Annotated in this window: 45 protein-coding genes and 1 riboswitch (1 of these 46 cut by a window edge); of the genes, 11 read left to right on the top strand and 34 right to left on the bottom strand. The window is 32.4% G+C overall.

Features of this window, described 5'->3' with window-relative positions:
- Positions 1-91: 91 nt before the first annotated feature.
- On the bottom strand, positions 92-1,939 hold the full coding sequence (gene typA, locus AC1Q7N_RS05300; protein ID WP_001831737.1) for a translational GTPase TypA: 1,848 nt from the start codon (positions 1,937-1,939) through the stop codon (positions 92-94).
- Between the two features lie 98 nt (positions 1,940-2,037).
- Here typA and AC1Q7N_RS05295 point away from each other — a divergent pair, with 98 nt between their 5' ends.
- Positions 2,038-2,229, top strand: coding sequence for a DUF5325 family protein (locus tag AC1Q7N_RS05295; RefSeq protein ID WP_002467597.1), 192 nt, complete (start codon positions 2,038-2,040; stop codon positions 2,227-2,229).
- Positions 2,230-2,782: 553 nt separating this feature from the next.
- Here the strand turns inward: AC1Q7N_RS05295 and AC1Q7N_RS05290 are convergent.
- On the bottom strand, positions 2,783-3,604 hold the full coding sequence (locus AC1Q7N_RS05290) for an inositol monophosphatase family protein (protein ID WP_002467582.1): 822 nt from the start codon (positions 3,602-3,604) through the stop codon (positions 2,783-2,785).
- Positions 3,605-3,780: 176 nt separating this feature from the next.
- On the opposite strand from AC1Q7N_RS05290, the gene AC1Q7N_RS05285 reads away from it, so the two are divergent.
- Positions 3,781-4,392, top strand: a complete 612-nt coding sequence (locus AC1Q7N_RS05285) for a YktB family protein (protein ID WP_001831689.1) — start codon at positions 3,781-3,783, stop codon at positions 4,390-4,392.
- A gap of 114 nt (positions 4,393-4,506) precedes the next feature.
- Positions 4,507-5,868 carry an Nramp family divalent metal transporter gene (locus tag AC1Q7N_RS05280; RefSeq protein WP_002456610.1) on the top strand — a complete coding sequence of 454 codons (1,362 nt, stop codon included), beginning with the start codon at positions 4,507-4,509 and terminating at the stop codon, positions 5,866-5,868.
- Positions 5,869-6,080: 212 nt separating this feature from the next.
- On the opposite strand, the gene AC1Q7N_RS05275 is transcribed toward AC1Q7N_RS05280, so the two are convergent.
- From AC1Q7N_RS05275 to AC1Q7N_RS05215, 13 genes are all read right to left on the bottom strand, one after another.
- Positions 6,081-6,617, bottom strand: a complete 537-nt coding sequence (locus AC1Q7N_RS05275; protein WP_145376315.1) for a DUF4064 domain-containing protein — start codon at positions 6,615-6,617, stop codon at positions 6,081-6,083.
- A gap of 304 nt (positions 6,618-6,921) precedes the next feature.
- Positions 6,922-8,073, bottom strand: coding sequence for a lipoteichoic acid stability factor AuxB (gene auxB, locus AC1Q7N_RS05270; protein WP_001831714.1), 1,152 nt, complete (start codon positions 8,071-8,073; stop codon positions 6,922-6,924).
- A 68-nt stretch (positions 8,074-8,141) separates the two neighbouring features.
- Positions 8,142-9,215 carry an ABC transporter substrate-binding protein gene (locus AC1Q7N_RS05265; protein ID WP_145376317.1) on the bottom strand — a complete coding sequence of 358 codons (1,074 nt, stop codon included), beginning with the start codon at positions 9,213-9,215 and terminating at the stop codon, positions 8,142-8,144.
- Complete coding sequence (locus AC1Q7N_RS05260; protein WP_001831717.1) at positions 9,212-10,024, bottom strand: ABC transporter permease; 813 nt, start codon at positions 10,022-10,024, stop codon at positions 9,212-9,214. Before AC1Q7N_RS05260 ends, AC1Q7N_RS05265 begins: the two co-directional genes overlap by 4 nt.
- Positions 10,025-10,029: 5 nt before the next feature.
- Positions 10,030-10,833: an ABC transporter permease gene (locus tag AC1Q7N_RS05255; protein WP_001831695.1), complete on the bottom strand. Its 804-nt coding sequence runs from the start codon at positions 10,831-10,833 to the stop codon at positions 10,030-10,032.
- Positions 10,826-11,920: an ABC transporter ATP-binding protein gene (locus AC1Q7N_RS05250; RefSeq protein ID WP_002456615.1), complete on the bottom strand. Its 1,095-nt coding sequence runs from the start codon at positions 11,918-11,920 to the stop codon at positions 10,826-10,828. The genes AC1Q7N_RS05255 and AC1Q7N_RS05250 overlap by 8 nt, the downstream gene beginning before the upstream one ends.
- A gap of 11 nt (positions 11,921-11,931) precedes the next feature.
- On the bottom strand, positions 11,932-12,471 hold the full coding sequence (locus AC1Q7N_RS05245; protein WP_002439334.1) for a helix-turn-helix domain-containing protein: 540 nt from the start codon (positions 12,469-12,471) through the stop codon (positions 11,932-11,934).
- Positions 12,472-12,609: 138 nt separating this feature from the next.
- Positions 12,610-12,888, bottom strand: coding sequence for a UPF0223 family protein (locus AC1Q7N_RS05240; RefSeq protein WP_001833064.1), 279 nt, complete (start codon positions 12,886-12,888; stop codon positions 12,610-12,612).
- A 301-nt stretch (positions 12,889-13,189) separates the two neighbouring features.
- A complete protein-coding gene (gene lpdA, locus AC1Q7N_RS05235) occupies positions 13,190-14,596 on the bottom strand; it encodes a dihydrolipoyl dehydrogenase (RefSeq protein WP_001831650.1) in 1,407 nt (468 codons plus the stop codon).
- Between the two features lie 4 nt (positions 14,597-14,600).
- Positions 14,601-15,902: a dihydrolipoamide acetyltransferase family protein gene (locus tag AC1Q7N_RS05230; RefSeq protein WP_001831683.1), complete on the bottom strand. Its 1,302-nt coding sequence runs from the start codon at positions 15,900-15,902 to the stop codon at positions 14,601-14,603.
- Between the two features lie 130 nt (positions 15,903-16,032).
- Entirely contained in the window at positions 16,033-17,010 is a 978-nt protein-coding gene (locus tag AC1Q7N_RS05225; RefSeq protein ID WP_001831654.1) for an alpha-ketoacid dehydrogenase subunit beta, read from the bottom strand.
- Between the two features lie 3 nt (positions 17,011-17,013).
- Positions 17,014-18,126 carry a pyruvate dehydrogenase (acetyl-transferring) E1 component subunit alpha gene (gene pdhA / locus AC1Q7N_RS05220; protein ID WP_001831653.1) on the bottom strand — a complete coding sequence of 371 codons (1,113 nt, stop codon included), beginning with the start codon at positions 18,124-18,126 and terminating at the stop codon, positions 17,014-17,016.
- Between the two features lie 170 nt (positions 18,127-18,296).
- A complete protein-coding gene (locus AC1Q7N_RS05215) occupies positions 18,297-18,923 on the bottom strand; it encodes a YkyA family protein (RefSeq protein WP_002486059.1) in 627 nt (208 codons plus the stop codon).
- Positions 18,924-19,105: 182 nt separating this feature from the next.
- Here AC1Q7N_RS05215 and def point away from each other — a divergent pair, with 182 nt between their 5' ends.
- From def to rnjA, 3 genes are all read left to right on the top strand, one after another.
- On the top strand, positions 19,106-19,657 hold the full coding sequence (def, locus tag AC1Q7N_RS05210) for a peptide deformylase (RefSeq protein ID WP_001831696.1): 552 nt from the start codon (positions 19,106-19,108) through the stop codon (positions 19,655-19,657).
- A gap of 431 nt (positions 19,658-20,088) precedes the next feature.
- A complete protein-coding gene (locus tag AC1Q7N_RS05205; protein ID WP_001831646.1) occupies positions 20,089-20,307 on the top strand; it encodes a DNA-dependent RNA polymerase subunit epsilon in 219 nt (72 codons plus the stop codon).
- Positions 20,307-21,989, top strand: a complete 1,683-nt coding sequence (gene rnjA, locus AC1Q7N_RS05200) for a ribonuclease J1 (RefSeq protein WP_001831649.1) — start codon at positions 20,307-20,309, stop codon at positions 21,987-21,989. Before AC1Q7N_RS05205 ends, rnjA begins: the two co-directional genes overlap by 1 nt.
- Positions 21,990-22,970: 981 nt before the next feature.
- Here rnjA and AC1Q7N_RS05195 read toward each other — a convergent pair.
- Genes AC1Q7N_RS05195 through AC1Q7N_RS05185 form a run of 3 tightly spaced genes read right to left on the bottom strand, consistent with a single transcriptional unit; the run spans position 22,971 to position 26,054 of the window.
- A complete protein-coding gene (locus tag AC1Q7N_RS05195) occupies positions 22,971-23,630 on the bottom strand; it encodes a potassium channel family protein (protein WP_001831652.1) in 660 nt (219 codons plus the stop codon).
- A gap of 55 nt (positions 23,631-23,685) precedes the next feature.
- Positions 23,686-24,702, bottom strand: coding sequence for a cytochrome d ubiquinol oxidase subunit II (locus AC1Q7N_RS05190; RefSeq protein ID WP_001831709.1), 1,017 nt, complete (start codon positions 24,700-24,702; stop codon positions 23,686-23,688).
- A complete protein-coding gene (locus AC1Q7N_RS05185) occupies positions 24,699-26,054 on the bottom strand; it encodes a cytochrome ubiquinol oxidase subunit I (protein WP_001833075.1) in 1,356 nt (451 codons plus the stop codon). Before AC1Q7N_RS05185 ends, AC1Q7N_RS05190 begins: the two co-directional genes overlap by 4 nt.
- Positions 26,055-26,254: 200 nt before the next feature.
- Between AC1Q7N_RS05185 and AC1Q7N_RS05180 the strand changes: the two genes are divergently transcribed.
- A complete protein-coding gene (locus tag AC1Q7N_RS05180; protein WP_001831684.1) occupies positions 26,255-26,491 on the top strand; it encodes a glutaredoxin family protein in 237 nt (78 codons plus the stop codon).
- A gap of 273 nt (positions 26,492-26,764) precedes the next feature.
- On the opposite strand, the gene ptsP is transcribed toward AC1Q7N_RS05180, so the two are convergent.
- The 5 genes from ptsP to auxA all read right to left on the bottom strand — a co-directional run bounded on the left by ptsP (position 26,765) and on the right by auxA (position 32,277).
- On the bottom strand, positions 26,765-28,483 hold the full coding sequence (ptsP, locus tag AC1Q7N_RS05175) for a phosphoenolpyruvate--protein phosphotransferase (RefSeq protein ID WP_001831740.1): 1,719 nt from the start codon (positions 28,481-28,483) through the stop codon (positions 26,765-26,767).
- Positions 28,484-28,485: 2 nt separating this feature from the next.
- Positions 28,486-28,752 (bottom strand): phosphocarrier protein HPr, encoded by a 267-nt coding sequence (locus tag AC1Q7N_RS05170; protein ID WP_001831726.1) that lies wholly within the window; start codon positions 28,750-28,752, stop codon positions 28,486-28,488.
- A gap of 155 nt (positions 28,753-28,907) precedes the next feature.
- A complete protein-coding gene (locus AC1Q7N_RS05165; protein WP_001831644.1) occupies positions 28,908-29,447 on the bottom strand; it encodes a hypothetical protein in 540 nt (179 codons plus the stop codon).
- 59 nt (positions 29,448-29,506) lie between these two features.
- A complete protein-coding gene (locus tag AC1Q7N_RS05160) occupies positions 29,507-30,679 on the bottom strand; it encodes a class I SAM-dependent rRNA methyltransferase (RefSeq protein ID WP_001831690.1) in 1,173 nt (390 codons plus the stop codon).
- Positions 30,680-30,984: 305 nt separating this feature from the next.
- A complete protein-coding gene (auxA, locus tag AC1Q7N_RS05155; protein WP_001831698.1) occupies positions 30,985-32,277 on the bottom strand; it encodes a lipoteichoic acid stability factor AuxA in 1,293 nt (430 codons plus the stop codon).
- Between the two features lie 151 nt (positions 32,278-32,428).
- Here auxA and graF point away from each other — a divergent pair, with 151 nt between their 5' ends.
- A complete protein-coding gene (gene graF / locus AC1Q7N_RS05150) occupies positions 32,429-32,563 on the top strand; it encodes a glycopeptide resistance-associated protein GraF (RefSeq protein WP_001831711.1) in 135 nt (44 codons plus the stop codon).
- A gap of 411 nt (positions 32,564-32,974) precedes the next feature.
- Here the strand turns inward: graF and AC1Q7N_RS05145 are convergent, their stop codons facing one another.
- On the bottom strand, positions 32,975-34,750 hold the full coding sequence (locus AC1Q7N_RS05145; RefSeq protein WP_001831657.1) for an oleate hydratase: 1,776 nt from the start codon (positions 34,748-34,750) through the stop codon (positions 32,975-32,977).
- 335 nt (positions 34,751-35,085) lie between these two features.
- Positions 35,086-35,188: riboswitch (TPP riboswitch) on the top strand.
- An 84-nt stretch (positions 35,189-35,272) separates the two neighbouring features.
- Between AC1Q7N_RS05145 and AC1Q7N_RS05140 the strand changes: the two genes are divergently transcribed.
- Genes AC1Q7N_RS05140 through AC1Q7N_RS05130 form a run of 3 tightly spaced genes read left to right on the top strand, consistent with a single transcriptional unit; the run spans position 35,273 to position 38,064 of the window.
- The gene (locus tag AC1Q7N_RS05140; protein ID WP_001831663.1) at positions 35,273-35,848 is read left to right on the top strand and encodes an ECF transporter S component; all 576 of its coding nucleotides are present in this window, start codon (positions 35,273-35,275) and stop codon (positions 35,846-35,848) included.
- A gap of 13 nt (positions 35,849-35,861) precedes the next feature.
- A complete protein-coding gene (locus AC1Q7N_RS05135) occupies positions 35,862-37,265 on the top strand; it encodes an ABC transporter ATP-binding protein (protein ID WP_002495587.1) in 1,404 nt (467 codons plus the stop codon).
- Positions 37,258-38,064 (top strand): energy-coupling factor transporter transmembrane component T family protein, encoded by an 807-nt coding sequence (locus tag AC1Q7N_RS05130; protein ID WP_001831682.1) that lies wholly within the window; start codon positions 37,258-37,260, stop codon positions 38,062-38,064. The genes AC1Q7N_RS05135 and AC1Q7N_RS05130 overlap by 8 nt, the downstream gene beginning before the upstream one ends.
- 132 nt (positions 38,065-38,196) lie before the next feature.
- Here AC1Q7N_RS05130 and purD read toward each other — a convergent pair whose 3' ends face one another.
- The 10 genes in view from purD to purK are tightly spaced (at most 25 nt apart) and all read right to left on the bottom strand, a layout consistent with a single transcriptional unit that may run on beyond the window.
- Entirely contained in the window at positions 38,197-39,438 is a 1,242-nt protein-coding gene (gene purD, locus AC1Q7N_RS05125; RefSeq protein ID WP_002485333.1) for a phosphoribosylamine--glycine ligase, read from the bottom strand.
- A 25-nt stretch (positions 39,439-39,463) separates the two neighbouring features.
- Positions 39,464-40,942, bottom strand: coding sequence for a bifunctional phosphoribosylaminoimidazolecarboxamide formyltransferase/IMP cyclohydrolase (gene purH, locus AC1Q7N_RS05120; RefSeq protein WP_115338952.1), 1,479 nt, complete (start codon positions 40,940-40,942; stop codon positions 39,464-39,466).
- A gap of 16 nt (positions 40,943-40,958) precedes the next feature.
- Entirely contained in the window at positions 40,959-41,525 is a 567-nt protein-coding gene (gene purN, locus AC1Q7N_RS05115) for a phosphoribosylglycinamide formyltransferase (protein WP_001831672.1), read from the bottom strand.
- A complete protein-coding gene (purM, locus tag AC1Q7N_RS05110) occupies positions 41,525-42,556 on the bottom strand; it encodes a phosphoribosylformylglycinamidine cyclo-ligase (RefSeq protein WP_001831685.1) in 1,032 nt (343 codons plus the stop codon). Before purM ends, purN begins: the two co-directional genes overlap by 1 nt.
- Positions 42,549-44,033: an amidophosphoribosyltransferase gene (purF, locus tag AC1Q7N_RS05105; protein ID WP_001831721.1), complete on the bottom strand. Its 1,485-nt coding sequence runs from the start codon at positions 44,031-44,033 to the stop codon at positions 42,549-42,551. The genes purM and purF overlap by 8 nt, the downstream gene beginning before the upstream one ends.
- A complete protein-coding gene (gene purL, locus AC1Q7N_RS05100) occupies positions 44,012-46,201 on the bottom strand; it encodes a phosphoribosylformylglycinamidine synthase subunit PurL (RefSeq protein ID WP_145376321.1) in 2,190 nt (729 codons plus the stop codon). Before purL ends, purF begins: the two co-directional genes overlap by 22 nt.
- Positions 46,194-46,865 (bottom strand): phosphoribosylformylglycinamidine synthase I, encoded by a 672-nt coding sequence (gene purQ, locus AC1Q7N_RS05095; protein WP_001831727.1) that lies wholly within the window; start codon positions 46,863-46,865, stop codon positions 46,194-46,196. Before purQ ends, purL begins: the two co-directional genes overlap by 8 nt.
- Before the next feature lies 1 nt (position 46,866).
- The gene (gene purS, locus AC1Q7N_RS05090; protein WP_001831728.1) at positions 46,867-47,127 is read right to left on the bottom strand and encodes a phosphoribosylformylglycinamidine synthase subunit PurS; all 261 of its coding nucleotides are present in this window, start codon (positions 47,125-47,127) and stop codon (positions 46,867-46,869) included.
- On the bottom strand, positions 47,127-47,831 hold the full coding sequence (gene purC, locus AC1Q7N_RS05085; RefSeq protein WP_001831723.1) for a phosphoribosylaminoimidazolesuccinocarboxamide synthase: 705 nt from the start codon (positions 47,829-47,831) through the stop codon (positions 47,127-47,129). Before purC ends, purS begins: the two co-directional genes overlap by 1 nt.
- Positions 47,832-48,615: the 3' portion of a 5-(carboxyamino)imidazole ribonucleotide synthase gene (purK, locus tag AC1Q7N_RS05080; RefSeq protein ID WP_001831674.1), read on the bottom strand. 344 nt of this gene lie beyond the right edge of the window; only the last 784 of its 1,128 coding nucleotides appear in the window; its start codon lies off the right edge, out of view — the gene reads right to left on this strand; its stop codon occupies positions 47,832-47,834.

Genomic DNA, 48,615 nt, shown 5'->3' with positions numbered 1-48,615 from the left:
TCTCTCTATAACTATAAAAAATAGCTATGAAAAAATCTATCGTCATAGATTTCTTCATAGCTAATCTTAGTATGTTTGTAATATATTTAAATTATTGTTCGTCTTGCATTAATTGTTTAACTCTTTTTGCTTCTTTTTCACGGGCAGATTTATTAAGTATTTTCTTTCTTAAGCGAATACTTTCAGGAGTTACTTCCACCAATTCATCATCATTGATAAATTGTAACGCTTCTTCTAATGTTAAAATTCTAGGACGATTCATCGTTTGTGTTTGATCTTTAGTAGCTGAACGTACGTTTGTTTGATGCTTTGCTTTAGTAATATTTACTGTTAAATCGTTCTCACGGTTATGTTCACCAACAATCATACCTTCATATACTTCAGTACCTGGTTCCATAAAGTTAACACCACGATCTTCTAAGTTAATAATCGCATAAGATGTTGCTTGACCTTGGTCCATAGAAATCAATGCACCGTTACGTCTACCACCGATTTGAGCTTTAACGCGAGGTCTAAATTCTTCAAATGTATGGTTAATAATTCCATAACCTCGTGTCATAGACATAAATTCAGTAGTATAACCAATCATACCGCGTGCAGGTACCATAAAGATTAAACGCGTCAAACCATTGTCGGTCGTCATCATATCTAACATTTCACCTTTTCGTGCACCTAATGACTCAATCACTGCCCCGGCATTTTCAGAAGGCACTTCACATTGTACACGCTCAAATGGTTCACTTAACACACCATCGATTTCTCTTAAAATAACTTGAGGTTTAGAAACCTGTAATTCAAAGCCTTCACGTCTCATGTTTTCAATAAGAATAGACAAGTGTAGTTCACCACGACCAGCAACAACCCATGAATCTGGTTGATCAGTAGGTGTAACTTTTAAAGAAACATCTGTTTCAAGTTGTTGATCTAATCTTTCTTGAATTTGTCGAGCTGTTACATAATCACCTTCACGTCCAGCAAACGGAGAGTTATTTACTTTAAAAGTCATTTCTAGGGTTGGTTCATCAATACGTAACACCGGTAATGGGTCACGATGATCATGTGGTGTAACTGTTTCACCAACGTTAATATCTTCCATACCTGAAACAGCTATTAAGTCTCCTGCTTGTGCTTCTTCAATTTCTTCACGTTTAAGACCAAAGTAACCAAATATTTTCGTCACACGAAAGTTCTTAACTGTACCATCTAATTTAATTAGTGATACATTATCACCTACACGCATTTTACCTCTGAACACACGTCCAACGCCTATACGACCTACATAATCATTATAATCTAGTAAAGCAATTTGGAATTGTAATGGTTCATCTGAATTATCTACTGGTGCCGGTACATAGTCAATAATCGTCTCGTATAGGGATTGCATATTTTCGTCTTGCTTTTCAGAGTCTAAACTTGCTGTTCCATTCACAGCTGAAGCATAAACAACTGGGAAGTCTAATTGCTCATCATTCGCTTCCAATTCAATGAATAAGTCTAATACTTCATCTACAACTCCCTCAGGTCTAGCAGCTGGTTTATCAATTTTATTCACAACTACAACCGGTTTTAAGTTTTGTTCTAAAGCTTTTTTAAGAACAAAACGAGTTTGAGGCATTGTACCTTCATATGCGTCAACCACTAGTACGACACCGTCAACCATTTTCATGATACGTTCAACTTCACCACCAAAATCGGCGTGGCCAGGTGTGTCTAATATATTGATACGCGTTCCTTTATAATCTATCGCTGTATTCTTAGCAAGAATCGTAATACCACGTTCTCTTTCTAAATCATTAGAGTCCATTGCACGCTCGTCGACATGTTCGTTTTCACGAAATATACCTGATTGTTTAAGCAACTGGTCTACTAATGTTGTTTTACCATGGTCGACATGCGCAATAATCGCTATATTACGAACATCTTCTCTTAAATTAGTCATTTTATAAATTCCTTTCTTGTGTATACTCCCACTTTTAATTGCAACTGTTTTATTATATCATATATTATTGAAAAGATAAGTAAAAGGTGGGGTATGGGATGCAACAAAAAAAATCTAAAGGTATTTTCTGGATCTTCTCAATATTGGCTGTCATTTTTTTAACTTTATTTAGTTTCGCATTAGGTGCTACTAATGTTCCAATGATGATTTTAACATTTATACTTCTCATTGCAACATTTGGTGTTGGGTTCAGTGTGAAAAGGAAATATCGTAAAAACAATTGGCTTTAAAAATTTATTTATCATTGTATTGATTTTATTAGAAGCACACAAAGACAGTTATTAAACGTAATTGTATTACTGATAAGAACTTGTACTTTTAAATCAAATATTATAAAAGTCTTGGACACTATCTAATTTTGATTCACTAGATTTTAAATCTAACACTTTTCATAACAGTGAGTTATTTATGATGAACATAATAAGTCGAAGTAGCTTAGACAGAATTTAACATGAATTCGTCGTTCCACTCGGGTAAAGATTCTTTACCTACATAATTCGTAAAATGAACTGAGTGAAATTCTCTCTGATGTGACTTTTAATTCATTATGAAATAACCCTCATATCAGTACATTTTCAATTCAGTAATTGACCATATACACATTATGAAAGCCTAGGACAACAGCTGTGCCTAGGCTTTCATATTTTTTTATAAAGAGATAACTAACTCAAAAATACTTATATCAAACTTTTAGTGATTCTAAACTCCTTATAAGACGTTCTTCAAATTAAGGTTTGAAGAACAAAGAAATTTGAAATCTTTAACTCTATTGATTCCATCTTTCTATCTCTTTCCAAACCTTTTTTCATGAAGTGTAATAAGCGTATCTCTTTGCTGATTTAAATGATGATTTAATATTTCACGATGAAGGCTAGGATTTGCTATTAATATTGAATTCGGTTGATTGAAGTCTAATTTATCGCCTAATAAGTTGGTTCCTATCCCACCTACTTCGTTCAAAATCAACAATCCACCTGCAAAATCCCACGGTTGTAGTCTAGGTGTTAGGTAAGCCGCCAATTGACCCTTCGCTACACTTATAATTTCTAATGCTGCACTACCATATGCTCGTGCACTTCTTGCCTCATTCACTATTGAACTAAAAATATCACTGAGTATTGGTTTCGTCAGCCAATTGGGATTAATACCTATAATACTTCTTTTAAGTTCAGTATTTTGAATCATTTCAAGTTTATGTGTATTTTCAAATGCACCCTGTCCAACCTTTGCATGATATAAAACATCTTTCATGACATCATAAACAAAACCTGCATAAGGCTTCCCATCATGATAAATACCAATAGAGATGGCAAAATTTTCTTTTTGGTGAACAAAATTAAGTGTTCCATCAATTGGATCAATAACCCAAATAACCCCCTTTAAATACTCGAGATTATGACCATGTCCCTCTTCGCCAATAACCTGATGATCTGGATAATTATGAAGAATCGTTTCATATAGATAATTCTCTGTCGCCTTATCCACATTTGTAACTAAATCATTTGGGTTCGATTTAGTTTTAATGTCTAACTCTTCTTGCATCATCAACCTTACTTTATTTCCTGCTTCTAGTATCAACCCTTTTGCAAAATCATATAAAGCCATCGTATCATCTCCTATTACTACATATTATACATGAAGAACTATGTAAATTTATATGAATTCACACTATTTTACCTTTAAAAAGACTTCGTAAAACAAGAGAATAACCATCCTTATTTTAGATAAACTTTAAAAGTTTATGCTACAATATCCATAATCATATTAAAAGGAGGCATATTATGACCCAATATACTTTTTCACCTAAAGATTTTAAAGCTTTTGAAGTCGAAGGTTTAGACCAAAGAATGGAAGCACTTAATGACTATGTCAGACCTCAACTTCATCAATTAGGATCTTATTTTGAAGAATATTTCACTACACAAACAGGTGAAACTTTTTATGCTCACGTAGCTAAACACGCACGTAGAAGTGTCAATCCACCTATCGATACGTGGGTAGCTTTTGCTCCTAATAAACGTGGTTATAAAATGTTACCACACTTTCAAATCGGATTGTTTAGAAATCAGCTTTTCATTATGTTCGGTATCATGCACGAAGGTAGAAATAAAGAAGAAAAAGTGAAAATATTTGATAAACATTTTGATAAACTGACATCTTTACCAAGTGATTATAGTGTTTCTCTAGATCATATGAAAACTGAAAAGCACTATATCAAGGATATGAGTAATGAAGAGTTGCATGCTGCTATCGATAGAGTTAAAAATGTTAAAAAAGGTGAATTTTTTGTTGCCAGAACATTATCACCAACCGATAAAAGATTAAAATCTGATAAGTCTTTTCTAAAATTTGTTGAGGAAACTTTTGATGAATTTTTAAAATTTTATCAATAAATATAAAATGCTTGAGTGATTTGAATTATGAAAAGTCATTCAAGCATTTTTGTCGTCTTAATATTTTTAGGTTGACCTAATATTTTATTTAGGTTAATATATTATCATATATTAATGGGGGTGATTTTATTGAATTCCAATAATAACAATCATGAACAACAACGAAGTTTAGATGAAATCAATAACACCATAAACTTCAATCATAATGATAGTGCAAGTCAAAAATTTCTGGCTTTTTTAGGACCGGGATTGCTTGTTGCAGTTGGTTACATGGATCCTGGAAATTGGATTACATCCATGCAAGGAGGAGCACAATATGGCTATACCTTGTTATTCATAATCTTAATCTCTAGCTTATCTGCTATGCTGTTACAAAGTATGACTGTGAGATTAGGAATAGCAACTGGTATGGATTTAGCACAAATGACACGTCATTTTTTAAATAAGCCTGTAGCAATTATGTTCTGGATTATTGCAGAATTAGCAATTATCGCTACTGATATTGCAGAAGTTATAGGTAGCGCTATCGCATTAGATTTAATCTTCGGCATACCATTAATTGTAGGCGCATTAATCACTGTATTTGATGTATTTTTATTATTATTCATCATGAAATTTGGCTTTAGAAAGATTGAAGCTATCGTGGGAACGTTAATCTTTACCGTATTGGCCATTTTTGTATTTGAAGTTTATATTTCTTCTCCACAAATAACAGATATGCTTAATGGTTTTGTGCCTCATAAAGAAATTATTACAAACCAAGGGATACTTTATATTGCACTAGGTATCATAGGTGCTACTATTATGCCACATAACTTATATTTACATTCTTCTATTGTACAATCTCGAAAATATGATAGACACAGTATTCATGAAAAAGCACAAGCGATTAAGTATGCTACTATCGACTCTAATATACAGCTATCCATCGCTTTTGTAGTCAATTGCTTATTACTTACACTTGGTGCAGCGCTATTTTTTGGAACTAAAACTGAAGATTTGGGTGGTTTTTATGATCTTTATTTGGCTCTAAAAACAGAACCTGCTTTAGGTGCAACGCTTGGCGGTATTATGAGTACTTTATTTGCTGTTGCCCTTTTAGCTTCTGGTCAAAATTCAACTATAACGGGAACGTTAGCAGGCCAAATTGTGATGGAAGGATTTCTTAAATTATCCATTCCAAATTGGTTACGTCGTCTTATCACTCGGTCTTTAGCAGTGATACCTGTTATCATTTGTCTTATAGTATTTAAAGGAAATACTGAAAAAATTGAACAATTACTTGTCTTTTCTCAAGTGTTCTTGAGTATTGCTTTGCCATTTTCGTTAATACCGCTTCAATTAGCTACAAGTAATCAAAATCTTATGGGTCCTTTTAAGAATAAAACATGGATTAACATCATTTCTTGGTTACTCATAATTGTCTTAAGTGGACTTAACGTATATCTTATCATTCAAACATTCCAAGAATTATGATTAAATGAATAACAAAGAAAATGTATCCTCTATTTTGAAATGACGAATTAAAAAGTCATTTTCTATCACTATTTATTCATATAGTTAACTTCAAGTTGTATAGTCCCTTTCTTACTTTATAAAAAATACGCCTTATCAATTATTTTTACTGATAGGGCGTATTTTTATGGACTGCATTCAACATTTAATAGTCAAACATCAATCTAAACCTATTAATATATATATGGATCGTCCTTTTTTTGTTTGTTGATTTCTTGTTCAGGATCCCAAGCATCTTTCTGTTGTTGGTTTTGTTGATGATTCCAATCACTTTGGCTCTTTGAATGGTTTTGACGAAGTTGAGCCGTAGCATTTTCATTTACATCTGTTTTATCTTTTTTTGCAAAAAGTCTAATCGCAGCAATCATCCATAAAACCATTGCGATTAAATTAGTCGTAAATAAACCTACGATAGCCGCTGCTATGAGTAAACTAGCAGCAAGGTTTTTTCTACCTTCAATTACCATTGTACCAACAAAACCTAATAGCGTTGAAAAACCTAAAATGACTAATGACGCAATAAGAGAAACTAAAAACATTTCAGATGATATATCTTGATTATTACCTGAAAACTGCTTCATTAATTCATTATATTGTTGTTGATTTGATGTGTTATTAATAACAAATATCGATAGAATACCAAAAATTAAAAATAATAGGCTCAAGATATTTGCAATCCACGCTAATCTTTTTTCTACTTTTCTATTCAATTAATATGTGCCTCCTAACTCTTAAAACTATGGTTAATTTAATCATACTAAAAATTTATCTTTATCGCGAATAAGTGTATTTCATATATTGATTAAGAAGTAATAAGTTGCTATGATGTCAAGTTGATTTATCCAAAGTCCAACTCACTTTCTTTGAAATAGCGATATAGTAATACCCTGTTTATTATGTATTACATTTAATCTAAAATTAAAAATCTTGATATCATCCTATATAAAATCTAGTTACAGATAATGAATTTTTTAAAAATGCCTAGGACAGCAATAAATATCCTAGGCATAATTATTAATTTTCTTTTTTTGAATCTTCCTGTTGATTTAAGTTATTATCTGTATCTTCTTGTTCATTATTAATCATTTGTCGACGTTCTTCATAATTCATACGTCGTTGGTTAACAGCACTTGGCTGGTTTTTTCTTCGTTCTTTCATACGTTTATTATATGCTTTTCTCTTTTCTTTTTTCTTAGCACGTATTTCTGCTTTTTCTCTTTTTCTTTGCGCTTTTAGTTCTTTAGGATCAATTTGTGGTTCAACAACTCCTACGTCATCAAATTGATTACCTTCCATATGTTCCTGTTGCGCATCTTCAAAATCCGTATTTTTAGATTTTTTATTGTACTTAGCTTGTCTTGACATGACTGTTGGTTCATCTTCAGTTTGTTGAGATGCATATTCACTTTCAACTGCTCTTTTTGGAAATTGAGAATATTTATCTTCATTATCTACATATTCGTCTGAATAAAGTTGATCGGAAGATGTATCTTCATCGGGTTGATTATCAGTTATACCATTATAGGAATCTTGTTGCTGAGCATTTCTATTGAATTGACGTCTTGTATTTCTATCTTCCTTTTTAGTATGCATAGGTTCATACACATCATCATTATATCCATGTTCATTTCTTGACTCTGGTTCATAAAAACCTCTCTCATCATAGTATGGTTGATCATATTCATTATAATAAGATGGCACTGTTTCTATTCTATCTCTTCTAGCAAACATCATCATTGCAATGATAAAGAATAAGATAGGAATGATTAGAGTTACAATCAACAATACAAGCGGAATTGTGACTATAGCAGCTATTAAAAAAAGTAAACCAGACAAAATTCTTATATTCATAGAAATTAACGCTAAAAACGAGATGAGCAAACAAACAATAAAATAAACAATAATTGCCCAAACTCCATTTTGTAACCAAATCACAAATTGAGTTGTACTTAAATCATTATTGGCTAAAATTTGTTGTACGAGTTCATTATTATTAAGTGTGTTTTCTAAATTGGCAATTGACGTATCATTACTAAAAGATACGAGCGCAATAAACATTGAAACAATAGTTAATATGAGTAAGAATACCCAACTAAACCAACCTAATATTTTTTCAGTTAGCCGATTTGCTGGACGCTTAATTTGTGTATATTGCTCTCCTAACATTCGTTACAACTCCTTAACTTACTTATCACATTATTATATTAAAAAATTCTAAAAATAACTACCATTTGCTATTTTAAAGACATTTTAAAATTTAAAAAGCTTTCATTATAATCACTGAGAGACGTTTGACCTAAATCTTTATAGACTTCTAACCGTTGCTGTTCTTGATTTGATGGATAAAATCTATAATCATTTCTTACCTTTTTAGGCAACTTACTTCGAGCTGCTTTATTAGGTGTTGCATATCCTACCCATTCCGTATTCTGGGCACTATTTTGCGCGTCTAGTAAGAAATTCATAAACTTATACGCACCTTCTTTATTTTGTGCAGTTTTAGGTATCACCATATTATCAAACCATAGGTTAGAGCCTTCTTTAGGTATCACGTAATTATAACGAGTATTTTCCTGTACAAGTGGTGCAGCAACGCCACTCCAAACTACTGCAACATGTCCTTCGTTTTGTTGAAGCATCATAGTAATTTCGTCGCCTACTATCCCTCTAACTTGAGGTGCTAAATTATGCAAATCTTTTTCTGCTTGATGAATATGGGTCGGATTTTTGTCATTAAGACTATACCCTAATTTATTTAATCCCATTCCAATTATCTCGCGTGCACCGTCTACTAATAAAATATCATTTTTGAATTGAGAATGATACAAATCGTCCCAACTATCGAACGTTTCATTAGGATATTTCTCTTTATCATATAAAATTCCTACGGTACCAAAGAAATATGGAATTGAATATCGATTGTTTGGGTCATATGACAAGTTCATATAATCATTGTCTAAATTTCTGATATTTGGAATTTTGTCATGATTTAAAGTCTCAAGCAGTTTAGCTTTTTTTAATTTTTGAACAGTATATTCACTTGGAAAAGCTACATCATAGTGTGTGCCTCCATTTCGAATTTTCGCTTCCATTGCTTCATTTGAATCAAAGGTTTCATATACGACTTGTATACCTGTTTCTTTTTCAAACTTCTTAATTAAGCTAGGATCAATATATTCTCCCCAATTGTAAACATATAACTTCTCATTTGAGTGGGTATTATCTTTTGATTTAAACCAATGACTAATCATTAAACATAAAATACCAATAACTATAGCAGAAATGATAAGTTGAAAAAATCGCTTCATTCATTAACACCTCGCTTCATCTTTTTCTGACGATTAACGATATGTTGAATAAAGTAATATCCAAATACTCCAAACATAATAGCAATAAATATTATTGTAGAAATGGCATTAATCTCCATACTTATACCTTTTCGAGCCATAGCATAAACTTCTACAGACAATACACTAAATCCGTTTCCAGTAACAAAGAAGCTTACCGTAAAATCATCTAGAGAATATGTTAATGCCATAAAGAATCCTCCTATAATCGAGGGCATAATATTAGGTATAATAATGCTAGTTAATAATTGTGATTCATTAGCACCTAAATCTCTTGCTGCATTTAACATGTTATCATTCATTTCATATAATTGGGGTAAGACGATGATAACAACAATTGGAATACAGAACGCTATATGAGATGCTAGCACTGTTGAAAATCCTAAACCTAAACCTGTGAAATGTCCTATTGCAGTGAACATAATTAAAAAAGAAGCACCAATGACTACGTCTGAAGATACCATTAATACATTATTCATCGTTAATAGCGTAACCTTAAACCGTTTGTTGCGTAAGTAATATAAAGCGATCGCACCAAATGTACCTATAACTGTAGCAATCGATGCAGATAAAAGTGCCACTGCAACTGTATTAAAAATCACCGACATCAACCGATCATTATGAAAAAGGGAGTGGTAATGTTCTAAAGTAAAATGTTCGAAGTGACTCATATTACCCGCAGAATTAAAAGAATAAATCATTAAAAAGAAAATGGGAATATAAAGCACACTTATTAATAGAGCTATATATAATTTTCCGTACCATTTCACACTAATCACCCCTTCCCATTAGATGATTTTGATTTTGTAATAATGAGTAAAAAGGCCATAAAAATAATGAGAAAAAGTGCTATAGTGGAACCTAATCCATAATTTTGTATAGTTAAGAACTGTTCTTCAATTGCTGTACCTACATTGATTACTTTGTTCCCGGCAATCAACCTAGTAATCATAAACAGTGAAAGAGCTGGTATAAATGTTACTTGCACACCTGTTTTAATACCTTCTCTTGTTAAAGGAACGATTACTTTACGAAACGTAGTAAATGTACTCGCGCCCAAATCATTAGAGGCTTGCAAAATATTGTTAGGAATTGCTTTCATGCTGTTAAATATAGGCAAAATCATAAATGGGATATAAATATAACTCGCCACCAATAAAAATGCACCACTTGTAAACAACAAATTTAATTTAGGTATTTGAAATATATGTAGAGCTTGGTTAATAACTCCATCATGCCCCAACAAACCAATAAATGCATAGGTCTTAAGAAGTAAATTAATCCAAGTAGGGATAATTAACAACATAAGCAGTATATTTTGAAATCTTGAATAAGAAATAAAGTACGCAGCTGGGTAACTTATTATTAAGGTAATCATAGTAATTAAAGCGGCATACCATATTGAATCAATAAACATTTTTAAATATCTTGTTGAAAATACCTGCTCATAATTTGTGAAACTAAAGTGACCATGAATATCTATAAAAGAAAAGTAAACAAGTAAAATGACTGGAATGATAATAAATATAACCATCCATAATAAGTAAGGAACCAGTAACCATTTATTGATATTATGCATGATGATAGTCCTCATAACTTTCAATTCGCTTATCAAATTCTTCTTCAGTTTCACCTGGTACCATGATGTGTATTGCTTCTGGTTCAAAATACAGACCTACTTCACTACCTACATTAGCTTTTTTTGTTGATTGTATTACCCATTCATACCCTTTTCTATCTTTACAACAAATTTCATAATGTACACCTCTAAATAGCATAGAATCAACTTTGGCTTTAAATAGCCCATCATTTTGTGAAACAAGTGAAATGTCTTCGGGTCTAATTACAACTTCAACTTTTTTATTTTCTTTTATTCCCATATCTACACAATCAAAATTTTGACCATAAATATTAACGACAAAATCTTCAACCATTGTACCGTGAACTATGTTGGACTCTCCTATAAAATCAGCAACAAATCGGTTAACTGGTTCATCGTATATATCTATTGGTGTGCCAAATTGTTGAATTTTGCCATCTTTCATAACAAAAATATAATCACTTAATGCTAAGGCCTCTTCTTGATCATGAGTTACAAATATAAAGGTTATACCTAAACGGGATTGAAGTTCTCTCAATAAATATTGCATTTCAGTTCGTAATTTTAAATCTAATGCGGATAAAGACTCATCTAATAATAATATTTCAGGCTCATTAACAATTGCCCGTGCTATGGCTACACGTTGTTTTTGTCCACCACTCATACCTTGTATTTGCCTATGTTCATAACCACTTAATTTCACCAACTGAAGTGCTTCAGTAACCTTACGCTTAATTTCTGACTTACTTAATTTTTTTAATTTTAAACCATATGCAATATTGTCGAATACATTTAAATGTGGAAACAATGCATAGTCTTGGAATACAGTATTTACCTTACGCTTATTCGGTGGCATTTTACCAATAGGTTTATCTTTATATATAATATCTCCACTATCGGGATATTCAAATCCTGCTATGAGTTTTAAAATTGTTGTTTTTCCACAACCTGAGGGACCTAATAGTGTATAAAAATAGCCTGGTTCAATATCAATATTAATTTCATTTAGTATTTGTACATCTTCAAAGCCCTTACTGACATCTTTAAAAGAAAGCAATGGATTCATACAGTTTCCTCCTATAAATATGAAGCTGTGGCAACGATTAAAACCTTCACTTCTTTATCTGTTTCGTTATATAAGCGATGTTTATCTTTCGCTTTAAAATAAAGTACATCTTCTTTACAAGCTTTATATACTTGATTTCCTAATTGAAGTGATACTTCACCATTTAAACAATAGATAAAAGTATCTGATTCAGATGGTTTAAAGTTTTTATATGAGGCATTTGGTCGTAAAGTTAGGATTAATGGTTCCATGTCAAATTCATTAGAATTCGCTACAAGCCAGTTCAAGATATAACCTTTATCATACTCATCATAAATGGTCTGTTCCTTCTTCTTATAAAGTACCTTCTCATCTGACGGTTCTTTAAAAAAGTCACTTGCAGAAGTACCAAGTACTTCTATTAAATTTAAAAATGTTTCCATACTAGGTGAAGCATGATTACTTTCAATTTGTGATATATATCCTTTTGATAAATCAGTTCGCTCTGCTAATTCCTCTTGTGTCAAATTTTTTATTCTTCTTAAATTACGTAATTTGTATCCAATATCCATCTTTCTAACCACCTAAAAAAGCTATATCATGTTTACTTATATCAAACATTTTGTTTAATGCTTAATAAAAATAACAGAATATAGCTACGTAATCAATAGTTTTATATTAACTTATTATTGTGGATTTAATAGAAAAAGTTAGTCGAAATCTTTACTAAATAAAGTTTGATTTGGATTTTTTTTAATTTCTTGAACTACTTTGTAACTATTATAACCACTTTTATTTTCAAATTCTTTAAAAATCTGTTTTTCATCAGCTTTTCCAGGCACAATATGTTTAAAATTTTTATAAGCATTTAAAACTTCGTCACCTTTTACAGATGCCTCATAATAATTTTCGATTTTATTAAAGAAATGAATTACTTTCATCATTTCATCATTAGTCCAATCTAAATCTAATGGATATTGATATTCCATAGTGTCCTCTCCTTCATATACTTTTATTTTTCACATTTAGATATATTAAAAATAACACAGTATACCTTTATTGGCATAAAAAGATGGGATAAAATCCATTTTTGAATTCTATCCCACCATGAATAAATACCCCTAGCAGATTGCTATTATTTAGAGTAGCTAAACGCTAAGGGTATTTTGAAATGATTTAAGATACGTATGTCTTTGCCAGTCCGTGACTATACAAACGAAAAAGTAATATACGTACAAATCATAAATAAATCATATTAATTTATATACATTTATCATTATTAACTAGTAATTACATAGTATGAATTGGATAACCAATTGCTTTTTCAGCAGCTTCCATTGTCATTTCACCTAAAGTTGGGTGTGCATGTACAGTTAATGCGATATCTTCAGCATTCATACCTGACTCAATAGCTAAACCTAATTCAGAGATAATATCAGATGCGCCAGTACCTACAACTTGTGCTCCAATAAGCGTATCATCTTCTTTAAGTGTAATTAACTTAACAAAACCATTTGTATCATCTAATGATAAAGCTCGTCCATTAGCTGCATAAGGGAATTTAGAAGCTTTAATTGATAAACCTTCTTCTTTTGCTTGAGCTTCAGTATAACCAACTTGTGCTAATTCTGGTTCTGTAAAGCAAACTGCTGGCATACCAATATAGTCTACCTCTGCGGCTTGACCATCTATCGCTTCAGCAGCAACTTTACCTTCATAACTAGCTTTGTGAGCTAATGGTAATCCAGGTACAATATCTCCAATCGCAAAGATATTTTCAATAGAAGTACGACTTTGTTTGTCCACTTCTAGTAATCCACGATCAGCAAATTTCAGACCAAGTTCTTCTAATCCTAATTCATCAGTATTAGGGCGACGGCCAACTGTAACTAATACATAATCAGCTTCGATAGTTTGTTCCTCACCTTTTGCCTCATAAGTTACTTTGACACCATTTTCAGTTTCTTCTGCAGATTTTGCCATTGCTTCAGTAACGATTTCGATACCTTTTTCTTTCATACCTTTTTTAACAGGTTGTGTCATTTGCTTTTCAAATCCGCCTAAAATATCTTTTGCACCTTCAAGGATAGTAACTTCAGAGCCAAAGTTTGCAAAAGCAGTACCTAATTCAGAACCGATATATCCGCCACCAACTACAACTAGTTTGTTAGGTACTTCTTGTAGATTTAAAGCTCCTGTTGAATCGATAACACGTTTACCAAATTCAAAATTTGGAATTTCAATTGGTCTTGAACCTGTAGCTATAATCGCATGTTTGAAATTGTAAGTTTGAGCACTCTTTTCGTCCATGACACGTAAACTATTGTTATCAACGAAATAAGCTTCACCTCTAACAATCTCTACTTTGTTACCTTTTAAAAGTCCTTCAACACCGCCAGTTAATTTATTAACTACAGAAGTCTTGAATTCTTGAACTTTTTGATAGTTTAACGAAACGCTTTCAGCAATTACCCCTAAGTTTTCTGAATTTTGCGCTTCAACAAAGCGATGAGAAGCATGTAGTAATGCTTTTGAAGGTATACAACCAACGTTTAAGCATACACCACCTAAATTACCTTTCTCAACGATTGTTACCTTTTGTCCTAATTGAGCCGCGCGAATGGCTGCGACATATCCACCTGGACCTGCTCCTATTACAATAGTATCTGTTTCAATTGGGAAATCTCCAACTACCATGTTTTTACCCCTCCATTAATAATAATTCTGGATTATTTAATAAGCGTTTAATGTGATTCATAGCATTTTGTCCAGTAGCACCATCGATTTGTCTATGGTCAAAGCTTAATGATAAAGCTAACACTGGTGCAGCTACAATTTCTCCATCTTTAACGATAGGTTTTTGAGCGATACGGCCAATTCCTAAGATAGCTACTTCTGGGTGATTGATAACTGGAGTGAACCATTGTCCACCAGCGGAACCGATATTACTAATTGTGCATGTTGCACCTTTCATTTCTTCTGAAGTTAATTTACCATCACGTGCTTTTACAGCTAGTTCATTAATTTCATCAGAAATTTCGAATATTGATTTACGATCGGCATGTTTAACTACTGGTACTAATAATCCTTTATCCGTATCTGCAGCAATACCAATATTCCAGTAATGTTTGTGTACAACCTCTCCAGCTTCTTCATTGAAAGAAGTATTAAGTGCTGGATATTTTTTAAGTGCAGAAACTAATGCTTTAACAACATATGGTAAGAAAGTAAGTTTTGTACCTTGTTCAGCAGCAATTTCTTTAAATTTCTTACGGTGATCCCATAATTCTTGCACATCAATTTCATCCATTAATGTAACATGAGGTGCAGTGTGTTTAGAATTAACCATTGCTTTAGCAATTGCTTTGCGCATTGCAGGTATTTTTTCTGTAGTTTCAGGGAAGTCGCCTTCTGGTAATGCTTGTGTTGCAGAAGCATTAACGACATCACTAGAAGTTGATTCAGATGCTGCGCTAGTGTTTGAACCTTCTTCGGAACTACCACCATTTAAGTATGCATCGATGTCTTCTTTTGTGATTCGTCCATTTTTACCAGAACCATTTACAGCTTTAATATTGACACCATTTTCACGTGCATACTTACGCACTGACGGCATCGCTTTAACAGTTTTACTTTCATCTACTTCTGTCTTTTCTTGTGATTGAGTTGATGAAGCTTCTTCTTGCACTGGTGATTCTTGTTCTTTTTCTTCTTTCTTAGAATCCTCATCATCGCCATGACCTTTAAATTGCATTTCTTCTGCATCAGGTGCATCAATTTTAACGATGACATCTCCTACTACTGCCACTGTTCCTTCATCTACTAACACTTCTTCAACAGTACCACTTACTGGAGAAGGAATTTCTACTACAGATTTATCATTTTGAACTTCTGCTAATACATCATCTTCTTCAATTGTATCGCCGGCTTTAATAAACCATTTAACAATTTCACCTTCGTGGATACCTTCCCCGATATCGGGTAATCTAAATTCAAATGCCACGTTCTTGTCCTCCTAAGATTTACGTATTTAAATTATTGAAAATTTATACAAAAGTTGTAAGGTAAGGAAAACCTTACAACTAAATGTAAACTTTATTTGATTGATATTTTTACGTTTGCTTTTTTAATAATTAGAATTCTAAAGTTGCCTTAGCTTGCTCTATAATATCTTTTTTATTTGGTAACCAAACGTTTTCAGCTTGAGTAAATGGATAAATTGTATCTGATGCGGCTACTCGAGCTATTGGAGCTTCTAATGAAAGAATTGCTCGCTCTGCTAATTCTGCTGCCACTTGTGCACCCACACCAGCTTGACGTTGTGCTTCTTGTACAACTACAGCACGTCCAGTTTTCTCAACTGATGCTACTAAAGTATCTATATCAATTGGTTGTACAGTACGTAAGTCAATAACTTCAACTGAATAACCATCTTTTTCTAACTCTTCAGCAGCTTTTAGTGATTCTTGTACCATTGCCCCGTAAGATATTAGAGTAATATCATTACCTTCTTTTTTAACATTGGCTTTTCCAATGTCAATTTTGTATTCTTCTTCAGGAACCTCTTCACGGAAAGAACGATATAATTTCATATGTTCTAGATATACAACTGGATCATTACTTTGAATAGAAGAAATTAATAATCCTTTAGCATCATAAGGACCTGATGGAATAACTACTTTCAAACCAGGTGATTGAGCTAAGATACCTTCTAAATTATCAGCATGCAACTCTGGAGTGTGGACGCCACCACCAAAAGGTGTACGAATTGTAACAGGCGCTGGTTTAGTTCCACCTGAACGGAAACGAGTACGAGCAATTTGACCAGCTACTTCGTCAAATACTTCATAAACGAATCCTAAGAATTGAATTTCCATAACAGGACGGAAGCCAGTCACTGCTAAGCCTAGTGCAAGCCCACCAATTCCAGACTCTGCTAATGGTGTATCAAATACTCGATCTTCGCCAAATTCTTTTTGTAAACCTTCAGTAACACGGAATACACCACCGTTAACACCAACGTCTTCACCGAAAACTAAAACGTCTTCGTCTCTTTTGAGTTCACTTTTAAGCGCATCGTTAATCGCTTGAACCATTGTCATTTGTGCCATGGCTTACTTCGACTCCTTCTCTTTGTAAATTTCATATTGTTCTGCTAAATTTTGAGGCATTTCTTCATACATGATATCCATTAGAGAAGTAACAGTTTGTTTTTCTGTATTGTCAGCCTCTTTAATAGCTGCTTTTATTTCAGATTTTGCACGTTCAACCACTTCATTTTCTTTGTCTTCATTCCAAAGACCTTTAGCTTCTAAATATTTTCTGAAACGTACTAATGGGTCTTTTTTCTCCCATTCAGCATCTTCATCTGAAGTTCTATAACGAGTAGGATCATCACCAGCCATAGTATGTGGTCCATAACGATAAGTTAAAGTTTCGATAACAGTAGGGCCTTCTCCTGCTACTGCACGTTCACGTGCTTCTAATGTTGCTTGATAAACAGCTAAAGCATCCATACCATCAACTTGAATTCCAGGGATACCAACTGAAATAGCCTTTTGTGCTAATGTTTCTGCAGCTGTTTGTTTACTACGTGGTGTAGAGATGGCATAGTTATTGTTTTGAATTACAAAAATTGCAGGTGCTTTGTATGCAGATGCAAAGTTAATTCCTTCATAGAAGTCACCTTGTGATGAACCACCATCACCTGTATAAGTAATTGCGACTGCATTTTTGCCACGTTTTTTAAGTCCAAACGCTACACCGGCAGTTTGAATATATTGTGCACCGATAATAATTTGAGGGCTAAGTGCATTAACTCCCTCAGGGAATTGGTTACCTTTGAAGTGTCCTCTTGAGAATAAGAATGCGTCTGTAAGAGGTAAGCCATGCCAAATAATCTGAGGCACATCACGATAACCAGGTAAAATGAAGTCTTCACTTTCTAAAGCATACTGAGATGCTAATTGTGAAGCTTCTTGTCCTGCTGTTGGTGCATAGAAACCTAAACGTCCTTGTCTATTTAACGAAATAGAACGTTGATCAAGAATTCTAGTCCATACCATTCTTTCCATTAATTCCACTAATTGTTCGTCTGTTAAATCAGGTACTAAGTCTTCATTAACGACATTTCCGTCTTCATCCAAAATTTGAACCATTTCAAATTTCGATTGAGTCTCATTTAAAACTTTAACTGCATCGAATTGGGCTTGTAACTTAGGAGCCATTCAATTCACCATACCTTTCCCATGTAAATAGAAATTCATTTTATCCTCCTTAATTGTATCACAAATAAAAATCTCTGTTAAACGATTTCATAAAGTTCTGTTCCACATAAAAATAATACAGTTACATGACCTGTTGTATTAAAAATCACGTAACTGTATTAACCCATTATTTATTTTAATTGGTCTACATCTTGTTTTTCTCTTTTTACTTTCTCAATGGCTTTTGAGTAAGCATTAAATTTATTATTCATTTCTTTATATGCTTTAGAAAGATCTTTCGATTTTCCGTCTACTTCCGATTGTGTTGCATTATCTTCATTCAAATAAGAAAACAGTTCTTTTTCCTTATTAAGTGCTTTTTTGTAAGCCTTTGCATAAGCATCATGTGATTTATATTTTTCTTTAATAGCACTATCAAGTTGTTCAACTTCTTTTTTCTTTGCTTTGTTTTCTACATGTTCAAGATATTGCTTGGCTTGTTTAAATGCTTTTTCAGAATTATCTAGAGCCTTCTCTTCTTTTTCAAATTCTTTTTGTCTTTGTTTTACATTTTCAACTATATCTTCAGCTGCTTTTTTACGTGTGCTTTGATCTTTATCATTTACCTTTTTAAATAATTTTTGCTTTTTCTCTTCTAATTCGTTTATTTTTTTACTTACTTGATTAACGGTTTTCTCTTGGTCCATAGCTTTTTGTACTTGATCATCATATTTTTTAATTTCTTTTTTATCTATAGTACATCCAGCTAATAACACTGCTGACGTTAGGACAATTGCTACAGTCTTTTTAAAATTCATGAACTGTTACCTCCTCAAAGTTGTTCGCTTGTAATATTAAATAATAAATTATAATAAATCAATATAAAGCTATCATTCTATATTCTAGTGCAAACATTTAAAGCAATAAAATCTTTGAGTATCTATTAATGTACTTGTGTCTATCTTATCTGATATATTATTTAATAAGGAAGGTGTATGACATGATAACAATGAAAGATATTATAAGAGATGGTCATCCAACACTTCGTGAAAAAGCGAAAGAATTAAGCTTCCCACTTTCTAACAATGATAAAGAAACATTGCGCGCAATGCGTGAATTTCTAATCAATAGTCAGGATGAAGAAACCGCAAAACGTTATGGTTTACGTTCTGGCGTAGGTTTAGCTGCTCCACAAATTAATGAACCAAAACGTATGATTGCTGTCTACTTACCTGATGATGGAAACGGTAAATCGTATGATTATATGCTCGTAAATCCTAAAATAATGAGTTACAGTGTACAAGAAGCTTATTTACCAACTGGCGAAGGTTGTCTAAGTGTTGATGAAAACATCCCAGGTTTAGTGCATCGTCATCATAGAGTCACTATTAAAGCTCAAGATATTGATGGAAATGATGTTAAATTACGTCTCAAAGGCTATCCTGCAATTGTATTTCAACACGAAATTGATCATCTAAATGGCATTATGTTTTATGATTATATTGATGCCAATGAACCTCTAAAACCACATGAAGAGGCCGTAGAAGTCTAAATCATGAATTATATTAAAACACTTCATTAAGTTGTATTTTATACTTACTTAATGAAGTGTTTTTTTAAAAGTAATTCAAATGTCATTAGGATTAATTTAAAAACAACAAAGTACATGCAAAATAAAACTGCTTTATTTATTCAAAAACATCATGTAAAATATAACTTAACTGAAATCTTAGTAAATTGATACTAATTTCAAATCTTGAACGACATTATTGCCCTAGAGAACATACTGGGCAGTGAGATTAAACAAGTATAAAAATAACGTTTAGATTGAGCTGGTATGTTTCTAACAAATTAAATTTAGAACACAAAAATTATTGAAGAATAATACTCTAATGGATATGTAAAAAATCTTTAATAACCCGAGTATTCACAACTAGGGTCGTAAAAAATAACAATTATAATTTATAGGAGGACAATACAACAATGGCAGTATTTAAAGTATTTTATCAACATAATAAAGATGAAGTCATCGTTCGTGAAAATACTCAAACAATTTATGTTGAGGGACAAACTGAGGAACAAGTGAGACGTTATTTGAAAGACCGAAATTTTAATATTGAATTTATTACTAAATTAGAGGGCGCACACTTAGAATATGAAAAAGAACATTCAACACACTTTAATGTGGAGAACGCCGAATAATGAAACAACTACATTCAAATGAAGTAGGTGTATATGCACTTGGTGGTTTAGGTGAAGTTGGAAAAAATACCTATGCTGTTGAGTACAAAGATGAAATTGTAATCATTGATGCTGGAATCAAATTCCCTGACGATAATCTGTTAGGAATTGATTATGTAATTCCTGATTACACTTACTTAGAACAGAACCAAGATAAAATTGTCGGTCTGTTTATTACTCATGGACACGAAGACCATATAGGTGGTGTGCCCTTCCTATTAAAACAAATTAATGTACCTATTTACGGTGGTCCATTAGCATTAGGTCTCATTCGCAATAAACTAGAAGAACATCATTTGCTTAGAACGACTGAATTACATGAAATAGATGAAAGTAGCGTAATTAAGTCTAAACATTTTGAAATTTCTTTCTATCTAACCACACATAGTATTCCAGAAGCATATGGCGTTATAGTCGATACACCTGAAGGTAAAATTGTTCATACGGGAGACTTCAAATTTGACTTTACTCCTGTAGGTGAGCCTGCTAACATAGCTAAAATGGCTCAATTAGGTCATGAAGGTGTGTTGTGCTTACTATCAGACTCAACAAACGCACTAGTTCCAGATTTTACTTTAAGTGAACGTGAAGTTGGACAGAATGTCGATAAAATTTTCAGAAATTGTAAGGGGCGTATTATCTTTGCAACTTTTGCTTCTAATATTTATCGTGTTCAGCAAGCAGTTGAAGCAGCAATTAAATATAATCGTAAAATCGTTACATTTGGACGTTCAATGGAAAACAATATCAAAATTGGTATGGAACTAGGATATATCAAAGCGCCACCAGAAACGTTTATAGAACCTAATAAAATAAATAGTGTACCTAAACACGAGTTACTCATTCTTTGTACTGGTTCTCAAGGTGAACCTATGGCTGCATTATCAAGAATTGCAAATGGTACACATAAGCAAATAAAAATTATACCGGAAGACACTGTAGTATTTAGTTCTTCGCCTATTCCAGGTAACACTAAGAGTATCAATCGTACAATTAATGCGTTGTACAAAGCTGGTGCAGATGTGATTCATAGTAAAATTTCAAACATTCACACTTCTGGACACGGTTCTCAAGGTGATCAACAATTAATGTTACGTCTGATTCAACCTAAATACTTCCTGCCAATTCACGGTGAATATCGTATGCTTAAAGCTCATGGTGAGACTGGTGTTCAATGCGGTGTTGATGAAGATAATGTATTTATTTTCGATATCGGTGATGTACTTGCTTTAACACATGATTCTGCACGAAAAGCAGGAAGAATTCCTTCCGGCAATGTACTTGTTGATGGCAGTGGTATAGGTGATATTGGCAATGTTGTCATCAGAGATCGTAAATTACTTTCAGAAGAAGGGTTAGTTATTGTTGTTGTGAGCATTGACTTTAATACTAACAAATTACTATCTGGCCCTGATATTATTTCACGCGGTTTTGTTTATATGCGGGAATCTGGTCAATTAATTTATGATGCTCAACGTAAAATTAAAGGCGATGTCATTTCTAAACTTAACAGCAATAAAGATATTCAATGGCATCAAATTAAATCTTCAATTATCGAAACATTACATCCTTATCTTTATGAAAAAACAGCTCGAAAACCTATGATTTTACCTGTGATAATGAAAGTAAATGAAGATAAATAAACACTTAAATATATTTAATCAAGTTACAATGAATTTATACTACTTTAAATGTTTCCATTACTCTAATAGTATTATATATTTTTAGTAGTAATTAATTATTTTGAATTATTTATTTAATACGATTTGAGATTATATCTTTTATCTTTGAATTTCTTACAAAAAGGAGTTTAGAGCTAAAAGTTCTTAAACTAGTAAAAAGAGACAATTTCTATATTATTTCATATAGAAATTGTCTCTTTTATAATTTTCAAACTATAATAAGCTTGTTGATATACTATCTTACTTATATAAGTTCCTTTAATACAAATCATATTCCTTCTATAACTAGCCAATTGTTTTTGGTTTAGGTTCAGAAAGTTTCTTAAAGTAATATTTCTATATTCCAATCAAAAAATACAGATTATGTGTAGACATATAGAACTACTTTTAACAATATTTTACGATGATATAATAGATTGCATCACAATGATATTCAATTTCATTAAATTCAGTATCTATAATTGTTTCAATTTTATCATTCACATATCTAGACATATCATTTATGAAGATGAGTATTGAAGTTTCTATTAGTATAGTAAATTAAGTCATATTATAACCTTTATTCACAAGGCATGTCTTTCAATACTAAGTATTGTATAAATAGAGAAAAGCAGTAAGGTAATTTTCAATTAGAAAATATCTTACTGCTTTTTTAGGAATTAATGTCCCAGTTTTCTTTTTATAATTTTGAAATATTTTTATTCACTTATCAAGTTTTAGGAATAACATTTACATAGAAGTTCAAATAATTAAGTGTACTTTGTTATGTCTAAGCTTAAAATAATACAATTTTATTAATCTATTTAAATACTAAAAAAGATTCAACATTATAAACTAGTTTTCAATTACAATGTTTTAAAAATAAAAAGAAACAAATTTCACTTTTTAACAATTCGCTTATAATGTACACATACATCAATTTGAAATTGGATATGCAAACATTTACTTGCTTATATTTTTTTCAAAGCGACCTAAGTCATTATCATGACCAATCATAATTAAAATGTCCCCTATTTCAATATTGATGTTAGGGTCTGGAGAGACTATAAATTCTTTAGCTCTTTTAATTGCTATAATGTTAATACCATATTGAGCTCGAATATCTAATTCAATAATTGTTTGTCCTGCCATTTTTTCTGTAGATTTTAATTCAACGATTGAATGCTCATCAGCAAGTTCCAAGTAGTCAAGGACACTAGCACTAGCAACATTATGAGCAATACGTCTTCCCATATCTCTTTCAGGGTGCACAACAGTATCGGCACCTATTTTATTTAAAATCTTAGCATGATAATCATTTTGGGCTTTAGCAGTAACCTTTTTAACACCTAATTCTTTAAGAATTAACGTCGTTAGTGTACTAGATTGTATATTCTCACCAATAGCGACAATAACATGATCGAAATTACGTATTCCTAAACTCTTCATTACTGCCTCATCAGTTGTATCAGCAACAACTGCATGTGTTGCTATATCACTATATTCGTTAACACGATTTTCGTCTCTATCAATAGCCATAACATCCATGTCTAATGCGTTAAGTTCTCTAACAATACTACCACCAAAACGCCCTAGTCCAATTACGACATACTCTTTATCCATATTCGTCCTCCACTATATAAAAGAGGAATGATTACTAACATTCCTCAGAGTCTTATTATTTCTTTCCTTCCACATATGCTTTGTCGAAAACAAATAATCTTAATAATAATATTAACGATGGAATTAATAAAAGTAAACCTAAAACAAAAACAATAACTAATGATAATCCCATTTCCGGATTGACATGGGAGTCTGTAATTTTAATAAACGGATAAAGTAAATATGGAAGTTTACTCATTCCGTAGCCAAAGAATGCAAATAACATTTGCAATATAACCATGATAAAAGCTAGACCGTGTTTCTTTTTAAATATAGTCAGTAATCCAGCTATTATAAAAAATATAAAGCTGATTGCAAACATCCACCAATAATTAAAAATAGCAGTTCTAAAGTGATCAGAATTTTGAATTCTAAGAGATAAGAAAACAAATAATGAAATCACAATCATAGGTGGCCCCCAAAAAATATGCCATTGTCGTGTCATATCATAAGCAGGTTGATCATTTGCTTTATGAGCATAATATGTTAAAAAACCTGATGAAATATAAAGAACTGAAACAATGGCTAAGAATACTACAGACCATGCAAATGGACTTAATAATAATTGTATCCAGTCTAAATCAATATGTGTGCCATGCTCATAGATATAACCACCTTCTGAAATTGTTAGAGCAGTTGCTAGAGAAGCTGGAATTAACAGCCCTGTTAAACCATATAATACAATCCAGGGCAGTTTAGTATCTTGACCATAATTTTCAAAAGCATAAAAACTACTTCGTATAGAAATAAGAATTAAAGCTATTGATCCGGGTACTAATAAAACTGTTCCTAAGTATTTAGCAGAATCAGGAAAAAAACCTATAAATCCTACAAAAAAGAAAACGAAAAAGACATTTGTAACTTCCCAAACTGGATTGAGGTATCTATGGATTAAATGATTAACCTTTTTCTCATTACCTGTCATTTTAGAATGCAATGCGAAAAATCCTGCACCAAAATCAATGGAGGCGATAATAATATAACAAAATAAAAATACCCATAATACTGTTATACCGATATAAGCGTAAATCATTTTGTTTCACCTCTCTCTTTAATCACTTTTTCTACATCTTTATAAGCAGGTTGATTTTTAAACATTCTAATTAGTACATAAGCCGAAGTAACTAGTAATAAAAGATATAGTAAACCGAATAGCGTCGTTACTAATGTGATTCCCCCCGCCTGGGTAGCAGCTTCTGATACGCGCATATATCCTCGTATAATCCACGGTTGACGACCCATTTCAGTTAAGAACCAACCAAATTCTATCGCTAACATTGATGCAGGACCAGTTAACAAGATAGCGTATAACATCATATTACTAGTTACATATTTACGTAACTTTTTAACAATTAAAAATAACATATATAGTCCTGAAATGATAAAACAGAATATTCCCATTGATACCATCAAATCGAAAAAGTAATGCACTATCATAGGAGGTAATTCATTTTTAGGAAATTCATTTAAACCTTTAACTTTTGTATTAAAGCTATTATCTGCTAAAAAACTAAGTAATCCGGGAATCTCTAGTGCTCCTGAAACTTCATGTGTTTTTTCATTTAATACACCGAAAAGAACTAAATTCGCATGAGATTGCGTATCATAATGCCATTCATATGCTGCAAGCTTATCTGGTTGAACTTTGTGTAAAAATTTAGCAGATAAATCTCCTGCAATCATCGAAAGAACGGTATTGATGAATCCAACAATCATGCTTAAATTAAGAGCTTTTGTATGGTATGTTCTATCTTCTGTATGATTATGACGTAATAATTTAAACGCTGCGATGGCTGCTAATATAAACGCCATCGTCATACCTGCAGTTGCAACTACATGTAAAGCACGAACCATAAACGATGAATTAAACATTGCTTCTAATGGCTGAACATTTACCATACGACCATTTTTAATTTCAAAACCAGCTGGGGTATTCATAAATGAATTGACTGATGTAATAAAGAATGCTGAGAATGAACCTCCTATAATAACGGGTATAGATATGAAAAAATGTGTCCATTTATTTTTAAATCTTTCCCAAGTGTATAAATAAATACTTAAAAAGATTGCTTCAAAAAAGAATGCAAAAGTTTCCATGAATAGTGGTAATGCGATAACATGACCGCCCATTTTCATAAATGTTGGCCAGACAAGTGAAAGTTGTAAACCAATAATAGTACCTGTAACGACTCCAACAGCAACGGTTATCGTGTAGCCTTTCGACCATCTTTTAGCCAATGTGATATAATTCGCATCATTTTTCTTTATGCCAATAAACTCTGCTATTGCAAACATAAGTGGCATACCAACACCAATTGTTGCAAATATGATATGCACTGCAAGTGTCATACCCGTCAACAATCGAGCTATTTCTACTGAATCCATCTATTAATCACCCTTCATTTTTTTTAGTTATTGGAGTGACAAGTGATTAGAATTATAAGTCCTTAGTACTATTGAACTAAATTAAATTGCTTTAAATCACTGTGACGATTTTATGTCTTTTCACACAACGTTCACAAAGTTGAAATGACGTCTCATTTTTTATATAGTGTGGTAAGATAAATCATGAGAGGATGTAATGTATGACTGATACAGTGATTATTTATACACAAGATGACTGTCCACCTTGTGCTTTTATTAAAAATTATTTAGTAAATAAAAATATAAAATTTACAGAAAAAAATATCAAAAACCAAAAATATAAAAATGAAATGATGGATTACGATGCTTTTGCTACACCTTTTATTTTGCTTAAAGGGATGCCAATGTATCAAGTAGATATGGAAAAATTGAATGATGAATTGAATATTACACCTTAATTTCTATTTATTATTTTATGCGTGTCTAATTTCAAATTTTCAGACTAGCTAAACAAAATCCTCGTCTTTTAAAAATTTATTAAATAAATATAATATATTAACAAAAATAAAAATATTCCAGAACATATTTTGTAGAAAAATAGCAATTCAACAAACGAATATAATTTAAACAATTATAAAAAGACAATTTCTATATTATTTCAATAGAAATTGTCTTTTTCTAGTCTAAGAACTTTATGTCCTAGACTCTTAAATTATTCTTTTTAAAGTCAATTATTTAGCTAATTGGTTAACTAAATCAACGACTTCCTCTTGCGTTGAGCATTCAACAGCTCTATTAGCGAGTTCAGCCATTTCATTTTTACTTAAACCATTGATTTGTCTTCTAGCTTTTAGGATAGAAGTCGCACTCATTGAGAACTCATCTAAACCTAAACCTAATAATAAAGGCACAGCTGTTTGATCTCCAGCCATTTCACCACACATACCAGTCCATTTACCTTCTTTATGAGAAGCTTCAATAACTTGTTTAACTAATCGTAAAATTGAAGGATTATATGGTTGATATAAGTATGAAACTCGTTCAGACATACGGTCAGCAGCTAATGTGTATTGAATTAAGTCATTCGTTCCTATACTAAAGAAATCTACTTCTTTAGCAAATACATCAGCAAGTGCCGCGGTAGCTGGAATTTCAACCATAATACCTAATTCAATATCATCTGAAACTTCGTAACCTTCGCGAAGAAGATTTTCTTTCTCTTCAAGAAGCATTGATTTAGCGTCACGGAATTCTTTAATTGTTGCTACCATTGGGAACATAATATTCAATTTCCCATAGACTGAAGCACGTAGTAATGCACGTAATTGTGGTCTAAAGATTTCCGGCTGTGCTAAACATAAACGTATCGCACGATAACCTAAGAATGGATTCATTTCTTTAGGCAAATCTAAGTATGGAAGCTCCTTATCTCCGCCAATATCTAAAGTACGTACAACTACACGTTTACCGTCCATAGTTTCAAGTACCTTTTTATAAGCCTCGAATTGTTCTTCCTCAGTAGGCATTTGATCTCTACCCATGTACAAGAATTCTGTACGGTATAAACCTATCCCTTGTGCACCGTTATCAATAACTCCTGATAAGTCATCTGGAGTACCAATATTAGCAGCTAGTTCAGCATGAACACCGTCAACTGTTACTGTATCAGCATCGCGCAATTTTTGAAGTTCTTTCTTATCTTCAAAGAAACGCTCACGTTTATTTTGATAAGCAATTAACTCATCTTCTGTAGGATCTATGATAACATCTCCGGACATACCATCTACAATAATCATATCACCTTGTTTAACTTCTTCAGTGATAGATTTAGTACCGACAACAGCTGCAATCTCTAATGAACGACTCATAATTGCAGAGTGGCTTGTTCTACCACCGATATTAGTTACAAAACCTTGAACAAATTCTTTATTTAACTGTGCTGTATCTGAAGGTGTGAGGTCATTACCTACAATGACAGCACTTTCATTGATTAAACTAGGATTAGGTAAATCTACACCTAGAATATGAGCCAATACACGTTTAGAAACATCTCTGATATCAGCTGCACGTTCTTTCATGTATTCATTATCCATTGACTCAAAAATAGAAATAAATTGTGTCGTTACTTCATCCAAACCAGTTGCAGCATTGACTTTGTCATTTCTAATTTTGTCTTGAATGGGTTGTATTAATTCTGGATCATCTAAAACAAGTAAATGTGCATCAAAAATCGCTGCTTTATCAGCACCTAATTGAGCTTCGGCATTATTTCTTATTTTAGTTAATTCGATTTTTGAAGCTTCGATAGCGTCATTAAACTTTTCAACTTCACTTTCTATGTCAGTAACTTTTTCGTTACTGTCATAGGATAAGTCTGGCTCTACAATTAAGTAAGCTTTTGCGATTGCCACACCATCTGATGCAGCAATCCCTTTAATTAATTTAGACATAATTATTCAGCTAAACCTTCTTTTGATAAGACATCAGTGATAGATTGAATTGCGTCAGTTTCATCGCTACCGTCAGCATAAATAGTTATTTCAGCATCTTTACCTACACCTAAGCTCATTACACCCATGATTGATTTTAAATTAACTTTCTTCCCGTTATATTCTAATTGAATATCTGAATCAAATTTTGATGCAGTTTGTACTAGCATTGTAGCAGGGCGAGCATGAATCCCTGTTTCGTCTGTGATTACATATGATTTTTGTTCCATATTAAACTCTCCTTTGTACAGTTAGAATCTTCAATATTATTACAATCTAACAAAATATTTACAACTTAACTTTACCAAAACCTATAGCTAAATTCAATTCGTTTAAAATCGTTTTCAACATATAAATTTTGCACCTCGAGACGATTATAACACTTCTATAAGTTATTGATAACTTTTTCACATTTATTAATATGATCTTTACCTAATTTGCTCATAAAATAATAGCTAATGGATGCAGATACAGCTTGCCCAACAAACGGGAACCATTTTGTTTGTTTGGCAGCTGCTCGTTTAGCTACATCTTTAATCACAACTTTAAGCAACGCCTCAGATACCTTACGTCCAATAAATTGACTTCCTTGAATTGCCGCTGCAGACATAATTCTTTCTTTCACTTGATCACTCAATGAATTAACTTGATCGTGATCTAAACCATAAATTTTATTTACATCCTCTATAATATCTCTCATTAATTTAAGATCTACTCCAAAATCAAGTCCTGGAATAGGGACAATACTAGCACCGGAGGAAAGTAGCGATTTCTTTTTAACTAGAGTTTCAGCTCTTTCTCTGCGTTGTCTAAGTTCTTCCTGTGTAGTTGGCAAATCACCTTTCTCTTTAATTTCCTCTATGTTCAATAATGAGTTCCCTACTTTATTTGTAATATTATTAGTTAGTTTACTTCTAATTCCCATATAATGACATCCTTTCAAATAAAACTTCAACAGTGATTTATACCCATATTTATAGAAAATTAATGTTTTATTGTTACAAATACTGCTTTTAAATATTTTGAAGGTTTGTAGTGAGGATGAGTTTTAAAATCTTTAGGTAACCCCATTACTTCATTTATTTCATATACAATATTATTTTGGGCTAATGTTTTCTTTATTACGTTTTTAAATGCCTTAAGAGAAAATGCACTTGAATTCGTACATAATAGTAATGTACCTCCTGGCGATAAAATGTTAAGGGCTCCTTCAATTAATAAATTATAATCTTTTTGAACAGAGAATGTTTTTTTCTTATTTCTCGCAAAGCTAGGTGGATCAATAACAATTGTATCGTATTGATGTCCATGTCGTCCTGCATAATTATAAAAATCAAACGTATCCATAACATAAATATATTGAGATTTAGGATTAATACCATTTAAACCAAAATTTTCTTCAGTTAGCCCTCTAGAGCGATTTGCTAAGTCTACACTTGTTGTTGAGTTTGCATTTTCAGCTGCTATTACTGAAAACGCTCCAGTGTAACTGAATAAGTTAAGTACGTGTCGTCTTTCTGAAAACTGATCTCTTAATTTTTTTCTAACTTCTTTTTGATCTAAAAATATACCAGTCATAAGACCATCGTTTAGGTCTACATTATAAAAGGTAAAATTTTCTTCTACAACGATAGGAAATTCAGGAGCATTACCTTCTACAAAGCCACCAGTGTAGGAAGTACCTTTAAAACGCATTTTCTCAAAAATTGAAGTGTATTCATATACCTCTTTGATTGCTTCTAAGATAGGAAATCTAAATTTATATATTCCTTTCGAATACCATTGAATTAAAAGATGTCCGTTATAATTATCAATTGTCAGGCCACCTACACCGTCACCTTCAGCATTAAATAATCTAAATGCATTTGTACCTTCTATGTTGAAATAGTATTGTCGCTCTTCTAATGCAGCTTCAAATAAACGTTTAAAAAACAAAGTGTTAATCTCTTCATTTTGATTATAACTCAATACCCACCCTAATCCTTTATGTTGTCTTCCAATATATCCAGTAGCTATATATTGTTGTTGCTCTGTCACCAGTGTTATCAAATCACCTTCTTTAAGATGATCATGTTCAAATAAATCTTCTTCATCTATTAATGGATAGTGGTTTAAATACTTTGTTTCTTTGCCTTTATTTAGCGTAGCAAGTTTCATAAATGAATACCTCTCTTAATTTTTATCACTGTTAGTTATGATAATTTTGTTTCGTAAATCAGTTAACACCATATAATTTCAACATCATTTTAACAAATAACTTTAGTGAATCACACAGAAAAAGAGTGGGACGAAATTCATTCTGAATTCACTATCCCACCCATGAAATGTATTGCTCACATAGAAACCTTTCTGTGATATTTCTTACTGGTCATTGAATATAAAGTTAGATAAATACAATTATTGATTTGAAAAGTTAAGTATTTTCACCAATGATTAGTTGTTATAAATCAAATTTAACCTATTTATTTTTCTCTCAACTGTAAAGAATAAGCAACAATCATTGCAATAAGCATTAATAATAAGATTGGCGTAATGAAAATTGATAATAATAATCCATGTACCATAATATTGATAAATTCTGTAAGAAATTTAAAGAATAAAATACTGCCCATAAAGAGTTGTAAATAATAATATTTATCCCTTAAATAATAAGTTAATGTAGTTGCAATATAAATAATAATAATGAAAAGTAGCAATAATAATGTTACCCACTCAACTACATATTGCGTTTGTGATAACTCCCATTCACCAGTTAAGAATAATGCGTTTCTATTATTAAATTCTAGAAAAGCAAAAAACAGAATAATTACACCACAAAACAATTGAACATACATAGGTTTAACCCATTTAGGTTTTTTCATCCAATTTGGAATATCGTCCTCTTGTATATCTACTATGCTGTTAATTTTTTGCTTAAATTTGTCCCTTTTGGCTCTAATTTTATCTAAATCAACACTTCTTCTAGTCTTACGTGCATACTCGGTTGTCTTATTTTGTAGTTGTTTTAAGTGAACTTTAGTTTGATTAGATACATTGCCTTTATTAGTTCTTGAAAGTTCAGGTTCCTCTTCGCCTAATTCTTCTTTAGTGAGTGGTAATGAACGTCTTAGGAATAAGAAATTCCATATAGCCATCTGACCTAATAACCACATAATAATGAAGAATGTATTTACACTTAAAATATCAATTGATTCAATTTCATTTGCGTCAATACGTCCATATAGCGAAATTTGGGTAATAAGATAACTCATTCCATAAGTTACAATAATCCACATATAATGGTTCTTTCGATTGTCTTGGTTCAACTCATCTTTATAAACTATGTAACCAATATGAACTGTAAAAGGAATAATAAAGACGATAGCAAAAAAGCCATACACTTGTGTCATTAGCAATAATGTAATGATAAAGTACATAATGCCAATAACTAAAAAGAAAATTGAAATGTCATAATCGTATTTAATAGTTCTAAATAAAGTGTGACCTAACAGCATCACTAGAATACCAAATACGATGATTACTATGGCACTTGTAATTGGAAAGCCACCAATAAATTTACTCATCACTTTTATAATCTCGGCAAAAAAGGCATTTAGGAATTCCCATACGTTATGCACATGCGTATCAACCTTTTTGTCACCTTTAAATTGTTTGATTAAAGGTAAGTTAATAAAAATAATGAGACCTGTAAAAAGTGAAACGATACCGATGATATAACTAAATATAATTTCGGTGTGTTTCCTAAGAAAAGACATACTGTTCACCTCAAAATTATTATATATGAAGATCGTTTAATTGTCTTTAAAATATCATGAAATACATCTATAGTCCTACAAACGTTTATTAATAGAATAACGGGGTAAAACATTTGTGTAAACAGAAATCCTATTAAAGAGGTGAATTTTTATGACAAATAAAGAATTCGAAAAAAAATCAGCAGAAAAAGCCAAAGAAGTAGAAGAAAAACTTAAAGAACAAAACGAAGAAAAAACAGATGATATCGAACAAACAAAGAAAGATATTCAAGATACACTAGATTAATTTCACTAATGATATAAGTGTTTATGCTAGATAATAAGATGATCTATTAGCATTTAAATCGTTGAATCATTGAGTTCATAAGTAATATAAAAAGACAATTTCTATTAAAATTTTTGATAGAAATTGTCTTTTTTCTGTACTAATAAAGGCGTTCATCTATGATTATCATTATAATAATTTCTTTTAATACAAATCTACGTTATTATTTAACCTTTTTTATTTCACAGTTGACATTTATGTAAAATTCAGCAGAATATTTATTTATCCAAAAGAAATTACACAACAATTTTACGACTACTTTTTCGAAAGATTTGCGTCATAGCTCTTAAATCATTATTAATATCAATGATAGAAAAAACTGTCGCCAAAATTCTAATCTTGGACGACAGTTATATTTATCATTTAATTACACTATAGTAATTTATGTTTACGTAACAATTCTTCAATGAAAGTACCACGTATTTTCTTCAGCACTGTATTTAATACTGATCTTTTAATAAAGTTTTTATTAACAAGTTCATGTAAAGATTTACGATCATTTAATTCATAAAATGCATCCATCAGTACGCGTGCATCAAATTCAGAGGCATAAACTTCAGGTACACCTCTATCAACATCTAATAATTGATAAACAGCTTCCATAGCTGTTCTAACTGAATATTCTGTAGTGAATACAGTATCCCGTGCTGTTTCTGCAAAGTTTCCAATAAATGCTAAATTTTTAGAGCCATTCGGTACTACTAACGGTCGATCTTTGTATGCTCTAGGCATGAAATATGCAGTTACATATGGCATATAAACAGGAATCGTGTTACATTCTGATTGAGCTAATTCAACAATTTCCTCTTGTGGAACACCCATATGATATAACCATTCTTGACAGATTTCACTACCAGTACATTCCGTGATTGGTTTTTTAATGAAGTCTCCTTTTTCGTCAGAGTATAATGCGTAAATCCATACACTAACTTGATTTTTAGGTTGTTTCTTAAATTGTTGCTGACGGTTCACTGTAAAACTAAGTTGCCAACTCGAATTAGCGACAGAAATGATACCGCCTGTGACTGTCCGACCTGATAAAACATCTCTTTTACATAATTGTTCGATATATGAGATTATTTTTTTATTATCTGTTGTTGCCGTTGCTGATACGAACCAACTTTTAGCTGGAATGTGATCACAGAATTTCTCAGGTCTTCCGAATTCAGGACTTTGATTAGCTAAGTTTTTCCATAATGTCCAACTACCACCTAAAGAATGTGTTATAGGAGCAGGGTGGTCATTATCACCATAGGTTGAACTTTCGGTAATACTTCCATTAGTAACAAATACCAAGTCATTAACTGTCAACGGGATAGATTCTTCTTTATCATCTCTAGTTAAAATGATTTCTCTAGCAATTTTAGTAGATGGTGTTGCATCAACTAAAATATTATTCACTTGTACTCCAAATTCAAAGTTCACGCTATGTGATTTTAGATATTCTATCATCGGTAATACTAAAGATTCATATTGATTATACTTAGTAAATTTTAATGCACTAAAATCTGCTAAACCACCAATATGATGCACAAAACGCATAAGATATCTACGCATCTCCATCGCTGAATGCCATGGCTCGAATGCAAACATTGTTTTCCAATAAAGCCAAAAATTAGAATTTAAAAAGTCTCTTGAAAAGACATCAGTGATTTTAACATCGTCTAAATCTTCTTCTTTCATCAAACATAAATTTAAAATTTCTTTAATTGCTTTTTTTGTTAATGTAAAATCACCATCAGTATCAATACGCTTACCTCCACTTTCAATCGCTCTACATTTAGAATAATTAGGGTCTTCTTTATTTAACCAATAAAACTCGTCTAACACAGAAGCATTAGTTTGCTCAAGTGATGGTATACTTCTGAATAAATCCCATAAGCATTCAAAATGATTTTCCATTTCTCTGCCACCACGTACTACATAGCCATGATGCTCCATATTGATGCCATCTAAACTTCCTCCTGAGATATCTAACTCTTCTAAAATATGGATATTCTCGCCTTTCATTTGTCCATCTCTAATTAAAAAACATGCTGCAGCTAAAGAAGCTAATCCAGCCCCTATCAAATAGGCTGATTTATTATCAACATTTTCAGGTTTTTTAGGCCGAGCAAACGCTTCATAATTACTATTTGTATAATACATAGAAACATCACTCCAATTAGATAAAGTTTGAAAATCTATATGATATCGCTTTCAATTGTATTTTACTCCTCTTTGTGTAATAAAACAAACAATTGGTTATTTTTTAATTTAGTTTACTTAAAACTATACTAATCATTTTTATTTAGCTATTTTTAATATCAAATTAAAGACTGGTTAGAAAAATTTAAATCATTAATTCTATAAATTTTACTTCGATACACATTTATTGCAATTCATCTCTATAATAGTAAATATATTTCTCATTTAAATAACAATACTCGAAAGAACCTTGACAATATATGATAAAAATCATACATTTAAATTAATTAAATAATTGAACGCACTAGGGGTGTATTCTTTACTGAGATGAGGCCAACCTCAAACCCTTCGAACCTGATCTAGCTAGTTACTAGCGTAGGAAAGTGTTGTTATACATCTAATCTAATGGATTATGATTAGATGTAACTTCTGACGCACAACTTTCCTAGAGAAGGTTGTGCGTTTTTTAGGAGGATGTTTTTTATGTCAAAAGGTTTGAAACTATCTGAAATTCTTGTGACAGTTTTAATTTCAGTAGTATTTGCCATCATTTATAACTTATGGTGGTTTGTTTACAATATTGTACAAGTTGCGGGTATTCACTTAGAACAACTTACATATGGTGTATGGTTTATGGCAGCAGTCGTTTGTTACTTAATCATTCCTAAGCCAGGTATAGCATTATTAGCAGAAATCGCAGCTGGAGCTGGTGAAACGATTGTTATGGGAAAATTTGATATACCTACTATCATATATGCGATATTACAGGGATTGGCTTGTGAAATTATATTTGCTATTTTTAAATACAAATCACGTTCTGCTGCTGTAGCAATGCTTGCTGGGTTAGCAACTGCTTTAATCTCTTTCCCAGTGGATTACTTCTATGGTTACTTAAACGAAGTTGCTGGATGGAACTTACTACTATTTATAGTTTTCCGTTCAATTAGCGGAATTGTATTAGCTGGTTTAGTTTCATACTGGATTGTCAAAGCATTAGATAAAACCGGTGTAACTAAATTCTTTAGACCAGCATCACAACAAGATTACGATAACCTATAAGGGGATTTTTTAATTGTTACGTGTTAAAAATTTACGTTTAAAGTATCCGAATGGTGATAGGAAAATATTCAATAACTTAAATCTTGAGATTAAAAATAAAGAAAAAGTGCTTTTACTCGGTCCTTCCGGATCAGGTAAAAGCACATTACTTAATGTATTAAGTGGAATAGTACCTAATTTAATTGAACTTCCGATGAAATATGATGAATTGAATATTGATCATGATAGTGGCGTTATATTTCAAGATCCAGATAATCAATTTTGTATGCCAAAAGTATATGAAGAACTTGCATTTGTTTTAGAAAATAGAAATATTCCTAGAAGTGAGATGGATCAAGAAATCGAAGAAGCACTAAAGTCTGTAGACCTTAATGTTACTCATAAAACATATGTCAATAATCTAAGTGGTGGCATGAAACAGAAGTTAGCTATTGTTGAAACAATACTACAAAAATCAAAGACACTTTTTTTAGATGAGCCTACTGCAATGCTCGACGTGAAAGCAACTGAAGATTTATGGAAGAAATTAATCAATCTTTGGGAAGATCAAACAGTTTTAATTGTTGAGCATAAGGTTGAACATATTTGGCAACATGTTGACCGCGTATTGTTATTAAATTATGATGGTGAAATTGTTGCTGACGACACCCCAGAACAAATCTTGGATCATTATGAAGCGTTATTAACTGAATATGGAGTTTGGCACCCTAGAGCATGGCACAGTGCACCACGCCCCATCCCATTACCTAATCAAACAAAGAACCTCTTATTTCATTTTGACGACGGGCAAATTATTAGAGGTAAAAAGACACTTTTTTCATCCAAGGAGCTTAAACTGTATTCAGGTGAATGGTTAACAATCACTGGTAAAAATGGTGCTGGTAAAACCTCTTTACTAGAAGCTATGTTACAACTGATTAAATATGAAGGTGACATGTTTTATCGCGATCAATTATTATCTAAAATTAAACAAGCGGCAAAGCATATGTATTTGGTATATCAGAACCCTGAATTACAATTTATTACTAATTCTGTTTATGATGAAGTGTATATTCATTATAATCACTTAGATCCTAAGCATGCGAATGATGAAACCATGGATCTGTTAAAATTATTACATTTAGATCAAGTTAAGGATCATCATCCTTTTGAAATATCAACAGGTCAAAAGCGTCGTTTAAGTGTTGCAACAGCATTAAGTTCAAAGGCAGAGATTATTTTACTAGATGAACCAACATTCGGTCTAGATAGTCATAATACATTTCAACTTATTAAGTTATTTCAAGAACGCGTTAATCAAGGTCAAACAATTATCATGGTGACACATGATCCAGAAATTATTAAACGATATCCAACAAGACGATTACGCGTGGAAGATGGGTGTCTTAAAGAAATGGAAGGTGAACACATTGTTTGAAAGATGGAAAAAACGCCACACCTTCGTTGATGATGTAAATATTATTACTAAGTTACTTTTAGGTATCGCATTATTCTTTTTCATTATATTTATCCATAACTTCGACTTTATGATTTATATCGTCATATTAATGTTTATGTTCTTACTTTTATTTAACGGTACAGAATTTAAAATAACGGCAATATTTATATTAGTTACAACCCTCTTTGCCTTGATGTCATCATTATTTATGATTTTATATGGTGATGGAGAACATATGCTTGTAAAATTTGGTATTTTGCAAATAAGTACAGAAAGTATTGTACGAGGTCTTCATCTATCTATGAGAACAATTACCGTTTCAATGTTTGGTATACTAATCGCATTGACTTCACAAATTGTAATGATTTTTTATAGTTTAATGCAACATTTAAAGGTAAAGCCAAAGTTTGCTTATGCTTTTATGGCAGCGATTAGAATGGTTCCACTTATAATAAGTTCTCTTATTCAATTAAGACGTTCCCTAAAAATGCGTTATCAAATGATAGATGCATCTAACTATAAAGGAATCAAGCGTCTTAATCATTTAGTCATACCTTTATTAAGTCAAAATATTCGACGTGCACATCAACTTTCAGTTGCAATGGAGTCTAAAGGTTTTAAAGATGGTCCGAGAACATACTACTATCGGGTACCATTTTCATATAAAGATATCGTATTTATTGCTTGTATATTAATTATCATTACTTTGTCATTTGTCTTATCATCATACCTTCCAATTACTGGTATTCATGATGTCCGTTTTGGACAATTAGACTAATAATCATACACCAAATATTTAATTAAAAGTAAATATTCATTTTATTCCAATGTAAATAGAAATCATAAAAAATGTCCTTCGTTGATCTTATCCAATCAACGAAGGACTTTATTTCAAATTGAACAACCAATTTTACTTAGTGATGGCTTTATTCCCAATATCATTACGATAAAAAAGATTATCACTTTTTATTTGTCGTGCATGTTCATATGCATTTGCTTGTGCTTTTTCAACTGTTGGACCTTCCCCTATAGCTAGGATAACTCTTCCACCAGAATTCACAAAACATTGACCTTCTTTCTTTAATCCACTCACATAATAATGAGAATCTAGATTAAAACCACTTATTTCATGCCCTTTTTCATATGAACCAGGGTATCCTTTAGATGCTAGCATTACTCCTACAACAGCTTCATCTTTCCAGTTAAAATGAATGGGTTGGCAATTTTCCAAATCGATAATGAGTTGCATTAAGTCACTTTCTAAACGTGTTAATAATACTTGTGCTTCAGGATCACCAAAACGTGCATTAAATTCAATAACTTTAGGTCCATCTTTTGTTAAAATTGCACCAATATATAGTAATCCGAAGAAGTCATGACCTTCTTGTGCCATAGCTTTAGCAATAGGTTGAGCAATCTCCTTATTGGTTTGTTCAAGAACAGATGCATCAATGTGGGGTACAGGGCAATATGCGCCCATCCCACCAGTATTTGGTCCTTGATCATTATCAAATGCTCGCTTATGATCTTGAGCAATACAGTCGAAAGGAACCGCATAATCTCCATTTACAAAAGTCATTAAAGAAAACTCTTCTCCTTCTAAATAACTTTCGAAAACGACTTTCCCTTTTTCTTCTTGATAAATTTTTTTGACCCCATCTAATGCGTCTTCTCTCGTAAAAGCAATAATAACCCCTTTACCTGCTGCTAAACCGTCTTTCTTTATTACGATTGGTAAATCACAAGTTTCAACATATTGCAACGCCTCGTTACGTGAACTTACTTCTTTATATTCTGCTGTAGGAATACGATATTTGTCCATTAATTGCTTGGCAAATAATTTTGAACCTTCAATTTGAGCGGCATCTTGTCCTGGACCAAACACTTTAATATTTGCATTTCTTAATAAATCAGCTAACCCATCTATTAAAGGTTGTTCAGGCCCAATGATTACCCAATCAATTGCGTTATGCTGAGCAAAATGTAAAATAGCTTGATGATCTGATTCAGCAATTTCACTGTGCACTTCAGCAATATTGACCATTGCATCATTTCCTGGAATCGCGTAAACCTTATCTACAATTGGAGATTGATTGATTTTAGAAGCTAATGCATGTTCACGTCCACCAGCTCCAACTATTAAAACTTTCAATAGATTACCCCTTTCTTTTCAAAAATTAATGTTTAAAATGACGCATACCTGTCATAACCATTGTAATGCCATATTTATTAGCCATATCAATGGAATCTTGATCTTTAATTGAACCACCTGGTTGAATAATTGCCTTAATACCATGTTCGGCAGCATATTCAACTGTATCTCCCATTGGGAAGAAACCATCTGAAACAAGCGCAACATTATCGTTAATTTCTATTGCTCTTTCGATTGCAATTTTAGCGGAACCTACACGATTCATTTGTCCTGCACCTATACCAACTGTTTGTTTGTTATTACTCAAAATCACTGCATTACTCTTAACGGCACTTACAACTTTCCAACCTAGAAGCATAGCTTCCCACTGTGCTTCTGTAGGTTGAGTGTCGGTAGCAACAGTCATGTCGTTTCGAGTCACATCTTTATTATCTTTATCCTGTACTAAGTAACCACCTGAAACGGAAACAAATTCTTGTTCAGCGTTATCAATTGTCATATCTATTTGTAATAAACGAATATTTTTCTTTTGTGTCAATATTTTTAAAGCTTCCTCAGTAAATTGAGGTGCGATAACTACTTCTAAAAAGATAGAATGTAATGCTTCAGCTAATTTAACATCTACCGTTCTATTCAATGCTATAATTCCGCCAAATATTGATTGATTATCCGCTTCATATGCATGTTGAAATGCTTCATCAATCGACTGTCCAATTCCTACTCCACACGGGTTCATATGTTTTACTGCTACAGCAGTTGGCTCGTTGAATTTTTTTACTAAACTGAGCGCTGCATCTGCGTCTTTAATATTATTAAAACTCAATTGTTTACCATGTAATTGTTTTGCACCAGCAATCGTATGTTTGCTATCAGATGTTCTAACAAAATATGCAGATTGTTGAGGATTTTCGCCATACCTTAGTGTTTCTTTATTGTCTTTGAAATAGTTAACAATAGCATGATCATATTCATTTGTATGTTGGAAAACTTTAACCATTAGTGATTTTCTATATGCTTCGTCCAATTGATGATTTTTAATTCTCTCAATTACCTCATTGTAATCGGAAGGATGTACGATAGTTGTAACATGTTTAAAGTTTTTAGCAGCTGCTCTTAACATTGTAGGTCCACCAATATCAATATTTTCTATTGCATCAGTTTCTGTTACATCAGGTTGAGCAACAGTCTGTTGGAAAGGATATAGGTTGACTACTACCATATCAATTAAATCAATATGTTGTTCTCGTAATTGCTCTAAATGATGTTCTTTATCTCGATCAGCTAAAATACCACCATGGACTGCTGGATGTAGTGTTTTAACACGACCATCCATAATCTCTGGAAATTGTGTTAATTCTGACACGGACTTAATCTTGATATTCGCATCTTCTAATACACGTTTTGTACCACCCGTAGAATACAGTTCATAGTCTAAATTAGTTAATGCTTTTGCAAACTCTACAATTCCACTTTTATTAGAAACGCTTAATATTGCTTTTTTCATTCTATAAGATACTCCTCTATTTAATGATTTTAGCTATAACTCTTGGATAAAGTTCATATTCTAAATGTTTTACTCTATCTTCTAATTGTTCTTTAGTATCGTCCGGTTTTATATCACATTGCTGTTGTTCAATAATTTCTCCCGTATCCATCCCACTATCTACATAATGGACAGTTGATCCAGTTACAGTATCTCCACTTTCTAACGCTTGTCCTATGGCATCTAAACCTTTGAATTTAGGCAATAATGAGGGATGTATATTTAATATCCGTCCTTCATAAGCTTGTAATAAGTCTTGGCCAACTAGTCTCATATAACCAGCTAATACAATCCACTGAACTTCCTCACTGGATAATAATTTAAGTAGATGCTGTTCATATAAAGATTTGGATGAAAAGTCTTTTGGCTTGTTAATATGAATTGGAATATTTAAATTTTTAGCTCTATCAATACAGGGTACCCCTTCATTATCTGTATACAGTGCCGTTACATTGATACCAGATAATTGCCCTGTTTGGATATGTTTTACAATATTTTCAAAGTTACTACCTGATCCTGAGGCAAAAATCGCTATATTGGTCACTATTCTACCTCCAATAAATGAATAGGTGTATCATCATCTTTTATAATCTCACCAATTTCATATGCAGTTGTATCCATTGCACGTAACGTTGTTAATGTTGTTTGAACATCTTTTTTGTCAACAATAATTGTATATCCAATACCCATATTAAATATGTTATACATTTCATTCGTTGAAATGTTGCCCTGTTTTTGAAGCCAATTAAAGACTTCCAACGTTGGGAATGATTGTGTATCTATTTTTGCTGATAAACCTTTAGGAAGGGCACGCGGAATATTTTCATAGAAACCTCCACCAGTAATATGGCTCATCGCTTTGATATCAATATGTTTCTTTAATTCAAGAATAGGCTTTACATACAATTTTGTTGGTGCAAGGAAGGTTTCTAAAAAGGTTTGACCATTAAATTGATCATGTAATTGAACTCCTGACTCTTTTATCATTTTTCTAACTAGACTATAGCCATTTGAATGAATACCACTTGAAGCTAAACCAATAATTGCTTGTCCTTCTTCAACATTTGAACCATCAATATAGTCCTCTTTCTCTACCGCTCCTACTGCAAAACCAGCAATATCATATTCACCTTCATGATACATTTCTCCCATTTCAGCAGTTTCACCGCCTATAAGTGCCGTATTGGTTTGTTCGCAACCGTCACTTATACCTTTAACGATTTGCTCAATAGTACTTGGCACTACTTTATTCGTGGCAATATAGTCTAAAAAGTATAAAGGTTCAGCACCTGTTGTTAAAATATCATTTACACACATTGCGACAGCATCAATACCAATTGTGTCATGCTTTCCATAGTCAATTGCTAATTTTAACTTTGTACCCACACCGTCAGTACCTGATACCAGAACTGGCGCTTTCATTTTTAATTGAGACAAATCAAATGTTGCACCAAATCCACCTAAACCACCTAATACTTCTTTGCGCAATGTACGTTCAACATGACTTGTTATTCTTTCGACTGCTTCATATCCTGCTTGAATATTTACACCAGATTCCTCATATGCTTTAGACATGTAAATTTCCCTCACTATCAAAATAATGTTTATTATTAGCTATATATGATTTTTGACGTTCACTTAAATGCTTTTTATAATTTTTCTCATAATCGTAAAGTCCTGCTGGATAATCACCTGTAAAACTTTCTACACACAAGCCATGATATGGCGCATCATAATCAAGTCCTATAGACTCGATTAAGCCATCAACACTTAAATAAGCAAGAGAATCTGCACCAATATGATTTTTAATTTCCTCAGGAGACTTACTTGCTGAGATGAGTTCAGCTGTTGTAGATACGTCAATACCATAAAAACTAGGGAACATAAATTCGGGAGAAGCAATTCTTACGTGAATGCGGTTAGCTCCTGAATCCTTAAGCATTTTAACTATGCGTTTAATCGTTGTACCTCGAACAATCGAATCATCTACAAGTACGATATCTTTACCATCAACAATATCCTTAACAGCCGACAGTTTCACACGTACACCTTGCTCTCTTAATTCCTGAGTAGGTTGTATAAAAGTTCGAGCAACATATTGATTTTTAACTAGTCCCATTTCATATGGTAGGCCTATTTCTTCAGCATAACCACTTGCTGCAGATAATGATGAATTAGGTACGCCTATTACCATATCTGCTTTTGCTGGGTTTTCCTGTGCTAACCGTTTACCTGATGCCTTTCGTACCGCATGAACATTTTTTCCTGCAATCGTTGAATCAGGTCTCGCAAAATAAATATATTCCATAGCTGAAATTGCAGTTGTTGTTTGTCGTGTGTAAGTCTTAACTTCTATACCTTCATCCGTAATAACAACATACTCACCTGCATGAATATCTTGTATAAATTCAGCACCTAAAACATCAATCGCACATGTTTCACTTGCTAAAATATAAGCACCGTTCTCCATTTTTCCAACTACTAATGGTCGAATAGCATTAGGATCTACTGCACCATACAACGCATCTTTTGTTAGGATGGCAAAAGTAAATCCACCCTTAATGAGTCGCAAACTCTCTTTCAATGCTTCTTCAAATGTCGGCGCCTTACTACGACGAATTAAGTGCATAATGACTTCAGTATCAGAAGAAGAATGGAAAATCGCACCTTGTTCTTCTAAATTTTGACGTAATGATTTAGCGTTAATTAAATTACCGTTATGACATATACCTACGCTCATATCATAAAAATGATATAAAAATGGTTGAATATTTTCAATGCCTTTATTACCAGAGGTTGCGTAACGAACATGTCCTATCGCATGTGGATAACCTTTTATATTTGACATATGTTCGTCTTTAATTGCTTCAGTTAATAGGCCTAATCCTCGTTCACCTTTTAGCGTTTCGTGATTTGAAACTACAATACCTGCACCTTCTTGACCTCTGTGTTGTAAACTATGTAGACCCATATATGTTAACTGTGCTGCTTCAGGATGATTCCAAATACCGAAAACGCCACATTCTTCATTTAATCCTGAGTAGTTAGACATTGAACTATAGCCCCTTCCCATTTTTGTTTAATATCTGAAACGTTTTCTTTTATTTTTACGTCTGAATTAGATATATCAAATAACTGCTGATGAGTTAAATGCCCAATTTCTTGAGCTTGATCTATATCCAAAGTTTGCCCTTCTTTAACAACAACAATATATCGTCCTTGAGTTTCACTAAATAATTGTGCATTGGTAACATCCAATTGAGCTTGCATACCTAAATCATAATGGGCACTAATTTTAGCTAAAGTAACTAATAAGCCGCCCTTACCAACTGTTTGTACATGAGATGCAATGCCATTACGAATAGCCTGTTTGATTAATTTTCCTTTTGAAACTTCATCACTTAAATCAATAGATTCAAACTCATGATTAACTGATCCATACAACAATTTTTCCAATTGACTACCACCAAAGTCATCACGCGTTTCACCAACTAAATAAATCTTATCTCCTGCTTTAGGTTTAAACTCTTTTAGATAGCTCACGTCTTCAATAAGACCAACCATACCTACGACAGGTGTAGGGAAGATAGAGGTTCCACGTGTCTCGTTATATAATGAAACATTTCCTGAAACTACAGGAGTTTGAAGCACTTTACAAGCTTCTGACATACCTTTTGTTGAATCTATTAATTGTTGATAGATTTCTTTCTTCTCTGGAGAACCATAGTTTAGACAATCAGTCATAGCCAATGGTGTCGCCCCTACTGCAATTAAATTTCGATAGGCTTCAGCAACAACCATTTTTCCACCTTCATAAGGTTGGTTGAAAACATAACGTGCTTCACCATCTATAGTTGAAGCAATAGCTTTTTGTGTTCCTTCTACGCGCACAACTGAAGCTTGTAAACCTGGCTTAATAATTGTATTTGCTCCTACTTGTTGATCGTATTGTTCATATAAATGATGTTTAGATGCTATTGTTGGGTGTTGTAATAACTTGATAAATGTATCATGTACATCTATATTGCTGTAATCGTTTTTTGATGTATTATATTCCTTTTCTTCTCCTTCTAAAATATACACTGGTGCCTCATCACCAAGAGGTTGCACAGGAATGTCTGCATACACTTCATCATCGTATGTAAGCACGAATCTATCAGTGTCTGTTACTTCACCGATTACTGCACTATCTAGTTCGTGTTTATTGAATAAATCTAAAAACTTTTGTTCTGTACCTTTTTCTACAACTAACAGCATTCTTTCTTGCGTTTCTGAAAGCATCATTTCATATGGGGAAATTCCAGGTTCTCTTGTTGGAACTTGATCAAGTCTTAAATGTAAACCACTACCACCTTTAGCTGCCATTTCAGATGAAGATGAAGTTAAACCAGCTGCTCCCATATCTTGTATACCTACTAGTTCATCAAAAGTAATTGCTTCTAATGTTGCTTCCATTAGCTTTTTGCCTACAAATGGATCTCCAATTTGTACTGAAGGTCTTTTACTTTCACTTTCCTCAGTAAGTTCTTCAGATGCAAATGTTGCACCATGAATACCGTCACGCCCAGTTTTTAAACCTACATATATAACGGAATTACCAACACCCTTAGCTGTTCCTTTTTGGACCATATCATGATCAATGATTCCTACACACATAGCATTGACTAATGGATTGCCATCATAGCGTTCATCAAATTCAATCTCACCAGCCGTAGTAGGAATACCAATACAGTTGCCATATCCACCAATACCACTTACAACACCTTTAAGTAATCGTTGATTTTGTTTTACAGTTAACTCACCAAAACGAAGACTATTTAGTAAATTAATTGGACGGGCACCAATTGAAACAATATCTCTAATAATACCTCCGACTCCAGTTGCCGCACCTTGATATGGTTCAATTGCAGATGGATGATTGTGAGACTCAACTTTAAATACTACGGCTTGATTATCGCCTATATCTACAACACCTGCACCTTCTCCTGGTCCCATTAATACGTGCTCTCCTGTCGTAGGAAATTGTTTTAAAAATGGTTTAGAATGTTTATATGAGCAATGTTCGCTCCACATCACTGAGAAAATTCCTACTTCTGTGAAGTTGGGTTCTCTACCAAGAATTTCAACCACTTTGTCATATTCTTTATCACTTAATCCCATATCTTGATAAAGTTTTTCAAGTTTAATCTCTTCATTACTTGGTTCGATAAATTTAGACATTTTGTTCCCTCCAACTTTTCACCATTGATTCAAACAATTTCACACCACTATTTGTTCCTAATAATGTTTCAAGTGCGCGTTCAGGGTGTGGCATCATCCCACAAACGTTTCCCTCTTTATTAACTATTCCTGCAATATCCTCATAAGAGCCATTAGGGTTATTCGTATATTTAAGGATAATTTGATTGTTATCGTTGAGTTCACGATATATTTCATCAGTACAATAATAATGACCTTCACCGTGTGCTACAGGATAAACAACATTCTCATTTTTCACATATAAATGCGTAAAAGGTGTTTGATTATTAGTAATTTTTAAAGTTTCGTTTCTACTTATAAATAAATGTGAATCATTATGAAGTAATGCGCCTGGTAACAATCCAATCTCAGTTAAAATTTGAAACCCATTACATACTCCTAAAACAGGCTTACCTTCTTTCGCAAATCGCTTAACTTCTTTAATAATCGGAGCAACACTTGCCATAGCTCCCGATCTCAAATAATCGCCAAATGAAAAACCACCAGGTATTAAAACACCATCAAAACCATCTAAAGTCGTTTCACGATAATCGACATACGCTGCATCAACACCTGATTTAATAGCTGCGTTATACATGTCTCTATCGCAGTTTGAACCAGGGAACACAAGAACTGCAAATTTCATATTATGCTTTCTCCTTTTCATCGATAACTTTATAGCTATATTCTTCAATGACTGTATTAGCAAATAACTTTTCACTTAGTGTCGTAATAATATTATCAACAGCCTCGTCAGTTGGTTCATTAACTGTCATATATAAAACTTTACCTACTCGAATGTCATTCACTTGTTCATAACCGAGATCGTGAACTGCTCGGTTTAAAGCTTGTCCTTGTGTATCTAAAACTTGTGGTTGTAAAGTGATATGTAGTTCAATCGTTTTCATTATTTAAGATCCTCCAATTTATTTAAAAATGTTTGATAAGTTTCAATCAACGAGCCAGTGTTGTTTCTATATACATCTTTATCAAAGTTAGTATCCGTATTTTTATCCCATATTCTACAAGTGTCAGGAGAGATTTCATCTGCAAGTAAAATTTTTCCACCATTGGTTTTACCAAATTCAACCTTAAAATCTACAAGTCTCAAACTCATTTCATTCATCAATTGAATCAGTACTTGATTAATATCTTTTGCCATTTGTTTAAGTTGTTTTATTTCTTCATCGTTCGCTATGCCGAGTAATTTTACATGGTCATCAGTAATAAGCGGATCATTAAGTTCATCTTTTTTGTAGAAGAATTCTACTAGAGGTTCTTCAAATGTATGCCCCTTTTTAAAACCAAGACGTTTTGTGATCGAACCAGTGGCAATGTTTCTAACAACAACTTCTAAAGGTATAATATCAACTTGTTGGACGAGTTGTTCTGTTTGTGAAAGTTGTTTAATAAAGTGATTGTCAATATGATTATGAGTTAAATAATCAAATATAATAGAAGTAATTTGATTATTTAACTTACCCTTGCCAATCATAGTATCTTTTTTTGCACCGTTTCCTGCTGTTACCTCATCTTTATATTCAACTCGTAATTGTCCATCAATATTTGTCGTGAATACTCTTTTAGCTTTACCTTCATATAACAATGACACTTACTTGTCTCTCCCTTCAAATTTCATTAACATATATTGTTCTGTTTGATTGACATCATCCGTCAGTAAAGTCATGTGCCCCATTTTTCTATCAGGTTTTCTTTCTTTCTTACCGTAAATGTGAATATGCCAATCTGGATGTCTGCTAAATTCATTTTCAAGTAAATCCAAATCGCGACCTAATAAATTCATCATTACTGTTGGCTTTAATAATTCAATAGCTTGCGGAAGTTTTTGACCAGTTATGGCTAAAATATGTGTATCAAACTGTGAGTAATCACAAGCTTCTATTGAATAGTGTCCAGAATTATGTGGTCTTGGTGCAATTTCATTTACATATAAGTTGTTTTCTTTATCAATAAAGAATTCTACTGTAAAGGTTCCCACAAAATGAATTGCGCGAGTGATTTTCTCAACTTCCTTACGTGCTTCATTTTCTTTATCAGATCTTGCTGGAACGACTGTTTTAAATAATATTTGATTTTGATGTTCATTTTCTTGAAGAGGAAAGTATGTTGTTTGTTGTTCATTTCCAATTGTTACTGTAAGAGATACTTCCTTTTGAATATCAAGATATTGTTCAGCAACACATTCTTGCTTCTCAACTAGCTGGTATGCTTCGTCTAATTCCGAATCATTTCTTACCAAAATTTGTCCTTTACCATCATATCCACCAAAACGTGTTTTCACTATGAACGGAAAGCCTAATTTTTCTATGGCTTTTAATAAGTCTTGATTTGTTTGAATTTGTACAAAAGGAACAATTTGAGTATTTGCTTCTAGT

Source organism: Staphylococcus sp. GW823-FHT05F06 (assembly GCF_058795495.1).
The sequence above is the reverse complement of the archived record's forward strand: the minus strand, read 5'-3'. Positions and strand labels throughout refer to the sequence as shown.

What these genes read in the sequence shown, in the direction of transcription:
- AC1Q7N_RS05215 (WP_002486059.1), bottom strand. Translation starts at nt 18,923, where the DNA reads ATGAATTTTAAAAAGACTGTAGCAATTGTCCTAACGTCAGCAGTGTTA.
- AC1Q7N_RS05140 (WP_001831663.1), top strand. Translation starts at nt 35,273, where the DNA reads ATGTCAAAAGGTTTGAAACTATCTGAAATTCTTGTGACAGTTTTAATT.
- AC1Q7N_RS05160 (WP_001831690.1), bottom strand. Translation starts at nt 30,679, where the DNA reads ATGAAACTTGCTACGCTAAATAAAGGCAAAGAAACAAAGTATTTAAAC.
- ptsP (WP_001831740.1), bottom strand. Translation starts at nt 28,483, where the DNA reads ATGTCTAAATTAATTAAAGGGATTGCTGCATCAGATGGTGTGGCAATC.
- purF (WP_001831721.1), bottom strand. Translation starts at nt 44,033, where the DNA reads ATGTCTAACTACTCAGGATTAAATGAAGAATGTGGCGTTTTCGGTATT.
- AC1Q7N_RS05205 (WP_001831646.1), top strand. Translation starts at nt 20,089, where the DNA reads ATGGCAGTATTTAAAGTATTTTATCAACATAATAAAGATGAAGTCATC.
- purS (WP_001831728.1), bottom strand. Translation starts at nt 47,127, where the DNA reads ATGAAAACGATTGAACTACATATCACTTTACAACCACAAGTTTTAGAT.
- purH (WP_115338952.1), bottom strand. Translation starts at nt 40,942, where the DNA reads ATGAAAAAAGCAATATTAAGCGTTTCTAATAAAAGTGGAATTGTAGAG.
- lpdA (WP_001831650.1), bottom strand. Translation starts at nt 14,596, where the DNA reads ATGGTAGTTGGAGATTTCCCAATTGAAACAGATACTATTGTAATAGGA.
- def (WP_001831696.1), top strand. Translation starts at nt 19,106, where the DNA reads ATGATAACAATGAAAGATATTATAAGAGATGGTCATCCAACACTTCGT.
- AC1Q7N_RS05295 (WP_002467597.1), top strand. Translation starts at nt 2,038, where the DNA reads ATGCAACAAAAAAAATCTAAAGGTATTTTCTGGATCTTCTCAATATTG.
- pdhA (WP_001831653.1), bottom strand. Translation starts at nt 18,126, where the DNA reads ATGGCTCCTAAGTTACAAGCCCAATTCGATGCAGTTAAAGTTTTAAAT.
- auxA (WP_001831698.1), bottom strand. Translation starts at nt 32,277, where the DNA reads ATGTCTTTTCTTAGGAAACACACCGAAATTATATTTAGTTATATCATC.
- AC1Q7N_RS05265 (WP_145376317.1), bottom strand. Translation starts at nt 9,215, where the DNA reads ATGAAGCGATTTTTTCAACTTATCATTTCTGCTATAGTTATTGGTATT.
- AC1Q7N_RS05190 (WP_001831709.1), bottom strand. Translation starts at nt 24,702, where the DNA reads ATGATTTACGCTTATATCGGTATAACAGTATTATGGGTATTTTTATTT.
- typA (WP_001831737.1), bottom strand. Translation starts at nt 1,939, where the DNA reads ATGACTAATTTAAGAGAAGATGTTCGTAATATAGCGATTATTGCGCAT.
- AC1Q7N_RS05255 (WP_001831695.1), bottom strand. Translation starts at nt 10,833, where the DNA reads ATGCATAATATCAATAAATGGTTACTGGTTCCTTACTTATTATGGATG.
- auxB (WP_001831714.1), bottom strand. Translation starts at nt 8,073, where the DNA reads ATGTTAGGAGAGCAATATACACAAATTAAGCGTCCAGCAAATCGGCTA.
- purL (WP_145376321.1), bottom strand. Translation starts at nt 46,201, where the DNA reads ATGTCTAAATTTATCGAACCAAGTAATGAAGAGATTAAACTTGAAAAA.
- rnjA (WP_001831649.1), top strand. Translation starts at nt 20,307, where the DNA reads ATGAAACAACTACATTCAAATGAAGTAGGTGTATATGCACTTGGTGGT.
- AC1Q7N_RS05280 (WP_002456610.1), top strand. Translation starts at nt 4,507, where the DNA reads ATGGGGGTGATTTTATTGAATTCCAATAATAACAATCATGAACAACAA.
- AC1Q7N_RS05165 (WP_001831644.1), bottom strand. Translation starts at nt 29,447, where the DNA reads ATGGGAATTAGAAGTAAACTAACTAATAATATTACAAATAAAGTAGGG.
- AC1Q7N_RS05195 (WP_001831652.1), bottom strand. Translation starts at nt 23,630, where the DNA reads ATGGATAAAGAGTATGTCGTAATTGGACTAGGGCGTTTTGGTGGTAGT.
- AC1Q7N_RS05240 (WP_001833064.1), bottom strand. Translation starts at nt 12,888, where the DNA reads ATGGAATATCAATATCCATTAGATTTAGATTGGACTAATGATGAAATG.
- graF (WP_001831711.1), top strand. Translation starts at nt 32,429, where the DNA reads ATGACAAATAAAGAATTCGAAAAAAAATCAGCAGAAAAAGCCAAAGAA.
- purQ (WP_001831727.1), bottom strand. Translation starts at nt 46,865, where the DNA reads ATGAAATTTGCAGTTCTTGTGTTCCCTGGTTCAAACTGCGATAGAGAC.
- AC1Q7N_RS05145 (WP_001831657.1), bottom strand. Translation starts at nt 34,750, where the DNA reads ATGTATTATACAAATAGTAATTATGAAGCGTTTGCTCGGCCTAAAAAA.
- AC1Q7N_RS05185 (WP_001833075.1), bottom strand. Translation starts at nt 26,054, where the DNA reads ATGGATTCAGTAGAAATAGCTCGATTGTTGACGGGTATGACACTTGCA.
- purM (WP_001831685.1), bottom strand. Translation starts at nt 42,556, where the DNA reads ATGTCTAAAGCATATGAGGAATCTGGTGTAAATATTCAAGCAGGATAT.
- AC1Q7N_RS05290 (WP_002467582.1), bottom strand. Translation starts at nt 3,604, where the DNA reads ATGGCTTTATATGATTTTGCAAAAGGGTTGATACTAGAAGCAGGAAAT.
- AC1Q7N_RS05225 (WP_001831654.1), bottom strand. Translation starts at nt 17,010, where the DNA reads ATGGCACAAATGACAATGGTTCAAGCGATTAACGATGCGCTTAAAAGT.
- AC1Q7N_RS05285 (WP_001831689.1), top strand. Translation starts at nt 3,781, where the DNA reads ATGACCCAATATACTTTTTCACCTAAAGATTTTAAAGCTTTTGAAGTC.
- AC1Q7N_RS05250 (WP_002456615.1), bottom strand. Translation starts at nt 11,920, where the DNA reads ATGAATCCATTGCTTTCTTTTAAAGATGTCAGTAAGGGCTTTGAAGAT.
- AC1Q7N_RS05170 (WP_001831726.1), bottom strand. Translation starts at nt 28,752, where the DNA reads ATGGAACAAAAATCATATGTAATCACAGACGAAACAGGGATTCATGCT.
- AC1Q7N_RS05180 (WP_001831684.1), top strand. Translation starts at nt 26,255, where the DNA reads ATGACTGATACAGTGATTATTTATACACAAGATGACTGTCCACCTTGT.
- AC1Q7N_RS05245 (WP_002439334.1), bottom strand. Translation starts at nt 12,471, where the DNA reads ATGGATATTGGATACAAATTACGTAATTTAAGAAGAATAAAAAATTTG.